General features: G+C 42.3%; 68 protein-coding genes and 2 pseudogenes (1 of these 70 only partly in view). 45 read left to right on the top strand and 25 right to left on the bottom strand.

The features are described from left to right. On the top strand, nt 1-15 hold the 3' portion of the coding sequence (locus Q0757_RS12240) for a phytoene/squalene synthase family protein (RefSeq protein WP_298787746.1). Its footprint begins 828 nt before the window's first position; 15 of the gene's 843 nt are visible here — the last part of the coding sequence; the start codon falls outside the window, past its left edge; its stop codon occupies nt 13-15. A gap of 304 nt (nt 16-319) precedes the next feature. Here Q0757_RS12240 and Q0757_RS12235 read toward each other — a convergent pair whose 3' ends face one another. The 3 genes from Q0757_RS12235 to Q0757_RS12225 all read right to left on the bottom strand — a co-directional run bounded on the left by Q0757_RS12235 (nt 320) and on the right by Q0757_RS12225 (nt 2,815). Beyond that, nucleotides 320-904 (bottom strand): hypothetical protein, encoded by a 585-nt coding sequence (locus tag Q0757_RS12235; RefSeq protein ID WP_298787744.1) that lies wholly within the window; start codon nt 902-904, stop codon nt 320-322. Nucleotides 905-1,081: 177 nt separating this feature from the next. After that, nucleotides 1,082-1,855: an alpha/beta fold hydrolase gene (locus Q0757_RS12230; protein ID WP_298787742.1), complete on the bottom strand. Its 774-nt coding sequence runs from the start codon at nt 1,853-1,855 to the stop codon at nt 1,082-1,084. Nucleotides 1,856-2,032: 177 nt separating this feature from the next. Continuing rightward, nucleotides 2,033-2,815: a TerC family protein gene (locus Q0757_RS12225; protein WP_298787740.1), complete on the bottom strand. Its 783-nt coding sequence runs from the start codon at nt 2,813-2,815 to the stop codon at nt 2,033-2,035. A 385-nt stretch (nt 2,816-3,200) separates the two neighbouring features. On the opposite strand from Q0757_RS12225, the gene Q0757_RS12220 reads away from it, so the two are divergent. Both Q0757_RS12220 and Q0757_RS12215 read left to right on the top strand, forming a co-directional pair. Then, a complete protein-coding gene (locus Q0757_RS12220; RefSeq protein ID WP_298787738.1) occupies nt 3,201-3,575 on the top strand; it encodes a PilZ domain-containing protein in 375 nt (124 codons plus the stop codon). 56 nt (nt 3,576-3,631) lie between these two features. Then, nucleotides 3,632-3,850, top strand: coding sequence for a hypothetical protein (locus Q0757_RS12215; protein WP_298787736.1), 219 nt, complete (start codon nt 3,632-3,634; stop codon nt 3,848-3,850). Between the two features lie 102 nt (nt 3,851-3,952). On the opposite strand, the gene Q0757_RS12210 is transcribed toward Q0757_RS12215, so the two are convergent. Beyond that, on the bottom strand, nt 3,953-4,723 hold the full coding sequence (locus tag Q0757_RS12210; protein WP_298787734.1) for an SDR family NAD(P)-dependent oxidoreductase: 771 nt from the start codon (nt 4,721-4,723) through the stop codon (nt 3,953-3,955). 177 nt (nt 4,724-4,900) lie between these two features. Further along, entirely contained in the window at nt 4,901-5,953 is a 1,053-nt protein-coding gene (locus Q0757_RS12205) for an EAL domain-containing protein (RefSeq protein WP_298787732.1), read from the bottom strand. A 264-nt stretch (nt 5,954-6,217) separates the two neighbouring features. Here Q0757_RS12205 and Q0757_RS12200 point away from each other — a divergent pair, with 264 nt between their 5' ends. After that, entirely contained in the window at nt 6,218-7,204 is a 987-nt protein-coding gene (locus Q0757_RS12200; RefSeq protein ID WP_298787730.1) for an aldo/keto reductase, read from the top strand. Between the two features lie 85 nt (nt 7,205-7,289). On the opposite strand, the gene Q0757_RS12195 is transcribed toward Q0757_RS12200, so the two are convergent. After that, complete coding sequence (locus tag Q0757_RS12195; protein ID WP_298787729.1) at nt 7,290-7,658, bottom strand: cupredoxin domain-containing protein; 369 nt, start codon at nt 7,656-7,658, stop codon at nt 7,290-7,292. A gap of 278 nt (nt 7,659-7,936) precedes the next feature. Between Q0757_RS12195 and Q0757_RS12190 the strand changes: the two genes are divergently transcribed. After that, nucleotides 7,937-8,473 (top strand): YceI family protein, encoded by a 537-nt coding sequence (locus Q0757_RS12190; protein ID WP_298787727.1) that lies wholly within the window; start codon nt 7,937-7,939, stop codon nt 8,471-8,473. A 439-nt stretch (nt 8,474-8,912) separates the two neighbouring features. Here the strand turns inward: Q0757_RS12190 and Q0757_RS12185 are convergent, their stop codons facing one another. From Q0757_RS12185 to Q0757_RS12175, 3 genes are all read right to left on the bottom strand, one after another. After that, the gene (locus Q0757_RS12185; protein ID WP_298787725.1) at nt 8,913-9,074 is read right to left on the bottom strand and encodes a hypothetical protein; all 162 of its coding nucleotides are present in this window, start codon (nt 9,072-9,074) and stop codon (nt 8,913-8,915) included. Between the two features lie 179 nt (nt 9,075-9,253). Next, nucleotides 9,254-10,903, bottom strand: a complete 1,650-nt coding sequence (locus Q0757_RS12180; RefSeq protein WP_298788178.1) for a Na/Pi cotransporter family protein — start codon at nt 10,901-10,903, stop codon at nt 9,254-9,256. Nucleotides 10,904-11,276: 373 nt separating this feature from the next. Then, nucleotides 11,277-11,612, bottom strand: coding sequence for a hypothetical protein (locus tag Q0757_RS12175; RefSeq protein WP_298787723.1), 336 nt, complete (start codon nt 11,610-11,612; stop codon nt 11,277-11,279). A 517-nt stretch (nt 11,613-12,129) separates the two neighbouring features. Here Q0757_RS12175 and Q0757_RS12170 point away from each other — a divergent pair. The 4 genes from Q0757_RS12170 (at nt 12,130) to Q0757_RS12155 (ending at nt 16,586) form a co-directional block, all read left to right on the top strand. Continuing rightward, nucleotides 12,130-12,912 (top strand): hypothetical protein, encoded by a 783-nt coding sequence (locus Q0757_RS12170; protein WP_298787721.1) that lies wholly within the window; start codon nt 12,130-12,132, stop codon nt 12,910-12,912. A 51-nt stretch (nt 12,913-12,963) separates the two neighbouring features. Beyond that, nucleotides 12,964-13,617 carry a hypothetical protein gene (locus tag Q0757_RS12165; protein ID WP_298787719.1) on the top strand — a complete coding sequence of 218 codons (654 nt, stop codon included), beginning with the start codon at nt 12,964-12,966 and terminating at the stop codon, nt 13,615-13,617. A 524-nt stretch (nt 13,618-14,141) separates the two neighbouring features. Further along, the gene (locus tag Q0757_RS12160; RefSeq protein WP_298787717.1) at nt 14,142-14,801 is read left to right on the top strand and encodes a 3D domain-containing protein; all 660 of its coding nucleotides are present in this window, start codon (nt 14,142-14,144) and stop codon (nt 14,799-14,801) included. A 282-nt stretch (nt 14,802-15,083) separates the two neighbouring features. After that, complete coding sequence (locus Q0757_RS12155) at nt 15,084-16,586, top strand: malate:quinone oxidoreductase (protein WP_298787715.1); 1,503 nt, start codon at nt 15,084-15,086, stop codon at nt 16,584-16,586. A 103-nt stretch (nt 16,587-16,689) separates the two neighbouring features. Here Q0757_RS12155 and Q0757_RS12150 read toward each other — a convergent pair whose 3' ends face one another. Then, nucleotides 16,690-17,016 carry a hypothetical protein gene (locus Q0757_RS12150; protein ID WP_298787713.1) on the bottom strand — a complete coding sequence of 109 codons (327 nt, stop codon included), beginning with the start codon at nt 17,014-17,016 and terminating at the stop codon, nt 16,690-16,692. Nucleotides 17,017-17,240: 224 nt separating this feature from the next. Between Q0757_RS12150 and Q0757_RS12145 the strand changes: the two genes are divergently transcribed. The 5 genes from Q0757_RS12145 (at nt 17,241) to abc-f (ending at nt 21,480) form a co-directional block, all read left to right on the top strand. Further along, nucleotides 17,241-18,113, top strand: coding sequence for a DMT family transporter (locus tag Q0757_RS12145; RefSeq protein ID WP_298787711.1), 873 nt, complete (start codon nt 17,241-17,243; stop codon nt 18,111-18,113). A gap of 196 nt (nt 18,114-18,309) precedes the next feature. Then, nucleotides 18,310-18,588, top strand: a complete 279-nt coding sequence (locus tag Q0757_RS12140) for a hypothetical protein (protein ID WP_298787709.1) — start codon at nt 18,310-18,312, stop codon at nt 18,586-18,588. 218 nt (nt 18,589-18,806) lie between these two features. Next, on the top strand, nt 18,807-19,289 hold the full coding sequence (locus Q0757_RS12135; RefSeq protein ID WP_298787707.1) for a DUF2975 domain-containing protein: 483 nt from the start codon (nt 18,807-18,809) through the stop codon (nt 19,287-19,289). A 10-nt stretch (nt 19,290-19,299) separates the two neighbouring features. Next, complete coding sequence (locus tag Q0757_RS12130) at nt 19,300-19,521, top strand: helix-turn-helix transcriptional regulator (RefSeq protein ID WP_298787705.1); 222 nt, start codon at nt 19,300-19,302, stop codon at nt 19,519-19,521. Nucleotides 19,522-19,896: 375 nt separating this feature from the next. Then, a complete protein-coding gene (gene abc-f, locus Q0757_RS12125; protein WP_298787703.1) occupies nt 19,897-21,480 on the top strand; it encodes a ribosomal protection-like ABC-F family protein in 1,584 nt (527 codons plus the stop codon). A 134-nt stretch (nt 21,481-21,614) separates the two neighbouring features. On the opposite strand, the gene Q0757_RS12120 is transcribed toward abc-f, so the two are convergent. Next, complete coding sequence (locus Q0757_RS12120; RefSeq protein ID WP_298787701.1) at nt 21,615-22,448, bottom strand: LysR family transcriptional regulator; 834 nt, start codon at nt 22,446-22,448, stop codon at nt 21,615-21,617. A 36-nt stretch (nt 22,449-22,484) separates the two neighbouring features. On the opposite strand from Q0757_RS12120, the gene Q0757_RS12115 reads away from it, so the two are divergent. Further along, nucleotides 22,485-22,832, top strand: a complete 348-nt coding sequence (locus Q0757_RS12115) for a multidrug efflux SMR transporter (RefSeq protein WP_298787699.1) — start codon at nt 22,485-22,487, stop codon at nt 22,830-22,832. Continuing rightward, nucleotides 22,832-23,146 (top strand): multidrug efflux SMR transporter, encoded by a 315-nt coding sequence (locus Q0757_RS12110; protein ID WP_298787698.1) that lies wholly within the window; start codon nt 22,832-22,834, stop codon nt 23,144-23,146. The genes Q0757_RS12115 and Q0757_RS12110 overlap by 1 nt, the downstream gene beginning before the upstream one ends. Nucleotides 23,147-23,200: 54 nt before the next feature. On the opposite strand, the gene Q0757_RS12105 is transcribed toward Q0757_RS12110, so the two are convergent. Continuing rightward, nucleotides 23,201-24,379 carry an MFS transporter gene (locus Q0757_RS12105; protein ID WP_298787696.1) on the bottom strand — a complete coding sequence of 393 codons (1,179 nt, stop codon included), beginning with the start codon at nt 24,377-24,379 and terminating at the stop codon, nt 23,201-23,203. A gap of 63 nt (nt 24,380-24,442) precedes the next feature. Then, complete coding sequence (locus tag Q0757_RS12100) at nt 24,443-24,988, bottom strand: TetR/AcrR family transcriptional regulator (RefSeq protein ID WP_298787694.1); 546 nt, start codon at nt 24,986-24,988, stop codon at nt 24,443-24,445. A 207-nt stretch (nt 24,989-25,195) separates the two neighbouring features. On the opposite strand from Q0757_RS12100, the gene Q0757_RS12095 reads away from it, so the two are divergent. Then, on the top strand, nt 25,196-25,939 hold the full coding sequence (locus Q0757_RS12095; protein ID WP_298787691.1) for an amidohydrolase family protein: 744 nt from the start codon (nt 25,196-25,198) through the stop codon (nt 25,937-25,939). Nucleotides 25,940-26,130: 191 nt separating this feature from the next. Next, nucleotides 26,131-27,648, top strand: a pseudogene (locus tag Q0757_RS12090) (alpha-N-arabinofuranosidase). 245 nt (nt 27,649-27,893) lie between these two features. Here the strand turns inward: Q0757_RS12090 and Q0757_RS12085 are convergent. The 6 genes from Q0757_RS12085 to Q0757_RS12060 are packed head-to-tail and all read right to left on the bottom strand — an operon-like array spanning nt 27,894 to nt 33,970. Continuing rightward, nucleotides 27,894-29,099: an anhydro-N-acetylmuramic acid kinase gene (locus tag Q0757_RS12085; protein WP_298787690.1), complete on the bottom strand. Its 1,206-nt coding sequence runs from the start codon at nt 29,097-29,099 to the stop codon at nt 27,894-27,896. Between the two features lie 14 nt (nt 29,100-29,113). Beyond that, a complete protein-coding gene (locus Q0757_RS12080; RefSeq protein WP_298787688.1) occupies nt 29,114-30,667 on the bottom strand; it encodes a glycoside hydrolase family 10 protein in 1,554 nt (517 codons plus the stop codon). 25 nt (nt 30,668-30,692) lie between these two features. After that, complete coding sequence (gene murQ / locus Q0757_RS12075) at nt 30,693-31,607, bottom strand: N-acetylmuramic acid 6-phosphate etherase (protein ID WP_298787686.1); 915 nt, start codon at nt 31,605-31,607, stop codon at nt 30,693-30,695. Beyond that, nucleotides 31,604-32,521 (bottom strand): BadF/BadG/BcrA/BcrD ATPase family protein, encoded by a 918-nt coding sequence (locus Q0757_RS12070; protein ID WP_298787684.1) that lies wholly within the window; start codon nt 32,519-32,521, stop codon nt 31,604-31,606. The genes murQ and Q0757_RS12070 overlap by 4 nt, the downstream gene beginning before the upstream one ends. Continuing rightward, nucleotides 32,514-33,593: a DUF871 domain-containing protein gene (locus tag Q0757_RS12065; RefSeq protein WP_298788176.1), complete on the bottom strand. Its 1,080-nt coding sequence runs from the start codon at nt 33,591-33,593 to the stop codon at nt 32,514-32,516. Before Q0757_RS12065 ends, Q0757_RS12070 begins: the two co-directional genes overlap by 8 nt. A 47-nt stretch (nt 33,594-33,640) precedes the next feature. Further along, on the bottom strand, nt 33,641-33,970 hold the full coding sequence (locus Q0757_RS12060) for a PTS lactose/cellobiose transporter subunit IIA (RefSeq protein WP_298787682.1): 330 nt from the start codon (nt 33,968-33,970) through the stop codon (nt 33,641-33,643). Between the two features lie 120 nt (nt 33,971-34,090). On the opposite strand from Q0757_RS12060, the gene Q0757_RS12055 reads away from it, so the two are divergent. From Q0757_RS12055 to Q0757_RS11985, 14 genes and pseudogenes are all read left to right on the top strand, one after another. Continuing rightward, on the top strand, nt 34,091-34,399 hold the full coding sequence (locus Q0757_RS12055; RefSeq protein ID WP_298787680.1) for a PTS sugar transporter subunit IIB: 309 nt from the start codon (nt 34,091-34,093) through the stop codon (nt 34,397-34,399). A 15-nt stretch (nt 34,400-34,414) separates the two neighbouring features. Continuing rightward, nucleotides 34,415-35,725 (top strand): PTS sugar transporter subunit IIC, encoded by a 1,311-nt coding sequence (locus Q0757_RS12050; protein ID WP_298787678.1) that lies wholly within the window; start codon nt 34,415-34,417, stop codon nt 35,723-35,725. 51 nt (nt 35,726-35,776) lie between these two features. After that, entirely contained in the window at nt 35,777-36,061 is a 285-nt protein-coding gene (locus tag Q0757_RS12045; protein ID WP_298787676.1) for a hypothetical protein, read from the top strand. Between the two features lie 14 nt (nt 36,062-36,075). Further along, entirely contained in the window at nt 36,076-36,930 is an 855-nt protein-coding gene (locus tag Q0757_RS12040) for a MurR/RpiR family transcriptional regulator (RefSeq protein ID WP_298787674.1), read from the top strand. Between the two features lie 177 nt (nt 36,931-37,107). Then, nucleotides 37,108-37,281, top strand: a complete 174-nt coding sequence (locus tag Q0757_RS12035) for a hypothetical protein (protein WP_298787672.1) — start codon at nt 37,108-37,110, stop codon at nt 37,279-37,281. Between the two features lie 62 nt (nt 37,282-37,343). Continuing rightward, the gene (locus Q0757_RS12030) at nt 37,344-38,231 is read left to right on the top strand and encodes a M23 family metallopeptidase (protein ID WP_298787671.1); all 888 of its coding nucleotides are present in this window, start codon (nt 37,344-37,346) and stop codon (nt 38,229-38,231) included. Between the two features lie 111 nt (nt 38,232-38,342). After that, nucleotides 38,343-38,567: a DUF6007 family protein gene (locus Q0757_RS12025; RefSeq protein WP_298787669.1), complete on the top strand. Its 225-nt coding sequence runs from the start codon at nt 38,343-38,345 to the stop codon at nt 38,565-38,567. A gap of 134 nt (nt 38,568-38,701) precedes the next feature. Then, a pseudogene (locus Q0757_RS12015) lies at nt 38,702-39,273 on the top strand (histidine phosphatase family protein). A 13-nt stretch (nt 39,274-39,286) separates the two neighbouring features. Continuing rightward, nucleotides 39,287-39,817 carry an AAA family ATPase gene (locus Q0757_RS12010; RefSeq protein ID WP_298787665.1) on the top strand — a complete coding sequence of 177 codons (531 nt, stop codon included), beginning with the start codon at nt 39,287-39,289 and terminating at the stop codon, nt 39,815-39,817. 14 nt (nt 39,818-39,831) lie between these two features. After that, the gene (locus Q0757_RS12005) at nt 39,832-40,281 is read left to right on the top strand and encodes a GNAT family N-acetyltransferase (protein ID WP_298787663.1); all 450 of its coding nucleotides are present in this window, start codon (nt 39,832-39,834) and stop codon (nt 40,279-40,281) included. A 58-nt stretch (nt 40,282-40,339) separates the two neighbouring features. Continuing rightward, nucleotides 40,340-41,428 (top strand): pyridoxal-phosphate dependent enzyme, encoded by a 1,089-nt coding sequence (locus Q0757_RS12000; protein WP_298787661.1) that lies wholly within the window; start codon nt 40,340-40,342, stop codon nt 41,426-41,428. Between the two features lie 53 nt (nt 41,429-41,481). Beyond that, a complete protein-coding gene (gene fosM / locus Q0757_RS11995) occupies nt 41,482-41,907 on the top strand; it encodes a FosM family fosfomycin resistance protein (protein ID WP_298787659.1) in 426 nt (141 codons plus the stop codon). A gap of 55 nt (nt 41,908-41,962) precedes the next feature. Next, nucleotides 41,963-42,379, top strand: a complete 417-nt coding sequence (locus Q0757_RS11990) for a cytidine deaminase (RefSeq protein ID WP_298787657.1) — start codon at nt 41,963-41,965, stop codon at nt 42,377-42,379. A gap of 134 nt (nt 42,380-42,513) precedes the next feature. Next, a complete protein-coding gene (locus Q0757_RS11985; protein WP_298787655.1) occupies nt 42,514-43,008 on the top strand; it encodes a GNAT family N-acetyltransferase in 495 nt (164 codons plus the stop codon). A gap of 54 nt (nt 43,009-43,062) precedes the next feature. Here Q0757_RS11985 and Q0757_RS11980 read toward each other — a convergent pair whose 3' ends face one another. Then, nucleotides 43,063-43,626 (bottom strand): hypothetical protein, encoded by a 564-nt coding sequence (locus Q0757_RS11980; protein ID WP_298787653.1) that lies wholly within the window; start codon nt 43,624-43,626, stop codon nt 43,063-43,065. Nucleotides 43,627-43,967: 341 nt separating this feature from the next. Between Q0757_RS11980 and Q0757_RS11975 the strand changes: the two genes are divergently transcribed. From Q0757_RS11975 to Q0757_RS11960, 4 genes are all read left to right on the top strand, one after another. After that, the gene (locus Q0757_RS11975) at nt 43,968-44,162 is read left to right on the top strand and encodes a hypothetical protein (protein ID WP_298787652.1); all 195 of its coding nucleotides are present in this window, start codon (nt 43,968-43,970) and stop codon (nt 44,160-44,162) included. 144 nt (nt 44,163-44,306) lie between these two features. After that, nucleotides 44,307-44,558 carry a hypothetical protein gene (locus tag Q0757_RS11970; protein ID WP_298787649.1) on the top strand — a complete coding sequence of 84 codons (252 nt, stop codon included), beginning with the start codon at nt 44,307-44,309 and terminating at the stop codon, nt 44,556-44,558. Nucleotides 44,559-44,629: 71 nt separating this feature from the next. After that, complete coding sequence (locus tag Q0757_RS11965; protein WP_298787647.1) at nt 44,630-45,184, top strand: TetR/AcrR family transcriptional regulator; 555 nt, start codon at nt 44,630-44,632, stop codon at nt 45,182-45,184. 93 nt (nt 45,185-45,277) lie between these two features. Further along, nucleotides 45,278-46,402: an MFS transporter gene (locus Q0757_RS11960; RefSeq protein WP_298787645.1), complete on the top strand. Its 1,125-nt coding sequence runs from the start codon at nt 45,278-45,280 to the stop codon at nt 46,400-46,402. A gap of 17 nt (nt 46,403-46,419) precedes the next feature. Here Q0757_RS11960 and Q0757_RS11955 read toward each other — a convergent pair whose 3' ends face one another. Continuing rightward, a complete protein-coding gene (locus Q0757_RS11955) occupies nt 46,420-46,977 on the bottom strand; it encodes a hypothetical protein (RefSeq protein ID WP_298787643.1) in 558 nt (185 codons plus the stop codon). After that, on the bottom strand, nt 46,974-47,567 hold the full coding sequence (locus tag Q0757_RS11950; RefSeq protein ID WP_298787641.1) for a TetR/AcrR family transcriptional regulator: 594 nt from the start codon (nt 47,565-47,567) through the stop codon (nt 46,974-46,976). Before Q0757_RS11950 ends, Q0757_RS11955 begins: the two co-directional genes overlap by 4 nt. 182 nt (nt 47,568-47,749) lie before the next feature. Here Q0757_RS11950 and Q0757_RS11945 point away from each other — a divergent pair, with 182 nt between their 5' ends. The 3 genes from Q0757_RS11945 to Q0757_RS11935 all read left to right on the top strand — a co-directional run bounded on the left by Q0757_RS11945 (nt 47,750) and on the right by Q0757_RS11935 (nt 49,433). Further along, complete coding sequence (locus Q0757_RS11945) at nt 47,750-48,307, top strand: sugar O-acetyltransferase (protein ID WP_298787639.1); 558 nt, start codon at nt 47,750-47,752, stop codon at nt 48,305-48,307. A gap of 51 nt (nt 48,308-48,358) precedes the next feature. Beyond that, nucleotides 48,359-48,781, top strand: a complete 423-nt coding sequence (locus Q0757_RS11940; protein WP_298787636.1) for a VOC family protein — start codon at nt 48,359-48,361, stop codon at nt 48,779-48,781. Between the two features lie 64 nt (nt 48,782-48,845). Then, the gene (locus tag Q0757_RS11935) at nt 48,846-49,433 is read left to right on the top strand and encodes a type 1 glutamine amidotransferase family protein (RefSeq protein ID WP_298787633.1); all 588 of its coding nucleotides are present in this window, start codon (nt 48,846-48,848) and stop codon (nt 49,431-49,433) included. Nucleotides 49,434-49,656: 223 nt separating this feature from the next. On the opposite strand, the gene Q0757_RS11930 is transcribed toward Q0757_RS11935, so the two are convergent. Genes Q0757_RS11930 through Q0757_RS11920 form a run of 3 tightly spaced genes read right to left on the bottom strand, consistent with a single transcriptional unit; the run spans nt 49,657 to nt 51,121 of the window. Next, nucleotides 49,657-50,055, bottom strand: a complete 399-nt coding sequence (locus tag Q0757_RS11930; RefSeq protein ID WP_298787630.1) for a VOC family protein — start codon at nt 50,053-50,055, stop codon at nt 49,657-49,659. Beyond that, entirely contained in the window at nt 50,052-50,447 is a 396-nt protein-coding gene (locus Q0757_RS11925) for a hypothetical protein (protein ID WP_298787628.1), read from the bottom strand. Before Q0757_RS11925 ends, Q0757_RS11930 begins: the two co-directional genes overlap by 4 nt. An 8-nt stretch (nt 50,448-50,455) precedes the next feature. After that, nucleotides 50,456-51,121, bottom strand: a complete 666-nt coding sequence (locus Q0757_RS11920) for an HAD family hydrolase (RefSeq protein ID WP_298787626.1) — start codon at nt 51,119-51,121, stop codon at nt 50,456-50,458. 143 nt (nt 51,122-51,264) lie between these two features. Between Q0757_RS11920 and Q0757_RS11915 the strand changes: the two genes are divergently transcribed. The 6 genes from Q0757_RS11915 (at nt 51,265) to Q0757_RS11890 (ending at nt 54,624) form a co-directional block, all read left to right on the top strand. Then, nucleotides 51,265-51,750 (top strand): hypothetical protein, encoded by a 486-nt coding sequence (locus Q0757_RS11915; RefSeq protein WP_298787624.1) that lies wholly within the window; start codon nt 51,265-51,267, stop codon nt 51,748-51,750. 65 nt (nt 51,751-51,815) lie between these two features. Next, nucleotides 51,816-52,709 (top strand): PhzF family phenazine biosynthesis protein, encoded by an 894-nt coding sequence (locus Q0757_RS11910; protein ID WP_298787621.1) that lies wholly within the window; start codon nt 51,816-51,818, stop codon nt 52,707-52,709. Nucleotides 52,710-52,745: 36 nt separating this feature from the next. Further along, nucleotides 52,746-53,318, top strand: coding sequence for a GNAT family N-acetyltransferase (locus tag Q0757_RS11905; RefSeq protein WP_298787619.1), 573 nt, complete (start codon nt 52,746-52,748; stop codon nt 53,316-53,318). A gap of 61 nt (nt 53,319-53,379) precedes the next feature. Continuing rightward, nucleotides 53,380-53,838 (top strand): pyridoxamine 5'-phosphate oxidase family protein, encoded by a 459-nt coding sequence (locus tag Q0757_RS11900; protein ID WP_298787617.1) that lies wholly within the window; start codon nt 53,380-53,382, stop codon nt 53,836-53,838. A gap of 21 nt (nt 53,839-53,859) precedes the next feature. Beyond that, nucleotides 53,860-54,060: a hypothetical protein gene (locus Q0757_RS11895; RefSeq protein WP_298787614.1), complete on the top strand. Its 201-nt coding sequence runs from the start codon at nt 53,860-53,862 to the stop codon at nt 54,058-54,060. Between the two features lie 348 nt (nt 54,061-54,408). Beyond that, nucleotides 54,409-54,624 carry a DUF6366 family protein gene (locus tag Q0757_RS11890; protein ID WP_298787612.1) on the top strand — a complete coding sequence of 72 codons (216 nt, stop codon included), beginning with the start codon at nt 54,409-54,411 and terminating at the stop codon, nt 54,622-54,624. Nucleotides 54,625-55,059: the final 435 nt, after the last annotated feature.

Raw genomic sequence — 55,059 nt, 5'->3', positions numbered from 1 at the left:
AGACTCTCCTCCTAAAAGATGTTAAGCAGGAGCGGGAGGAGACCAGCCAAAAAACAGAAACTCTGTTCTTTTTCTAATGCGGAAAACGAAACCTTAAAAATGGAATTTTATGTATGTTATAGTGGTTATGAATATATACAGCTGGAACCGCGGGATGTTATTATATCCGGCGGTTTTCGTCTGCTTATACAAAGAACTTGCGTGGATGGCGGAGAGCATGCGGAAAAGACTGACATATGAGAGGGACATAAAACAAACCACCAGGATCCGTCCCTGGTGGTTTAACACGTTTTAGAAGATTTTTATCACAGAGGGAGGCTTAGTTATTGCCCCTGCTGTTTGGGTCCCGCTGATTTTTTCCTTCCTCCTGCGGCTCAATGTCCGCCTGATCGTCTTTTCTTTTTATCTCTTCTTCCGGAGACTCCTGGATATTTTGATTGGCACTGCTTTCAGCAGAAGAGCCGGAATGATCAGAGGAAGAAACCTGCTCTGCGCCCTGTTTTGCCTGGTCCTTGACCCCTTCGAGCTCCTGTTCAGCTTCCTTGGCTGTCTCAGCTACATCCTTGAGCTCATCACCGGCTTCTTTTGCCGTGGATACTACGCCTTCGGAGTCTTTTTTCACCTGTTGGATCTGCTCAATAATGTCTTTGCCGTAATCATTGTAAATTTCCTGCAGCTGGGTCGTTGCCTGCTTGGCGAGCTCTACTGTTCGTTGGAAACGGCTTTTCAGTTCGTCAGTATCGACTTCCTGATTCGCTTTGTTTACTTTATCCTTGATGCCTTCGCTGCTGCCGCTCTCGCTGGTACTACCGGATCTTTTCGCATACCAGTATACGCCTCCCCCGATAGCCGCAGCTGAAAGCGCAACAATTGGCAGTGTTTTGCCGGTTGATGTGTTACTCATTATATCTACTCCTTTTTGTTAAAATATAAAATAAATGGTTCAGGAAATTAAAAAAAGAGTCAGCAAGAAAAAAGATTTCTTTTGCTGGCTCATGGGTTAGCTTATTATCCAACCATTACCGCCGTGTCTGATATGCAAAGTAAGAATGAACTATAAGCATATATCCTTTATGCTTCTTCAGTAAACATCGTTGTTAACAAAATTTCTGATAATAGCGTTCACCTCGTTGGCGGCTCTGGTGGGAAGCTGGTGTACTTTACCCTGAATATGAACATTGTGCATGTTGGGAAGCCGGGCTTTAAAATCATGCTGATGTTTTTTTACGAACACGTCATTGCTGCCAAATATCGTAAGCACGGGGCAACTGATATAAGGGAGAAGGCCGGTGCTGTCATAGTGCCTGCCGTTCAAATACATCTGCTCCAAAACACCGGGGTCACTGTTTTCAATATTTTTTTCGATGCGCGCCTGCTGGTCCTGCTTTTTGGTATGAGAAAAGGCGAGTCCTTTGCCAAGCGTTCCCAGCAGATTTTCGTATGTGCTCCAAATGCCAAGACGGAATTTCCCGGCCAGCATATACGTTCGTACTTTTGGAAAGCTGCTGATTAATACGAGTGCTTTTGTCTTTTCGGGATATCTGTAAGCAAATTCCTGGGCGGGGAGTCCACCAAAGGAATAGCCGCAAAGAATAACCTGGGAAGTCTCAAGATGAGATACCAGGGCGTAAATATCCTCTGTCCACTGGCTGATGGTGCCGTCAACAGTGTCCCCGCATTCGCTTTTTCCATTTCCGCGTGGATCGAAGGTAACGACTTTAAACTGATCTTCAAGCGGATGCTGCTGCTCAAAGGCCGCACAGCCAAGGCCGGGAGGGGAAATAAATAAAAGCACAGGCCCCTGGCCCCGCTGTTCATAATAGAGTGATGTACTTTTTGAAGTGAAAAATGGCATAAGCAAGCTCCTTCGGCTTTCGTCAGCCGTGAAATTAAATTTTTATCTAATTCTTTTTTACCTTCAATCTGTATAAATAAACGTCCAGGCTTGAAAACGGTGCAAAAAAGCGCCCTTAAGCTTTCACCTGCTTAAAGACGCCTGGTTTTATATACAAAACGAAGTCTGCATTAACGATTAACGTTCTTTCGCTGTTTCATCTGCAGCTTTTGGGGTGGATAAAAACCAGCCGCTGACCGCAATCACAACGAGGACAATATAGAAGGAAGCCTTCCAAAGCGGTGAATGGGAAAATGCTTCCGGAATAATATGCAGCGCCGGGTGACTCAAAGCATAAACGGCTAGCTTCACACCGACCCAGCCCACGATCACAAAGGCTGTGATCTCAAGACCTGGACGTTTTTCCAGCAGAATAACAAATTTACTGGCAGCAAAACGCATAATAACAACCCCGATTAACCCCCCGAGTAAAATCACAGCAAAAATTCCACCATCAAGCCCGCCAATAGCCGGGAGCCCGGAGGCCGGAAGGGTAATAGCAAGAGCGACACCTGCGAGAATTGAATCAACGGCAAAAGCAATATCTGCAACCTCTACCTTCAGCACAGTTTTCCAAAAGCCGGGCGATTTATTTTCTTTAGTTACAGCAACCTCGCTTTGCTGCTGGCGATGGCGGACGAAGTGCCTGATAATATGATTAATGGCGATGTAGAGAAGATAAGCTGCCCCAATAGCCTGGACCTGCCAAACACCCGCCAGAAAACTGATGATAAACAGCGATCCAAAGCGGAAGAGAAAAGCGCCAAATAACCCGTAAAAAAGAGCTTTTTTCCGTTGTTTTTCGGGCAGGTCCTTAACCATTACCGCTAAAACCATTGCGTTATCAGCTGCTAACACACCCTCAAGCAGGACAAGTATAACCAGCACCCAGCTGTACTCCATTAATAAACCTACATCCATTCCTTCTTCTCTCCTTTTAAGAAAAGGCATGAAAAAAACCTTTTCCCTGAATGATTCGAAGGAAAAGGCATCAAAAAAACCTTTTCCTCCCCGTAGCTGCTACGAAGAAGAAAAGGTCTCGCTTATAGTCGGATAACTATCATCAGCACCGGGGCCTCAAAGCCCGTCATGACGATGCAGATGCAGAAAAGCTACTCCCCTTTTATTCTATGTTAATCATATTCCAGAGCGCATATAAAGTCAATCTTTATTTGCTGAATATCATGACGAAGCTATAAGCAATAAAATACCCGGGGCCTGGCATGTAAACGCTTTTGAAATCCAAAGGCAGAGGCTATATACTATTAATGAAGCACTCATTCCAGGGAAGACAAAGGAGAAGGATATGCCGGATTCAAGAAAAAACCTACGCTACTATTTCGAAAACCAACCACTGCACGGAACCTTCTTCATTTACCGGATGGACAGCACTATTGTGAACAGCGCGGCAGGAGACATTACTATCCATGATCTTTCCGGCGGGGGCATGCGGTTCTTTTCCCGGTTAAATCTGCCGGTCACAGACAGGGTGCTGTTGACTTTTTCCTTTCGCTCGCTCCATAAAAACTTTATCCTGCACGGACATATAAAACGAAAGGAAAAACAAGGAGATGGCTGCATGTACGGCGTCTTTTTTCCGGATGAAGTCAACGATCAAAAAAATGACCTGGTGCGCACAGTGCACCAATTGAACATTGAAGATAAAGAACGGCAGAGTTGAAAGGGCACTGAAAATTTTTGTTCATCAAAAACGAAAAATAAAAGAGGAGGAGCAGTATGGATAACGATTTACTGAGGGAGCTGCTGCTGATTGCGCGTATTGCTGCCAAGGAAGAAGGAAGTATTACTCCGGATGATTCCAATGAAGAGGCTCATTTTGATTACTTGATCAAAGAAGAGATGCTCGAAGCAGAAAAAGTAACAGATGAAGAAGAAAAAGTCGAATATGTGGACCCGGCGGTAACAGAAAAAGGCAGCCGCTTTATTGATGTATAATTTTAGCTGTCATGAGGCGTGAAAATTTATCGGAATGACAGTAATATAAACAGGCTCTCCAGCACTGAAGCTGGAGAGCCTGCTGTAAAGGAGGACCCATTTTTACTGGGCTGCCATACCACCGTCAATACGGTACTGGGAACCGCTGATAAAGCTTGATTCGTCAGAAGCAAGGAATAAAGCAAGATTTGCAATGTCTTCAGACTCTCCGTAGCGGTTCATGGGGATGGCCTGCTCCTGCTCGGTGCGAGCGGATTCGGCATCATCGGGATTAAACCCTTTTTCAAGCGAACGCATCATGCGTGTATTTACCGGTGATGGGTGAATAGAGTTCACACGCACATTGGAGTCTGCGACTTCAAGAGCTGCTGTTTTGGTCAGTCCGACCACCCCATGTTTAGAGGTAGTGTATGGACTAACCCCCGGAGAGCCCATTAAACCGGCAACAGAGGAAGTGTTAATAATGCTGCCGCTGTTTTGTTTCGTCATGACAGGCATTACATATTTTAAACCGAGAAAGCTTCCCAATACGTTGACGTTCATCACCTTCATAAAATCCTCCGCGCTCTGTTCTGGAATAGGAGCTACCTTGCCCTCGATTCCCGCGTTATTAAAAAACACATCTACCGTGCCAAACTGCCGCACAGTCTGATCGACATAATTTTTAACATCATCTTCATTGGTCACATCGGCCGTCGTTGTTTCTACAGGGCCGTACTCATCGAGTTCAGCTTTAACATTGTCCAATGCCTCCTGATTCATATCAACGAGCATCACATTGGCGCCTTCCTGAAGGAATTTCTTAGCAGCAGCCTTGCCAATACCTCCTGCTCCGCCAGTGATTATCGACGTATACCCTTCCAGTCTTTTCATGAGAAAAGCACTCCTTCCATATGAGGGTTTATTTTATAAAAATGATTCGTCCATTGTTGTTCCTCCCGTCTAAAGAATTAAAACGGTGGGAAACCTTTGTCAGCTGTTTATGCATCTAAAGACCTGCATTCCTATAAACAAAAAAGCACGTGCCCGCACGGCACATGCTTTTAAAGCTTAATGATTCGTGTTAACAGTATGGGGGAGAGAATCGAGGGGCTGCTCCTGCGGCCTGGCGAAATAATACCCCTGAAACAGCTCGTAGCCCATGTCAGCTAAGTAATCGGCATCTTCTTTATGTTCGACTCCTTCAGCAAGCGGCTGAGAGCCGGTGTGGGCAGCGACCTGCAGCAGCGACGCCGCGACTTTTCGTTTTTCGGGATCCCGGCTTACGCCGTCAGAATACTCTCTGGCCAGTTTAACAATATCCGGCTCAAGGTAGGATAGCTTTTTAAGGTCATTGGCCCCGGTGCCTACGTCGTCTAAAGCATATTTAAAACCGTGCTCCCGGTAGTAGTTGAGAATGCCCTTTAAATGATCGATATCCTGGACTTCATCGCTTTCGACAACTTCAAAAACGACGTTTTCCGGCGGAATCCCCATTTCATTAATCAGACGAATAGTGGTCGATAAACAGTGTTCAGGCACGTAAATAGCGGTTGGAATAAAATTGATAAAAATGAGTTTATCTTTAATGACGGCTGCATTTCTGACAGAAGCCATCCGGCAGGCGCGGTCAAACGCAAACAGCCGGTGGCGGATACGTGCTGCCTCAAGCAGGAAAAACGGGGCAATCGTTTTGCCATCTGCTGCTTTTCCGCGGGAAAGCAGCTCGTGTCCAATAATATTATAGCTCCCGTTTTCCGGCCGGACGATAGGCTGGTAGTGTGACTGAATTTTCTCCTGATCAATAATGTCATCGATCCACCCTGCTTCTTTATAGGCGTGGAGGGAGCGGAGGGGCTTTCTGTCAGATTTGTTTTCTAAAGGGTTATTCTTTTTTGCCGGAAAAATAAAAATTTCTTCAGAATTATAATGAACCTCCAGGTAATCCAGTAAACCGAAAGCGATGGTTTCATTCATCCATACCATACGGTTGTTTACTTCCTGCCATTGGTTTTCGCTGTATTCACTAAAATAAGGGCGGAGCAGGGCGGGAGACTGATCGTTTTCAAAAATGAAAGTAAAGCCCTGGTGCCCGGGCATGCAAACGTCGCAACCGTTCTTCATAGGTGACCTCCAAATGATGTCGTTTTAATAATAATATCGGCTAAAGAACGATGTATTCAAGTGCTGAATAAGAAATTTTACCTAAAAGAGCGGTAATGGGATAAAAACAATATCCGTTTGGACAGGGTGTTTAAATTTTAGTGTGAAAGGTAACTAAAATAAAGTGTTCATTACTAAAAGTCTGCATCCGTTATCGGTGAGATGCATCAGATGATCCAATTATTTGTAAAAACGGGAACATGTTTATAAAGGAGGAAAAAGATTATGATTAACTTGAAGCAGGAAGGGAAGCTCGGCTTTGGTACCGCACCACTTGGGAATATGTACCGCGATATCCCGGAAGATGAAGCTTTGAAAACAATTGAGACAGCTTGGGAGCACGGTATCCGTTACTTTGATACCGCACCCTTCTACGGAGCAGGGCTTGCGGAGCAGCGCCTGGGCAAAGCGCTCGCCAGTCATAATCGCGACGAATTTGTATTAAGTACGAAAGTAGGCCGTTATATTTCCGAAGAAACGGAAGAAAAAGAGGGATTGTTTGCCAACGGCCGTAAAAATAAAGTGATTGATGATTATACTGCAGAAGGCACACGCCGGTCGATTGAGCAGAGCCTGGAGCGCCTGCAGATGGATCGGATTGACTTTGTGTATGTGCATGACATTTCTCCGGATTTTCAGGGAGACGAATGGCTCGCCAAGTTTGAAGAGGCAAGAACAGGAGCCTTCCGTGAGCTGACCAAACTCCGGGATGAAGGTGTTATTCAATCCTGGGGCATTGGAGTGAACCGGACGGAGCCGATAGAGCTGGCCCTCGATCTTGAAAATTCCAATCCGGACATCAGCCTGCAGGCAACCCGCTACACGCTGTTGGACCATGAACATGCTCTGCAGCGTCTAATGCCAAAAGCTGAAGAACAAAATGTCAGCATCGTTGTTGGCGCACCGTTTGGCTCAGGGGTACTCGCCGGCGGATCTTCGTATGAATACTCGGATATTCCACCGGAAATTGCTTCCCGTGTCGAGCAGATGAACTCGATCGCTGAACGTCACGGAGTAAGCCTGATTGCAGCATCCCTGCAGTTTTCAGCCGCCCATCCGGCAGTAGCAGCTGTTATACCGGGAGCAAGTCGTCCGCAGCGCATCCAGGACAACCTCGAAGCATTAAACGCCGATATTCCTGCAGCCTTTTGGCAGGAGCTGCGTAAAGAAAAGCTGGTTTCCCCCGAAGCGCCGCTTCCAATTAAAGAGTAAACAGGGTTAAAATTTTAGCCGCCGTGCCTGTATTAGGCACGGCGGCTTTTTTATCGGCGCAAAAATAGGCCGGGAAACTCCAGCCTTACTGAACAATTAGGGTAGCGGTCATATCTGCATGTCCTTCACCGCAGGGAACACTGCAGTAGATATTATACTCCCCAGGCTCTTCCGGGGTGAACGTTGCTTCTCCTTTTCCCTGAATGTCTACGTCGAAGCCATCGATAGCAAGACCATGTCCGCCCTCCTGGCTCGTTAAGCTGACATTTACAGGCTCTCCGGCATTAACTGTATACTCTTCCTGGTCGAATTCAAAGTCAGTTGCGGTGACATCCATTGTTTGAGCCTCCGCGTTTTCACTGGTGCTTTCGGATCCATTGCCTCCATCATTACCGCCGCATCCAGACAGAAAAACAAATAAAGCAAGAAAAAGTGCTGACACAGAGAATTTCAAAGTGAAGTCTCCTTTCGATATTGTTATAAGGTGTTTCAGACGAAAAAATTGCGGAGGACACCGCTGCTGGGAAGAAATATATCACTGACTTCACAGCTATTGTAAAACATAATTATAATAAAAAACAAAAAAGGGCTTAATAAATAAAGAAAAATTATTTGGAGATGACGGAATATTTGTTATTTTCAAGACAGAAGAGTAGATTTAAAGACTTGATACCTTTATACTAGTTGTAGTTTCATTGATTTAACTGAATGAATTTTTAGGAGGAGTTACTTATGGCAAAAACAGTTTGGTCCGTTGACCCTGTACACAGTGAAATTGGATTTTCGGTAAAGCACATGATGATCTCAAGAGCGAAAGGCACGTTTGACCAGTTTGATGCGACGTTAAAGGTGGACGTCGAGGACTTGACAGATGCAGAAATCGAAGTGGAGATTGATGTAGCGAGTATTAATACCAGTGACGAAAACCGCGATGGTCATTTACGGTCTGGGGACTTCTTTGATGCCGAAAACTATCCGAAGATGACGTTCGTAGGCAAAGAAATTAAAAAAACGGGCGAGAGTGAATATGATGTAACCGGAGATCTTACGATTAAAGGCACAACGAAGGAAGTTACCGTTGATGTTACATTTGAAGGCCAAAGCAAAGACCCGATGAGCGGAAATATAGTAGCCGGCTTCAGTGGACAGACCACGATCAACCGGAAGGAATTTGGTTTAACATGGAATGCCACGCTGGAAACAGGCGGAGTACTGGTGGGCGAAGATGTGAAAATTAATATCGAGCTGGAGCTGCATAAGCAGGACTAAAGCATAAAGTACATGTATTATGAAAATAAAGGCCTTTTAGAGCTCCTGGGGAGATTTCTAAAAGGCTTTTTTCCTGTGAGAAATCATCTTCTGCCGATGTAATGATAGTAAGGGCAGGAGTTATCCGTAGGCGCCGGCAGCTAACAGCACAAGGGCAAAAAAGACGGCCAGCCCGACTGCGAGTCCAAAATACAACTTGATAAAATGCCACATAGCTTTGATCGCTCCTTTCGACAGGAAAGGTGGATATTGCTGTTTTAAAACGGTGGTGATAAATAACCAACAACGGGCACCCAGGCAGGGCATATAAAAATAATAATACCAAAAAGAGCAGGCTCTGCCCAGAAAAAGCAGACCTGCTCTTTTTAATGAAAAGCTGTATCAATTAAATGCTTCTATATTGTAGGATGCTGAATCAGAGTAGTATATAAAATTTAGTTCAACTCTTTTTGTTTTCAAGAGGTTTGTTTAAATCTTCAAGGTCTTTCACATCTTTATTGTTGCCTTCCCGTATTTCTTTCCGATACTTATCGAGACGCGCTTGTTTTTCATCCAGCTCGGCCAATACTTTTGGACAGTCTGTACTATTTTTCTTTTTCATTTCAAGCCCCTCTTTCTAATAATTATCACTAAGATCAGTATGTTGGATTTGCACTGCTTTTACAATAGGTATATAGATGATAAATGGATCATATGTTTAAAAATGGTAAATAAGCATGATGAAGATTGGCAATCTGGACAAAAAAGCAGCGCCCAAACTGTAAGGGCGCTGCCTGTTCATCAATTGCTTTGTTTTATTTTATGATCATCATCGAGAACGGTTTCCGCAATATTTACCGCATGATCTCCGATACGCTCTAAGTTACTCAGCATGTCAACAAACACAATACCCGCAGAACCGGAGCACTGGCCTTCATTCAGACGCAGAATATGCTTTTTGCGCAGCTGCCGTTCAAGTCGGTCAATCTCTTCTTCCTGCGTCAGTACTTGTCCGGCAATTTCATGGTTATCCTGTTCAAGTGCTTCAATTGATCGGGAAAATGTGCTCATCGTTAATTCGTACATCTGATTTAAATCCTTATAGGCTTCCGGAGACAGTGTCACTTTGTTGGACACCTGATAATCAACAAGCTCCATCAGGTTTTCAACATGGTCGCTTACGCGTTCAATATCTCTCGTAGTATCCATCAGAACCGAATGCTGGCGTGAGCTTTCGGATGAAAGTGATCTTGAAGAAATGCCGGTTAAATAATTGGTGATATTTTTGTCCAGGTTATTGACGGCTTCTTCATAACGGGTAATATTTTCCGCATTTTTTTTATTTTTGGTTTCTAAATACGTTTCGCTCTGTTTCAGTCCCTTTTCTGCGTAAGCTGCCATCCGCAGAGTTTCCAGTTTTGCCTGATCGAGCGCGATGGAAGGAGACTGCTGTATAAACAATGGATCGAGGTGCTTTGCCTGATAGTCAATCTCCTCTTCGCTACTCGGAATCATCCTGGTTACGATATAGGCAAGCACGCCGATAAATGGCAGCTGAATCAGCATGTTGGTAACGTTAAAAATACCGTGTGCGAACGCAATTGTCATCGGCGGATTAAGCTGCAGGGTATCCTGCAGATAGCTGATAAATGCAGTGTAGGGAACAAGCAGTATCAACACAATGACCGCACCGAGAACGTTAAAGATTACGTGAATCATTGCTGCCCGTTTGGCCGCGACAGAGGCACCGATGGCAGCAATCACAGCCGTGATTGTCGTACCGATATTGTCTCCAAATAGAATTGGCAGCGCGGCATCAAGGGGAATAGCTCCCTGGCTGAACAATTCCTGAAGCAGCCCGATTGTCGCCGATGAGCTCTGCAGGCCTACTGTAAATAATACTCCGACGAGGACGCCAAGAAGTGGATTAGTGCTCATACTGATCGTTAAATCGTTAAAGGCAGGAAGGTTCTCTAAAGGCGCAACGCCTTCGCCCATCAATGTTAAACCGTAAAATAAGGCACCGAAGCCGAAAAAGGTCTGCCCAATATTGTTGGTTTTTTTGTTTTTAAAGAAAAAGATCAGTACCGTTCCAATAAATAAAATTGGCAGTGCATAAGCTTCCAGATCGATACCGATAATAAAAGCTGTAACAGTGGTTCCTATATTTGCTCCCATGATAACGCCGATGGCCTGCCTCAGAGTCATAAATCCTGCACTCACAAGCCCAACGGTTAAGACAGTAGTGCTGGAGCTCGACTGAATAAGTATCGTGACAACCATCCCAGTAAGGACGCCAAGAAACGGATTGGTTGTAAATTTATCTAAAAGGTTACGCAGACCGTCCCCAGCAATTTTCTGGAGTCCGTCTCCCATGAATTTAATGCCGAATAAAAAAATGCCCAAACCACCGAAAAACGTAAACAAAAGCGATTGAATATCCAAAACAATGATTCCTCCCCTTGAAGTCTATCTAAAACAGGCTACTGCAATACCCTCTACATTTTTAAAGCATGAAGACCCGTGGTGTAAATAAAGGAATTGTTAAGATTTTGTAAAGGTAGAGGGGAGGAAAACAGTCAAGAAAAATAATTCGAGTTTTTCAGCGGAAGAGAGTAGGGTGAAAATTTCGTTTATATAATTAATAAAGCAGATTTCGACATATTAAAGTTTCCTCCACTTGTGTTTAATTATCTTTCTTTCCGATGCGGTTTAGCTAATAACCCGAGAAATTAGTGGAGGGTATGCTGCAGGCGGAAATAGTCTGCGTGGCAAAAAAAGTAATGCCATCCCGTTTACAGTAAAGGCATTACTTTTTTTGCAGTTAATTGGTTTTACGGATCTCTGCCTGCCGGATTTCGGATTTCGTTTGTTCAATCAGTTTGTCACTCATATTAGCCATAGCCTGGGTGTGAGAGTTATAGCTGAAGAAAATGGCTGGGAGAGGAAAAGCAGCTTCTTTTGTTTCAGCCCAGACCTCTTCTATTTCTTCAGGCAGTTCATAAAAGCCTACGGCCCATACGTCCGGAAGGACGTGGTAGTGGCTGTTTGCAAGGTTTACGCTTTTTCCGTCACCAAACAGCTGCCCGCGGGTGTAGTGCCGCTCCACTAACGTGCCGTCCTTTTGAAGCATCACTGCCCGGTATTTTGTTTCTTCCATAGTAGTTGGCCTTCTTTCTGTACAATTAATTTATTGAATGAAATCTAAGCTTCATGTTCCCGGCGAGAAGCAAAAATAAAAGTATTAACGAAGAAATCTGGCTTTTAACGCCGGTTATACTTCAGGCCTTTGTCTTTGATGTGGTCGCACGAGTGAAAATTAAATTGATGAAAAGTTTTTCTGCAATGCTTTAGTTTAGTAATCAAAATAGGCCGAACGTAATAAAACATACCGTTCGTTGTATTTGGGTTCATGTATAAGCGCTGTTTATTAAAGCACCAATAAGTGTAATAACCCCTTCGAGAATTTTTAACTCTTAAAGGGTTTTAGATTTATTTTTAGTAGTATTTTTCGAAAAATAGGAATGAAAGAAAGTTTTGTAATTATTAATTTTGATTTCGGGGTATATACAGTAAAGACTCTTAAAATACGATGAAATTTATGGAAATTAACAATCCCAAAGAATAAAAATTTTATGAAAAATCTCCGGAAACGGGTGGGAAATGAGGGATAACCGATGGCTGTCAGGGAATCGACCTCCGATGAATCCCGGCAATCGGCAGTAGTCATCGTCGATAATGGGGAAATAAAAGAAAAGGTAAATCTTCGGGTGTTAAGCAATAAAGCTATTAAAGCATTGGCAAAAGACAGTGGCTTAAAAATTAAATCAACGAGAAAACAGGATATGATTGATGAAATTATGAATCAGGCAGCCGGGGCCAAACTAACGATTGATAATGAGGAAGCAGAAAATGCAGAAAACGCTTCCGGCAGTCAAAAAAATGAAGAGAATTACGCCGGGGTCATTATTACTAATAAAGACGGAAATGAAGAAGAAATTAATCTTTATTCCATGGAAAAACAGGCTGTTAAAAAGCTGGCGGCAGACAGTGGGCTGCAAATAACGAAGGAAGATAAAGACGATATGATTCAGGAGATCATGAAGCAGGTAAACGAAGCGTATCAAGCAACAGAAGAAAATCCTGCTGAGAATAATGACGAAAACGAGTCTGAAAATGAAACGGAGCAGAGCAGCGAAGAAAAATCAGCTCCAACGTCCTCCTCTTTCCTATCGAAGGCCGCACATGAAAGCCTCGTCCGTGATATTACACATGCCCTGGCTGCAGAATGGAAGGAGGACATGCATGAAAAGTTAAAAGAAGAGCTCAGGCAGCAGATAAAAAACGACTTTATGGAAAACTCATGGGACGATCTGGTGAAAGAAATTAAATCAGAGACCGAAAAGAACAGCCGAGGCAGAAAAAAAGCCTCTTCGATTAAGGCCCGTGCCGACGAATAAAGGGCCGGCAGGGTCATGCAGGTTCGGGCAGTAAAGAAAGGGGAAAACATAATGAGTGATAAAAAAGATAAAGTTACCTATGGGCTGATGGCAGCCGGAAGCTTGATCGGAGGAGCACTTCCGATGATTACAAAGGGAATGAAAAAGAAAGACAGTGGGGAAGAATCTTCTGAAGATTCCAGGGAAGAAACTAATACTTCAGAAAAAGAAAATGAAGGAGGGGCCACAGCTTCCATTTTGAAGAAGCCTCTAAAAAAAGCTGGCGAAGCCAAAGAGAGCGTAAAGCAGACTGCAGAAAAGTCGAAATCAAAGCTCCCGGGGATGGGAGAGTCATCTTCAGAGAATAAAGGTAAAGGGCAGGCGCCCAAAAAAGCAAGAATGGTTTCTAACAAAGAAAGCAGGCCGCAATTAAAAAACGCGGGAGGTACGGCAGGCAACGCTTCCAAAGGAAAGCCGGCGCCTTCCAAAAAGAAAAAATCCAAGCAGAATGGCCCACGGCTTACCGAAGTAATGGACAGCGTCAATGCATTTTTCGAAAACTATGTAGCTGAACCAAAGCGTATTACTTCTACAGAGGAAAAGGACGGTCTGTGGCACGTAAAGATTGATGTGCTGAACAACGATGGGAGGAAAACAAAGGTAGAAACGTACGAAGCCACTGTAGACGAAGAACTGGAGATTACCTCGTACAAACAGGTGAAATAAATTGTATTACAAGGATTCAATACGGCCTCTGCAGACTTCTTAAAAGAAGAGATGCAGAGGTTTTTCGTTATTGATACGCTGTAGTAAAGTGGAAAAATCAATGGAATTACCCCGTGAAGGCAAAATTCAAAAGCATATTTTTCATTTATTTGTAGTAATGTTACGTAAAAATGGTCTCGTTGTAATAATAGCGTAATATTCTAAATGCATTCTCTTTAATAATAAGTGAAAATACGGCAGTTTTGCATGAAAGTTGTGAAGGAAGGCCCGTTAATTTTACATAATATGAAAAACTATTAAGGTTAGATTACAACTAAATTAATGTCATTGCCAATTGTTCTTTTTCAAGGCATAATCGATAGCGTTGTGTTTGAGAGAAAGCGCAGAAAAACAATCGACGGCAAGACGCTCTGGCAATTCATGCAGTGGTGTCATAAAGACAAGTAAACATATAGGCAAACTTTTCAATGGACTTCGTCATTAGGACGACTAACAATATTATGATCACAAAGGATGAATTATTTATGATGAAAAAAACATTATTCGGTACAGCAATTACAGCAGGGGTAGTATTCGGAGCACCACAGGCAGCAGATGCTTCCATCGGTGATCATGGTTCTATGACCTACGGCGACGTTAACTCTTCTGTTGCAGAGCTTCAGGACACGCTGAAAGAAAAAGGATACTTCCACGGCTATACTGGTTCTACATTCGGCCCTAGAACGCTCAGCGCTGTAAAAGACTTTCAGGAAGCTAACGACATTTCTTCCCCAGCAGGCGACTACTTCGGCGTAGCCGGCCCACAAACGCAGGCAGCACTCGGCGGATCTTCTGATTCTTCTGATGAAGAAGTAGCAGGCGCGTCGACTTCTGAGTCCTCTGAAAGCACAGGCGGCGACAGCATGACAATGGAAGCTACCGCATACACCGCTGAATGTGCTGGCTGCAGCGGCATCACTGCAACAGGCGTTAACCTGAACAACGACCGTGACGCCAACGTCATTGCTGTAGACCCGGACGTCATCCCGCTCGGTTCCACAGTAAAAATCGAAGGCATGGGCACGTATGAAGCAGCAGACACTGGCGGAGCGATCAATGACGACCGCATTGACATCCACGTACCAACGAAATCCGACGCATTTGCGTTTGGTCGTCAGGACGTTGAAGTAACAGTAGTCGACTAATTACTATAAAAGAAGCGAGCCGAAGCCGGGAATTATTTCCCGGCTTCGGTTTTTTAGATCGAAAAAGGCTGTAACGACTTTTGAATCGTATTAATTGTTTTTCTACGCTCATAAACGGTTATTATATTAATAATAATGATTTTAATCTTCGTCTAATAATGATAATCTATATTTGGTGTAAAATTATTGGAAAAGATGCCTCCCTGACGTGAACAAAATATGGCCGGGAAATTTCCGCCAAAAGGAGACGTCTTTTTCTATTATGTAGGGAGTATGAAAGAAATGAAAAAACAACAGGGTGAAAAAGATATTATTTTAATCGGGGCCGGGATTATGAGTGCAACGTTAGGTGCACTGCTAAAAGAGCTGTCCCCGGACTGGAATATCAAAGTGTTTGAAAAGCTTGAAAAACCGGGAGAAGAAAGCTCGAACGAATGGAATAATGCCGGGACAGGACACGCGGCTTTATGTGAATTAAATTATACAAATGAGCAGCCGGACGGCTCGGTTGACATCAGTAAGGCCATCAGCATTAATGAAAAATTTCAGGTCTCCAAGCAGTTTTGGTCCTATCTGGTCAAAAGTGACTTGATCCACAATCCACGCGGCTTTATTATGCCTCTGCCGCATATCAGCTATGTGCGTGGCGATCACAACGTTTCATTCTTACGGACGCGTTACGAAAAAATGTCTGCGCATCCGTTATTTTCAGGAATGGAATTTTCGGAGGATCCGGAGGTGCTTGAAAAGTGGATGCCGTTAATGATGAAGGACCGTCAGATTGAAGAGCCGATAGCAGCTTCTAAAATTGCAGACGGCACGGATGTGAATTTTGGCTCGTTAACGAGTCAGCTGTTTAGTCATCTGGAAAAGAATAATGTAGAAATGAAATATAACCATGACGTGGATGATATTACACGTAACGAAGATGGCACCTGGGAAGTGAAGGTGCGCAATCATCAAAAAGAAACGCTTGAACTGCACGAGGCGGATTTTGTGTTTATTGGCGGAGGCGGCGGAAGCCTGCACCTGCTGCAAAAATCCGGTATTCCAGAAGGTAAGGGCATCGGTGGTTTTCCAGTAAGCGGCCAGTTTATGGTCTGTCAGAATCCAGATGTTGTAAAAGGGCATTTCGGCAAAGTGTACGGCAAAGCTCCTGTCGGAGCACCGCCAATGTCTGTTCCGCATCTTGATACGAGGTATATTAATAATCAGGAGACACTTTTGTTCGGCCCGTTCGCCGGCTTTTCTCCAAAGTTTTTAAAAACTGGTTCCCTGATGGACTTATTGAACTCCGTCAAGCCGGATAACCTGATTACAATGATGGCAGCGGGAGCCAAAAATATTCCGTTAACCAAGTATTTGATTAAAGAAGTTATGCTTTCCAAGGAACAAAGGATGGAAGAATTGAGAGAATTTATTCCAAGCGCCAAAACAGAAGACTGGGAGCCGCTTGTAGCCGGCCAGCGGGTCCAGGTTATTAAGGACACTGAAGAAGGAAAAGGCATCCTTCAGTTCGGGACAGAAGTGATCAGCGCGGAAGACGGCTCTATAGCTGCGCTGCTTGGGGCATCTCCAGGTGCATCTACTGCGGTATCAGTCATGCTCGAAATTATCGAGAAATGCTTTCCGCAGCACCTCGACGAATGGGAGCCGAAATTAAAAGAAATGATTCCTTCGTACGGTGTGAATCTGTCCGAGCATCCAGAACTAATCGAAGAAATTCACAAGTCCACCGAGGAAACGCTTGGGTTGAAAAACCATAAACAACCGCAAATGACGTAAATGCGATGTTAACTATTTTAAAGCCTCTTTTCAGTTTAAACAGCTGAAAAGAGGCTTTTTAATGTGATTTAAAAATAATTATCGATTCAGGAAAGATTGAATGCTACTGGAAAAAGTAATCCCGATAATAGTAAATCGTTATTATTAAAGCAAGAACAGTATACGCCAGTGCCACGAAGAAGGGTGTCGAGGAACGGAGACCACTGCGGGCTTCTGTTTCCATTCTAATACCAGTATCCCCCTGAGTCTGCATGCGAACGGCATCTGTGGAAAAGCCCCCGGAAGACGTGAACCAGCCAATTAAAATCACAGCAGCCAATCCGATTAGAAACGAAAATTCAATATATGCCACAGTAAAAAGGAAGGCTGCGAGCCAATTGATAAAGGTGATGGCTATCAGCGTTATCAGACCGGATAATGATTTCTTCATTGTAAGGACCCCTTAGGTATTTATGCTCAGCATGGTACTTTTTATAAGAATAAACAAAAATTTGAATTTTGTAAATATTATGTGAAGCATTTGTAAGTATTTAAGCACCGGAAAAAAGTAGCTTAAAATAGGAAATTATATACCGGAATTTTAAACGCTGATTTGGTACGATTCTTTATATCAAAACAAAAAGAGATGATAATAAAGGATGGAGAGAAGAAAGGATGAATAAATCAACCGCGTTTTTACTGATAATTTCTATTATCGCCATTTCTTTTGCGGCGATATTTGTAAAATGGTCTGAAGCCCCGGCCACCATTCTCAGCATGTACCGTATGTATATTGCCAGTTTATTTTTACTCCCGTTTGTCTGGTTAAAAAGGCATGACTTTAAAAATATCAAAAAACAAGAATGGGTGCTTTTCATCTTTTCAGGTGTTTTCCTAGGCATGCATTTTGCGCTCTGGTTTGGTTCATTAAAGCTGACCACAGTGGCAAGCTCCACCATTATTCTGGCTCTGCAGCCGGTAGTGGCGCTGGCTGGCGGCTTTTTAATTTATAAAGAACGGGTCAGCGTGCCGCAGCTGATTACGATCAGCCTGTCGATTTTCGGGGTAGTCATTATTGGTCTGGGAGACCTGGGACGCAGCAGCAGCTCTGCATTAATCGGCAACCTGCTTTCCTTTTTAAGTGTGATAGCGGTGGTTGTCTATTTATTAATCGGCCAGCGTGTCGTGAAGCGGGTATCGCACTGGCTGTACAGCTTTATCGTGTTCTTTGTAGCAGGAATATCGCTGCATGTTTTTAATGCAGTCTCAGGTGTGCCGGTGCGTGGATACGGGGCTGAAGAGTGGCAGATATTTATGCTGCTGGCATTTCTTCCAACGATTGCCCACGTTATTTACAATCACCTGTTGAACTTTATTAACACGTCCACCATTTCCATGACGATTTTAGGAGAACCGGTTGGGGCTACGATCCTGGCATTTTTTATTCTGGGAGAAGAAGTTGTCGCCCTGCAGATTATCGGCGGTATCATCGTGCTGCTCGGTGTTGGATTATTTTTAATTCAGCAGCAAAGAGCATATCAGCTATAGAATTGATGTGGAATATTAAGGCGCGGAAAATGTAAGAAAGCTGGCTGGTTTATTTAAATCAGCTTATTTGCCGTTCGAATTTTCACATTCAATGATTAATGAAGAACCTAAACGGAAATAAATGAAGAGAGGCAGTTAAGTTTCTGCTGCTTCAAATCATTTTGCACGCGAGTGTTTAAACAGGAGGAGTATTTTAATGGCTAACCAGCCGAAAAGCTTAGAAGAACAGTTTGATGGGCAGGCCGAAGCAGAATTAATGCCAATCGCAAAGTATTACTTTGAATTAAAACGGCAGGACAAGAACGTGCACTGGGAGATTTCCATCGTGGATAAGGACGATGAAGAAGATCTTTTTATTGGTTGGGCCGAAGAGTTGACCAACCGGAGCAATTACATTGAAGTGGATCCCATCCGGGCAAAGGACGGGGAAGACGCTACCAACCAAGTCATCCAAAGGATTAAAGAGCATATTTAATAGATGAATAAAAATTGCCTGAAAACAAATGATTAGCTCAGTAAGACAAGACTGGATCACTTCCAGTCTTGTCTTATTTTTAATGAAAAACAAGCTCAGAGCTTTTTTATTAATCGTTTTAAACAGTACGTACATTTAATTCCGATTAAGAATAAAAATTTATCGAATTTCAATAAATTTAATGATAAAATAAAAGCATCAATAAGGAGGTGCTTGTCATGAAAAGAGGCTCTACGCTCTTTTTAAAGATAGCGGTGATTTGTATCGGGCTGCCGGTACTTGCTTTATGTTTGTTCGGGCTGCCTGTGATGGCGGTAGAGGCTGGAGGCAGTGAAACGGGATTTGCTTATGTTATGTACGGAATTTTGGCTGTAATGTATGCAGCGGCAATACCCTTTTTTGCCGCTCTGTATCAGGCATTCAAACTGTTGAATTACATTGACAAAAACAAAGCGTTTTCAGAATTGGCTCTCAAGGCTTTAAAAGTGATCAAGTACTGTGCGGTCGCCATCAGCGGTTTGTATGTAGCAGGAATGCCCCTGTTTTACATCTTCGCGGAATTAGGTGATGCCCCGGGCGTCATCCTTATTGGAGCAGGCTTTGTATTTGCTCCTGCAGTAGTGGCAGTCTTTGCTGCTGTTCTTCAAAAATTATTTCAGCATGCGATAGATATAAAATCTGAAAATGATTTAACGGTCTGAGGTGAAAGCAATGGCAGTGATCGTCAACATTGACGTAATGCTTGCAAAAAGAAAAATGAGTGTAACCGAGCTTTCGGAAAAGGTGGGTATTACCATGGCGAATCTTTCGATACTGAAAAATGGCAAGGCAAAAGCTATACGTTTTTCCACTCTCGAAGCAATATGCAGGGCTCTGGAGTGCCAGCCTGGAGATATTTTGGAGTACCGGGAAGAAGAGGATGCAGGAAATTAAAAAAGAATTGTTCATTAAGGAAATTTAAGGAAACCAAAATATATTTTCAGGCTTTTTAATGCATGTATGTATGGTATGATGATGAAGAATTTAACATAAAGAGGGTGAATGGTAGGGACATGAAGTACTAATTCTATTTTGAAGCGGACACGAACGAAGAATGTAAGACAAAGCTCCCGTGTTTCAGGGTTTTTTGTCATGCGTTTCGGTAGTGTTCCGAATAGGATTAGTATGTGAAGCTCCCTGGTTTCTTTTCACCTGCGGGATACATCTGCCTCCTATTCGGGACGTCTATCGTTCATAGGAGGCTGTTTGTATAGAAAGAGCAATCGCTGCAGCCAGCCTCCGCCAATATAATTACGCGGAGATGATAGCATGGCGTTAGTACAATTAAATGATATTTGTTTCGAAGTTAAAGACCGGACCCTGTTTACCATTAAACATTTGGACATTCAACACAAAGACCGTATCGGACTTGTCGGGGCAAACGGTTCGGGAAAAACTTCTCTATTAAGAATCATTGCCAAAGAAGAGCAGCAGTTTCATGGCAGCGCGGTCCTTCACGGGAAACCGGCGCTTCTCCCACAGTTAAAACCGCAATCACAGCATAAAAGCGGGGGAGAAGTATCAAAAATGTTGATTGATAAAATCTTCGCTGAAGCGCAGGATCTGCTTTTAATGGATGAGCCCACCACCTATCTGGATACTGAAATAACAGAAAAAATCGAACAGGAGCTGCAAAAGCGTTCGGAAGCGATGATTATCACCTCTCACGACCGGGCATTTTTGGATACGCTCTGCACAAAAATATGGGAAATAGATGAAGGAAAAGTGTGGGTATATAACGGGAATTATTCTGATTATGAGCAGCAGAAAAAAGAGGCAGAAGAACGCCATGCAAAAGAATACGAAAAATACGTGCAGGAAAAAGCCCAGCTGGAAGAAGCTGTACAGCTTAAAGAACAAAAAGCACAGAAGGCAACCAAAAAGCCGAAAAATTTGTCCAGCTCTGAAGCCAGAATTACCGGGGCCAAGCCGCATTTTGCCAAGAAGCAGAAAAAGCTGAATCAGGGGGCCCTTGCGATGCAGTCGCGATTGAAGCATTTGAATAAAGTAGAAAAGCCAAAGGCAGTTGCACCGGTAAAAATGCAGGTGGCTAAGGAAGAAAAGCTTCGGAACCGTGTGATCATTCGCGGTCAGCAAGTAGAGGGGAAGATGGGAGAACGAATACTTTGGAGCAAGGTGAATTTTTCTATAACCAGTGGTGATAAAATAGGTATCACCGGGGCCAATGGCAGCGGTAAAACAACTTTTCTTCTTAAAATTCTGAATCAGAAGGATGGCATTACGGTTTCTCCGGCAGTAACATTCGGTTATTTTAGTCAAATGCTCGAAGTGTTAAACACGAAGGATTCAGTCATGGAAAACATGAAGGCTTCCTCAGTACAGAATGAAACAATTATGCGGACTGTGCTCGCCCGTCTTGGTTTTATTGGTGAAGAGGTGTTTAAGCCAGTGCACGTATTAAGCGGTGGGGAGAGAGTAAAAGCAGCTCTTGCTAAATTGTTTGTAAGCAGTGCGAATGTGTTAGTGCTCGATGAACCGACAAACTTCCTGGATATTACAGCCGTGAAAGCCCTCGAGGCCTTATTAATTGATTATTCGGGAACGGTTCTTTTCATTACTCACGACCGTCGGCTGCTGGCAAACGCCGCTACAAAATTATTTATATTGAAAGAGCAGCAGTTAATTCCGTTTGAAGGCCCTTTATCAGCCCATGAAGAAACTCCCGGGCCTCAAAAACATGAGCATTTGGAAGACGAGCTGCTGCAGGTGGAAACGAGCATTGCAGAAGTTTTAAGCCGGCTCAGCATTAAGCCGGCTCCGGAGCTGGATGAAGAATTTCAGAGTTTATTAGCCAGGAAAAAAGCGCTAATAAATCAGATAGAGGAAAACTAATTGCTTTAATAACAATGCCGGGTTTTTAAAACACTTTCTCTTTTATTGGGAGAAAGTGTTTTTACATATAACTTTTGGTTATATCTTCATCCATGATAAGTATTATGCGCATCCAGGATAGGGCGTTATAGTGTTTACAGATCAAAGCCTTTCCGAAGCAATTCCAGATAGATTTGATCTGTGGCAAACAAATACATGTCGCGGTGAAGAGGGGCATCCTGCAACGGGATAAAGACCACTCCTTTATAATCAACCTTCTGGACGATCATAGAAGGAAGATAGGAAATGCCATACCCCTGGGCTACAAACCCCACAATAGCATTATAAGGAACCTCCATAATGGAAGGAGCCGAAACATTGTAGTCATCTATAAGCCTGATGATTCGCTGATATAAAGGGGTGGGTGGACTGAGTATTTGTGGGTATTGGAAGCATTGGGTCATGGAAAGACGTTCATACTGTGCTAATGGATGACCGGCAGGAACTGCCGCAAAAAACTCGTCGTGAAATAAAAAAGCGGAAGCCAGGCCGTGGTACAAGGATTGATCCTGGACAATAGCTGCATCGATGTCTCCTGAACGGATCAGCGGCAATAAATCGATGGTATCGTCTTTAATATGAGTGAGCTGAAGCTGGAAAGGGCTGAAGCTCTCCATACGCTGCGGAAAATAATACGAAGCCAGTAAAGGGTCAGCTCCTATGTGAATAATTCTGCTTTCCATATGCTTTTTCAGACGGGAGTGCAGCTGGTTTACAAGAGGTTCGATATCATCATACAGCTTTTCTCCTTTTTGAGTAAGCATCATCCCCTGCGCAGAACGAACGAAAAGTGAAAAACCAAGTACGCCTTCTAATTGTTTGATTTGTTTGCTTAAAGCCGGCTGGGAAATAAATAATTTTTTGGAAGCTCTGGATATGTTTTTTTCCTGGGCGACAGCCAGGAAATAATCCAGCATGCGCATATTCATCTGTTCACATCCATTCTGAAAATAAAAGGAGTTTCTATGCTAAAATACTACACTTTACTGAGCTTTGCTATTGTTTTAGAAGTGATAGGCGCTGCTTATATGAAGGTGGCGAATGGTTTTAACAACCTGGAGGGTACTCTTATGGTAGCCTTTTGTTACATTGTAGCACTCAGCTGCTACATTATTCTTACTAATAACTACGAGTTAGGAATTGTGAATGCCTTATGGGCAGGAGGTGGAACGGTTCTGGTCGTTTTGATCGGCTCCGTTTTCTTTCAGGAAAGTATGTCTATTATAAAAGTCGCCGGGGTGTTATGTGTTGTCGTAGGAATGATAGGACTGAACATTCCCGAACGGCAGCATGATGATAAAGGAGCTTGGTGATGGGAGCCTTATTGTTAACTACAAGCTTAGTGTTTGCTGTTATTGCAAACCTGGCGGTGAAATTATCGAAGGGGTTTCAGAAAAAGCTGCCAAGCGCTGCTGCCTATTTGTTTTTTCTGGGATGCATTTATTTTCTTACCTTAAGTATTCAATATATGGAGATAAGTATCGCGTATGCGATCTGGTCGGGGGTAATGGTCGCCGCGACGGCAACACTTGGTGTTCTTTATTTTCAGGAGCCGCTCACGAGAAAAAAACTTGTATCCTTAACATTGATCGTTGCTGGCGTTTTGATGCTGCATCTCCAAAGTTAAATAAATCAAGAGCAGAGGTGTATTTCACCTTTGCTCTTAGTTGTATTCTGAAGTTTAAAGATAATATTGATCAGCCTGCTGATAAGCCCGTCGTGGGTTCTTTTTAATTTTTCTCGGCCCAAGAGCCATCGCAAACACTCCGACGGCTCCGTAGAAAGCGAAGGCCCAGGAATAATTAAATGCTCCGATTAACGCACCAGCAAAGAAAGAGCCAAGCACCTGCCCGAGTGCAAGGAGTAAAAAAGGAGTGCCGATCCCAAGAGAAGCATTGTTGATAAATACCCGGATCCCCCAGACCATTAAGACGCCGGTAATAAAAATGTAGGAGGAACCAAAGCATGCAGCTGACAGGTAAACCAGCGCCCATTGTTCAGGAAACAGGGCAAGCAGTAAGGAGGAGGTACCGATAACCAGACTCGCCCATTTGTAAGCAAAGGGGAGACCCAGTTTTTCGATTAAAGCACCGGAAAACCCGCCCAGCACCCCTGAAGCCCCGATAATAATCCAAAAAAGGGAGGTTTCGCTGCCACTGTACTGATTGGTGGAGGATAAAAAGTCGACAGAAAATGTCCAGAAAGCAGCGGTGGAAATTCCTAAAATGGTGGAACAGACGACTAAAGGAATTGCTCCTTCTACGCCCCGAAAAGAGAACTTCCCCCGCTCGAACATTACTTTCGGCTTTGGACCAAGGGAAGGAATCATTTTCGCATTCCATATAAATGCTATCAGAGCAATACCCGCATAGATCATATACGTCAGCCGCCATTCGGATGCGAGGAAGAGAGCTCCGGCCCCTGAAAGCGCAAGGCCCATACTCGTGCCGGAATTAATCCACGTGTTAGCTTTGCCCTGCTGCTTTTCCTTAAGCCAGAGAGAAATTGCAGCTCCGTATGGAGGCGAAACAAATCCTGTGCTGGCTCCGGCAAGCAAAACGCCACCTCCAAGAAACCAAACGTTTGGGCTTACACTCATCATCACCAGGCCGAGAAAAGCAGAAGCGCCGGCAGCGAGTACCATCCCCCGCGGGCCTTTTTCCGTGGTAAATACCGTGGCAGCGACAATGGCAAAGCAATAGGAAAAATAAAATAGTGACGAAATAAAACCGGAAGTAGAAGGGCTCATGCCCAGGTCTTCACTAATACCTGGCAGAAGCAGTCCATAACTGAACCGGGCCAGGCCGTAAGCGACAGCAATCATAATAATTCCCGGGGCGACTAGTGCAGAAAAGCGCAATTTCCATAAATCTCCTTTTAGATAGAACGACCTTTATAATAAAATGATAAAAAAATAAGGCTGCTAGGTAACTATTTTTTTTGCCATAGCTAGTGAATATTCGGTCGCCTGTTCAGCGCCTATGAGCGTTGTCATCGATGTTGTGCCTTCGAGCAGCAGGGTAAAGTAATGGGCAAAATCATTGTGATTTTCTTCACCAAGACGAACCGCTGCCTGCTGTAAATATTGCAGTAATTTTTCTTTATGTGAACGTGCAATACTTTCAATGCTGTTATCGGTGCCGGCGTAGTCTTCAATAGCCCGCAGAAACATGTCCCCCTTATAGGATTCTTCCTTCAGCCAGGTTCCGTGTGCTTTGACGACAGTGATAAAGGGGTGATCATTCTCGTCACGAACGAAATTGTCCAGATAAGACCAGTATCTTTCTTCCCGCTGCTTCAACACTTCTTCAACTAAATGCTCCTTGGACGAAAAATGATTATACAGTGTCATCGTTGCAACGTCCGCCTCCTGAATAATTTGCTTCAGGCCGACGCCGCGAAAGCCGTGTTCATAAAAAAGTCTTTCCGATACTGTTAAAAGTGCCTTTTTTTTCGCAGAAATAGCCATTGAATGCTCCTTTATTAGATAGAACGTTTATTATAATTTAGGATACCATCCGAAGCGTTAATCTGTCATTCTTTTTAATTGTTTACAGGGGAAATCGAAAGACAATTCCCATGAAATGATAAAATATAAATAAAGAATTAGGAAAAGCAGATAGTAAATCAAAAAAGCTTTGCCAGGGTATGTTTCTAACGATAGAGAGGTGAGTTTATGAGAATATTTGATGCGCACTTCCACATTATTGATTTTAACTTTCCCATTACCAAAAATCAGGACTACACGCCTCCGGAATACATTGCAGCCGATTACCAGAAAGATACAGCCGAGTACGACCTTCAGGGCGGTGCAGTAGTTTCAGGTTCATTTCAGGGGTTTGACCAGGGCTACTTAATTAAAGCCCTTCAACAACTGGGACCCTCATTCTGTGGGGTAACGCAGCTGCCGTCCAGTGTCAGTGATGAAGAAATTTTACGGCTGCACGACCACGGTGTGAGGGCGCTGCGGTTTAATATCCGGCGGGGCGGGTCCGAAGACCTTTCCAGACTCGATTACCTGGCCCGGAGAGTGCATGAAATAGCCGGGTGGCACAGCGAGCTTTATATGGATGCCAAAGGGCTGCCGGAAATAGCCTCTGTTATTGAAAATTTACCTGCTGTATCAATGGATCATTTAGGGCTGTCGGAGGAAGGTCTTCCTCATCTTTTGAAATTAGTAGATAAAGGCCTCAGAGTGAAAGCTACCGGCTTTGGGCGCGTGGAACTAAATGTCGCAAATGCTTTAACGTCTATTTATGACGCGAATCCGGATGCTTTGATGTTCGGCACCGACCTGCCGTCGACAAGAGCCCCGAGACCTTTCAAATATGAGGATGTCCAGCTGGTTCAAACTTTATTTGACGTTCAAGCAGCCGACAAAATTTTGTACTCGAATGCGTTGGAATGGTATAGGAAGTAATTGGGTCATGTGTGTAGAATCTACTGAATATGGGCTGCATACAGAAATTTGAAAGCGTTATTATTTATTTTCCCAAAGTTTTATCTTAATGAACCAATTTTAACACTTGTAAAACTGGAAGTACTGAAGAGTCATAACCAACCAATTGTTAAGTACTAGAAAATAAATCGGTATTAGGGAGCGCAAAAACTATGACGAAAAAACAACCTAAAGCTTCAGTTATTGTTGACAAGGATTTTGTGATTTCCAAGGTGGATGAGCGCATTTACGGCTCTTTCATTGAGCAGCTGGGACGTGCTGTATATGGCGGTATTTATGAACCAGGACATGAACAGGCAGATGAACAGGGCTTTCGTCAGGACGTGCTGCAATTAGTCAGGGATCTGCAGGTTCCCATTATCCGCTACCCGGGAGGAAACATGGTTTCTGCATATAATTGGGAAGACGGCGTCGGGCCAAAAAGTGAACGGCCAAGACGGCTCGAGCTTGCCTGGAGCACCATCGAAACGAATGAAGTAGGAACAAATGAATTTGCTGACTGGGCGGCAAAAGCCGGCGCCAATGTAATGATCGCTGTAAATCTTGGCACAAGAGGCATCGACGCTGCAAGATATCTGTTGGAGTACTGCAATCATCCCGGCGGCACGTACTATAGTGATCTGCGGAAAAGCCATGGCTATGAACAGCCGCACAATATTAAAACGTGGTGTCTAGGCAATGAAATGGATGGATCGTGGCAGCTTGGCGGTAAAACTGCTGAAGAATATGGCCGTCTCGCTTATGAAACAGCGAAGGCGATGAAAACCGTGGATCCATCGATCGAACTGGTGAGCTGTGGAAGCTCAAGCGCTGAAATGCCGACCTTTCCGGAATGGGAAGCAACAACGCTTTCACACACCTATGAATTTGCCGATTACATTTCGCTTCATCAATACTACGGAAATCCGGAAAATGATACAGCTAATTTTTTAGCGAAATCGTTGGATATGGATCAGTTCATTCGTACAGTAATCTCCACGTGCGATTACATCAAGGCCAAAAAACGAAGTGAAAAAACGATCAACCTTAGCTTTGATGAATGGAACGTATGGTTTCATTCGACCGAAGCGGATGAAAAACTGGAGCCCTGGCAGATCGCACCACCGCAGCTGGAGGACGTTTATAATTTCGAAGATGCCCTGCTGGTGGCTAATATGATTCATACGCTGATTAACCATGCTGACCGCGTAAAGATGGCCTGCATGGCCCAGCTCGTAAACGTGATCGCCCCCATTATGACTGAAAATCAGGGCAGAGCGTGGAAGCAGACGATTTACTATCCATATTATTATTTGTCAGTTTACGGACGCGGGAAGGCGCTGAAGCCGATCATTCATTCGGATAAATACGATTCCAAAGAGTTTACAGATGTCCCTTATTTAGATAACGCCGTTGTATTAAATGAAGAACGAAACGAACTGGTGCTTTTTTTGACTAACAGGCATCTGGAAAAATCATTGTCCATCACGTATGACCTGCGTTCATTTGAACAGGCTGAGGTAGTGGAGCATATCGTGCTCGAACATGATGATCCAAAGGCGGTGAATACAAAAGACAGGTAAGAAGTAGCACCGCACAGCAGAGGGAATGCTGTGATGGAGGACAAGCAGCTGAAGGCAGAGCTGCCACGCATGTCCTGGAATATGGTGAGACTGCGTATAAAAAAATAACTTGAAGTGATTAACAAGGGTTCTTAGATAAATGTCTAAGAACCCTTCAGTCTGCTAAAAATATTTTTAATTTTTGAGGTTACCGCCAGTCTTTTACTATAGTTAGTGATGAAGGAAAAGAGTGCTTGCAGCTTATGCTTTCAGTTAAAACACATTAAATAAAGGTATTTTAAATTTATCTTCAGAGTACATGATCTATAGCATAACCCTTTGGTAGTAATGCAACATTTATCGAATCAATAAATTTACTTTAAATCATAGAAACGATGAACTTTTTTGAATGCATTTTTAGTGTTACAGGCTACCTCTCCCATGATTACTGAAGATTTGGCTCCGGTAAAAACAGGAAGCTGATTATAATCACCCGTTAAACGTTTATACCCTAAAATCGCAAAAGCCATAGCTTCTTTCATTTGATTGTCAATTCCAAAATCATCGTGGGAGAGAAATTGAGATCCGGTGAGTTTTTGGCGTAAATCATTCATAAGCACGGGATTACGACTTCCACCACCGCCAATAATCACTTTGGAAACAGGAGAGGCGGGGTTTAACTGACGATAATGAAAAGCGATGGTTTCAGCTGTCCATTCCGTTACTGTTCGAATAATATCCGGCATCTTTAAACCTAACTTTTCACCTGTTGCCAGTATATGATTAACATAGGTATGTCCAAATAATTCGCGGCCAGTGGTTTTCGGGTACTGTCGGTACAGATAAGGCTCCTGCATGAGCCATTTAAGCAACTGCTGACTAGTTGACCCTGTTGAAGCTATCTCACCTTCAGAATCGTAGGCCAATTTACCGTTAGTGAACCTGCTTACCAGCTGATCAATCAGTATATTTCCAGGACCAGTATCAAAGGACACAGGTTCAGATTGGCTCTGCTTTGTGGGTAAATACGTTACGTTTCCTATACCACCGATGTTTTGGACAGCTACGTCTTTTTTATCTTCTCGAAAAAGCAGATGATCAACATAAGATACGAGGGGGGCACCCTGACCACCAGCTGCAATATCAGCAACACGAAAATTTCCAACAACCGGAGTGTCTGTTTGGTAAGATAATGCTGAAATATCACCAATTTGCAAAGTGTTTGGGATATCGAGCTCGTCAGTTTGATTCATAGTTGGCTGGTGAAAAATAGTTTGGCCGTGAGAGCTGATAAAAGAGAGATCATCACTGCTTCGATGATATTTTTTTAATGTTTTGTTCACTATATCTGCATACATATTTCCCAGATAGGCATTCATCGAAGAAATTTTTTCAATTCGGGCAGAAGAAGGTTCACATAATTGATGCAACACCGCTTTAATTTTTGCAGAGAAAGGTTCGCTATACTGGCCTGCAATTTTATAGTTTGTTTGTGAATCAGTCTCACTTATTTCAATAAGAGCAGCATCAACCCCATCTAAAGAAGTTCCGGACATTAAACCTATACCTAAAATAGTCATCGTTTCTCCTCACTTTAGGAATTATGATTTTTAGTTTTAGCCTTTTTAGCATCTTTGCTTTCAATATTTGTAGAAGATAATGATTTGACTCCATACGTGTAGTCTTGATCTTTTTCAGCCTCTTCATCTACAAAAAGGGTTTCCTTGCCTTCACTATAAACAACGCCGGCGATATTTTCGGGATTGGAGTAATCGCCTTCTTTATTTCCTTCAAACCGATAGACTACGAATTTTTCTGCTTCTTTGTTGTCATAAATATAAATATTATTATTATTATGTTCAACTTTTATTCTATTCGGTTTTTTGGGCTTTTGTTCTCCGTTCCATGGGGCCTCGGGCACTAAAGCTTTTGTATAGTAAACTTCGTCCTGAACGAGGTCCATGTAGCTAAGTTTATTTTGTAAGATTTTAGACCATGAAAAATGCATTTGTCCTTCAACACCGGAGTGGTTGCGATTATCTTTAATTTGTTCGGTCAATTCGGCAGGGTTATTCCATGTATCGTCAATAGTATCTGTCCCTACTTTATAATCAGCCAAACCAATGTATAAATTAGTAGGGTGAACTTGTGAGTATTGGTCTACTTCGTTTTCCCACCATTTCTGCAATATTGTATAATTTGCTGGCTGGAAATCTCTTGACCAATAAATTTGCGGAGTAATGTAGTCTAAAGAGCCATTTTTAATCCACTGACGAGTATCTGCATATAAATCGTCATAGTTGGTTTGAGCGGCTGTAGTATCACTGCCACTTGGATCTACGGAGTCATTTCTCCATACTCCGAATGGGGATATACCGTACTCCACAGAAGGGTCTATACTTTTAATCGCAGTATTGATATCGTCCACGAGAGTATTTACATTATTTCTTCTCCAGTCTTCTTTATTCTCATAATTTTCTCCGAACTGATCGAAAGAGTCACTATCCGGAAAATCTTCACCTGCAATTCTGTAAGGGTAGAAATAGTCGTCCATGTGCACTGCATCTATATTGTAGTTGTTCACTAATTCTTCGATCGTTTTTATCACATACTCCTGCGTTTCTGGAATACCAGGATCCAAGTAATATTGATCTCCGTAATTTACTACCCACTCAGGATGTTTAACAGCCACATTTGTTTCAGACAAATCCGAAAGCTCTTCTCCTGGCATCGTCAATCGATATGGATTAACCCAGGCATGTAATTCAATACCACGCTGATGTGCAGCATCGAGCATTATTTGTAAAGGGTCATACCCTGGATCAGTCCCTTGATTTTCTCCTGTGATATAAGAGGACCAGGGCTCTATGTCAGAAGGGTAGAGGGCATCGCCTGCGGGTTTAACCTGAAACACAGCAGAATTAAAATTTTGATTTTCAATCTGGGACATAGTGTTAGCAGCCCAGTCTTTAAATTCTTCTTTATTTTTTCCTGACGGCATATCAATATTTTCAACACTGGCTATCCAGGCTGCTCTCATCTCTCTTTTAGGCTGGTAAGAATCACTCTCTGCTTTAGCGGTAGCGGTGCCTGTATAAGGAATTATCATTATCAAAGCCATTGCTAAAAATGCTAATCTTTTTTTCAAAATAATCACCCCCTGAATTCTTGGTTCAGCTTTTATTTAAAGTATCAGCAGAAGGATATCCATTTAATATATCCTGAATGCGACCGCGATGACGAAGAAGGGCATTAGCTACTTCGTTACCTTGAAGTGAAGTTAAAAGCGAGACTATAGCGGGTTTAACTTCTTTATAATTTTCCAGTGCATCAATGGCTTCAGATTCCGAGCATCCTGTGGCCTCGATAATAATACTAAGAGCCCTTTCACGAAGTTTAATATTTGACGGCTGAAGGTCCACCATCAGATTTCCATAAACTTTTCCCTGGCGAATCATAGTGCCTGTTGATAGCATGTTTAGTATTAATTTTTGAGCAGTTCCGGCTTTCATGCGTGTTGACCCCGTGATGGCTTCTGGTCCTGTGTTTACTTCCAAAGCGGTGTCGGCGGTTTCAGCCAGTGGAGATCCGTAGGAACAGACTAATGCAATGGTATAAGCACTGTTTTCATTAGCAGCTTCTAAGGCTCCTATAGTATATGGGGTCCGGCCGCTTGCGGCGATACCAACAACTGTGTCGTTTTTATTTACATTAAGATTTTGAATATCTTTTCTGCCTGCTTCTATATCATCTTCTGCACCTTCTGCCGCCTGGAAAATTGCTTTTTCGCCCCCGGCAATTACACCTAATACATTAGAAGGTTCTGCGTTAAATGTCGGTGGGCATTCGACAGCGTCAAGTACGCCTAATCGCCCGCTTGTGCCGGCACCTACATATAATAAACGGCCTCCTTTATTCATGGAAGAAGTTATACGATCAACCGATTCAGCGATAATTGGGATGATGTCTGCAATAGCTAAAGGAACCGTTTGATCCTCCTTGTTAATCAACTCCAGCATCTTATCGGTTGGTAAATTGTCAATGTTTGTAGTTTTCGGATTTCGCTTTTCTGTATCTATATTTTTCATTTCCTCACTCCCTTGTAATAATTGAAGCAGGCGGCTTCAACAAAAATGTTTTTATTCGATTTTGATACCGTATTTGTTAATTGAAAATTGCTTATATGCTTTTGGAATTCGCTAAAGTATCTGTCATTGTTTTCAAACATTCCTCCCTTAACGATCAAGGGAATACTGGAAGACAAGCCGAGAGATGTAATAGCTTTATAAACACTGCCGGCCATTTTTCGTGAGGCATCACTTATAATGCTCTGTGCCTCTGAATTACCGTTTTTAGCTGTTGATTCCACCCAGAGAGAGAGTTGGGCAATGGCTTCTTTATCCTGACAGTAAAACCATTCTTTAAGTTTATTGCTTGAGGCGGGATAATCATCTTTTATCCATTGGTCTTTAAGTATGGATCTGTAGCAGTATTCCATACTTTCTAAAACCTGCTGTATAGCCTTTTTGCCAATTCCATATGCACTTTCTTCATCACCTAATAGATGCCCCCAACCTCCAAGAGTCTTCAATTTGTTTTGATGCTCCAAGCAAATAATAGCCCCGGTGCCGGAAATTACAAGCATACCTTCTCCTTTAGGGAATTCTGCCCGATAACCCAATTCAATATCACTGGTAACTGCAATGTTTTCGTTTATATAGTTGTACCAATGCAGAGGGGTATGCCATCGGTGTTTATATGTGTTAAACCCAGCAATTCCTATAATGGCCCGGAGTGGTTTTATTTGTATTTGTTCAGCACATTGTATTAAGGCATCTTCAATATTTTGTTCAGCGTAATCATTATTACTGACAATGTTGCCCGGCCCGGTCTGAATTTGAAATAAAATCTTTTTCGACTGCATTTCTACAAGAGTCCCTACAGTTTTTGTGCCACCAGCATCTATTACTACGATGTATTGCCCGTAAAAAGATTTATTCAAAGGCGAACATCTCCCACGGCTTCAAATAGTTCATTAAAATATTTTCTTCATCATCAATTCGGGCAATGATGTTCTTATTACCATCGTTCTGCATTTCTTTTAGAGCGATTTGGAGTTCTCCTTTGTATTGACCGTAATTATCATTACCTATGACAATGTCTCCGCGTTGAATATTGTTGCAGTCATGAAACGGAAAAGAATATTCTTTGTACTTTACACGGCTTTGTGTAGACCGGATAACATAGTCAGAAACATCCCCGCGATAAAAGTGGGGTTCTTGAAAAAGTATTGTTTTTTCCAACTCAGTAACGTCGTCGGACAAATGAATCTTAAAAGTGATCATGCTTTTAGATAAATTTGAAAGAATGCTCATCTCTTCATTTGAGGCAAAACAGTTGCTAATAATAACGTCATCGATTAATTGAGTCGCAAAGAGGTGTTTTGCCTGCGTTTTTAATGAAAGATTTCGGTGTTCCTCCAGGGTAGGCATGCCTTCCATAATAGGCCAGGGACCGAAAGAACTTTCAGGAGAGGTAATGAATGCACTGGTATGGAGGCCGTACTTAAGGAATTTCAGGCTGCATTCTTCAAAGAAGTCATAGGATAAACCAGTGTAGCGCTGTGGGTAAAAGTTGTGGCTGCCAATTAGATTTTCACGGTTGGGCTGATAAGAAAGAATATTATCGATGTAGTGGGTGGCGTTGCTCATATTAATTTCGATTTTTAAGTCGAATTTATTATGAGTCATCTTTGCTTCTTCAAGTCCAGTAAAACCGAGATCTAATCGGAGGCCATCAGCGCCTAAATCGTTAAAAAAAGACAAATCATTGTAATCGATATCCAATGCGGTAAAAGTTTTTGGGCTGACATCCACTATAATTTCAAAGCCTAAATGTTTTGCTTCCGTTATCGTCTTTTTGAAATCGCTTAAAATAGCAGATTTTGAACCTTCAACGGAGAGAAGGCACATAAATATTTTCGAAAAACCGTACTCATGAGCCTGGCGGATGTAATTAATATTGTCTTCATAAGAAGCGTGATTTGGGTAAATAGAAATGCCTAGCCTTTTAATTATAATCATCCTTTCTTTTTTGAAATAAAATTTCAAAATAAAATAACTTAAGAACTGGTTTTTTCGCCATGAATTTGCTTTTGTAAAGAAATTAAATGCTTAATCAAGGTGATTTCTGATTCAGCGCCCATAAGGTGATCCTGGGCATGAACCATCAGTAAGGACATAGTGACTTTATCGCCATTAATTTCATTCTGAATTAATTTTGTTTGTGTATTGTGCGCTCGTTTCAATTGATCATCCGCCAATTGTAGATTTTCATCAGCTTCTTTGTAATCTTTATTCTCGACCATTTCCAGGCTTTCATAAGCCAGGCTCTTAGCATCACCTGCATTAGAAATGATTTCAAAAATGTCCTGTTCGTATGTTTTATCCATAGAAAAACCCCTTTCAAACCAAAATTTTGAAAAATTTCAGTAAATTGTTGAAATTTAATTTTATATTAGCATATAATGTACTCAGGTTAAAATAAAATTTTAAAATTCAGGGGGTTTATGATGAACGTATTATTTATTTGTTCGGGTGGAATGTCGAGTGCTATCGCTGTGGATGCATTAAAGAAAGAGGCAGAAAAAAATGGGCAGGAGCTCCACGTAAAAGCAATTGGGAGCAGCGAGGTAGAGGATGAAATAAAAAATGGATGGAATGTTTGTATGGTAGCTCCACAAATACGCCATCAATTCAAAAAAATCGAAGGAATTGCGCAAACTGAAAATATTCCGTGTGGACAAATTCCCCCAAATGCCTACAATCCTATGGGAGGTAAACGAATGCTTGAAACCATGAATAATACAGTGGACCAATAAAGGGAGGCGGGTATAATGAATAATTTTGCAAACTGGATGGATCAAAAGTTATCTGGACCTATGGCAAGATTAGCCGAACAGCGACACTTGCAGGCAATCAGAGATGGTGTTATTTCAGCGCTTCCTTTTATTATAATCGGTTCCTTTTTTCTAATTGTAGCTTCACCTCCGTTACCTCAAAATTGGGGAATTACAGAATGGGCAAGTAACAATGCAGCAGATATATTAATCCCTTATCGGCTCACGATGTTTATAATGTCCCTCTACGTAGCTTTTGGTATAGGATATAACCTGTCCAGAAGCTACGGGATAGATGCGTTGTCTGGTGCACAAATTGCTGTAGCAGCGTTATTACTTACTATCACGCCGCAAGTTATAAATGAAACCGAATATGTACTGCCAATGGAGCCGCTAGGCCCAGCTGGTTTATTCGTCTCTATGCTTTGTTCTATTTTCGCGGTGGAAGTTATGCGTTTATGCAAAGAAAAAAATGTAACAATTAAAATGCCACCACAGGTACCAACCTCTGTTTCACGTTCATTTGAAGCTTTAATCCCTGTAGCAATTGTTATTGTGGGCATTTCGATAGTAACTATATTAATTGGATTGGATATTCATCATCTAGTAGAACAAGCCGTAGCTCCAATTGTTGCTGTAGGTGACAGCTTTGTCGGGGTAATTATTCCAGTATTTTTGATAACATTTTTTTGGTCTTTTGGGATTCACGGGGTCTCTATCGTTGGTACTGTTGCCCGTCCGTTTTGGGAAGTGTATTTGGTGGAAAACTCAGCTGCAGTGGCAGATGGCCGAAACAGCCTGCCTCACGTAGCTCCTGAAACGTTTTTCCAATGGTTTATCTGGATTGGGGGCGCGGGTTCTACGCTGGGACTCATAATTGTCATGCTCCTTTTTGCAAAATCAAAATATTCGAAAACACTTGGACGTACTACAGCAGTGCCAGGATTGTTTAACATTAATGAGCCAATTATTTTTGGCGCCCCTATCGTGTTGAATCCTATTCTCATCATTCCATTTGTTTCTATTCCGCTTATTTTGGCTACTCTTTCTTATATTGCTACAGTACTCGGATTGGTTTCGGAAACATATGTAATGCCTCCATGGACGCTGCCAGCACCTATTGGAGCGTACTTGGCAACTGGAGGAGACTGGCGGGCAATTGTACTAGTATTTGTGAACATCTTTTTGTCCTGCGTAATTTATTATCCATTTTTCAAGATTTACGACAATCAGTTGTTAAAGCAGGAACAAAATGAAGAAAATGAAGAAATGGATAACGAAAAAAAGCAAAAAGAAAGAACATCATAATAAAGTAAAAAAGGCTAAAATAATTTTTAGCCTTTTTATAGGAGGTTTAATATGCTGCCTATGTCTTTTCCGGATAGAAATTTTAAAGTTGTTGGACTGTTAATTTTAATATTAAGTGCGGGTTTATTTTTCATTTATCCTTTTTTTCAGTCTGTATTTATATCTGACAGCTTGAGCATGTTTTTGGCTATGAGTATAAGTTTGTTTACTTTTTTCAGTATTTTAACGGTAAAAATTATAAAGTTGCAAAACTACTCTTTTTCTAAATTAAGTTGGATTAGTTTTTCTTTAATAGGTAGTATTGTATGTAATTACGTTGTTATTATTATTTTTTAGTAGGGAGTAGGTTTATGGCACAAATATCAGGTGGATTATCAATGCTTAAGGTTATTGAGAGTAGACTGCCGCTTTCTGAGAAAAAAATTGCTCAATATATTCAAAACCATCCTGACGCAGCTGTAACAATGACAGCACAGGAATTAGGTGAAAGCAGTAATTCCAGCTCAGCAGCTGTGGTACGTTTATGTAAATCAATGAAATTATCCAGTTTTCAAGATTTGAAAATGAGAATAGCTGGTGATCTTCAGCAAAATGATTCATTTGAGTATAGAGATATACAAGTAAATGAGCCTGTTGTTAATATCATTGATCAAATGACATATAATACAGTTAGTATGATCAGCGAAACTAAAGATTACATTCAAAAAGAAAAAATAGAAACAGCATTGGAGTGGCTAGAGAGCAGCTCTAAAATAATTATTTACGGGATCGGCGCTTCAGGCATAATCGCGTATGATTGTCAGCAAAAATTTCTTCGTGTTGGGTTAAACAGTTATTATTTTGAAGACCCTCATTTAACACTAACTACATTAGCTCACTGCGGTCCAGACGATTTAGCCATTTTTATATCTTTTTCGGGGGAAACGAAGGAAACGATAAATATTTTAAAACAGGCGAAAAAGTTAAAAGTACGCACGTTGGGCATTACTAAATACGGAAAGAGTCCAATGTCAGATCTGGTGGACTGTGCGATATATTCTTCGCCTAAAAAGGAAGCTATCAGTCGCAGCGCCGCAACTTCAACAAGAATAGCCCAGCTTCATATTATTGATATTTTATTTATGAGCTATGTCTCTAAAAACTTTCAAGAAACCATAGACAGTATAGATAAATCTAAAAAATTAGTAGAAAATGATAATGATTAGAAATTATTAAGCGAGTAAAGACGTGTTTACGTTGTACTCGCTTTTGCTAAATGCTTAAACATGTTTTTAGCTTAATGTTATAGGGTGAATATTATCCATAATATTCCTTCTGTTACTGACTCCTGATATTATAAAAGAATAAAGAGTAGAAGTTGCTGGTGATTGGAGGGACCAACTGTGAAGGGAAAACAAATGATAACTCCGGTTTCACTGCTATTGGCAGCACTTATAGCTGGAGGTTTGGGGCTTGGCTACGATTTAGGGATGCCAGTAGTATCTGTTGGATTAATAGTAATCTTTATTCTTACGGCTGCCTGGGGCACTTCCTGGATAGGCACCGCGAAAAAATAGCCGGATGGTTAATAATACGAAACGCAAATTGACCTGTCAGATTGACCTGTCAGGAGGAAGCTATGATGACATCTACATTCCCGGATCATCCAATACCGCCCGAGGAATTTGGAAAATCATTTCTGCGTGGCGAGTTTGTTCACATTTATGAACAAACCACGAATGATTTTAAGCAGCTCGCTGCGAGCGATGAATTTCAGGAAATGGCTGCTGGCTTCAATGAAGGTGTAACAGCATATAATCTTCTGTTTTCATATCAAATAGACGAACATTTAGTTCAGTACGTTTGGAACGACGACAGGAATGAACGGGCGCTTGAGGTATATATGGACCGTCAACACTTCATTCATGGCTTAGTTATGCAACCCGCAGCTATTGATCCGGTTGGCGAAAAAGAGGAGTCCAGGCAACAGTATCGCTGGCCGGTACAGCCGGGACTCGGATGGACAATCGTCTGGGGTGGAAATCATCCTCTGGCCAACGCGCATCACCCCTTATCCAGCCAACGCTATGCGTATGATCTGGTGATTCAAACAGAGGGAAAAACCTATGAAAAATCGCCGACATATAACGAACATTATGCAGCCTACGGGCAACTAATTTATGCACCGGCAGAGGGTACTATAGCTGAAGTAGTGGATGGGATTCCGGACAACGAGCCGGGAGTCATGAATGAAGAGAAACTGGCGGGTAATGTGGTGGTTATTTATCATGCTCCTGAGGAGTACAGCGTTCTGGCTCATCTGCAGCCTGGTTCGATTCTGGTGCGGAAGGGCGAGCGTGTCTCGATGGGAAAGGTTATAGGAAAATGCGGTAACTCAGGCAATTCCTCAGAGCCACATCTGCACATGCAGCTTTCGAACCGGGCGGATTTTATTCATGGAAAATCCATCAGTATGAAATTTGCCAACGGCTGCCATCCTATCCGCGGCGATAAGATCAATGAATGATAATAAAATTTGTTCGTCATCATTTCAATTGTATATACGCAGAAATACCAGAAGTCAGCAGACGTGCTTCATAGTTAAAAACAATTAGGCTAAAGCAGGAGGTGGGCAAATATGAGAGATAAGGAACAGGAAACTCTTGAACACACTTTTGCTCAAATTAATACATATGATCTTATCTTTTTGCTCCCAATGGCCTGGCTGTTTTCATACCTCCCCGTGCATGGTTTATGGAGTATTGTAGTAAATCTATTCATTATTATCTTTGTTGGTATTGGATTATTTTATGTTACTCATACGCTTGTGGAAGAAGCAAAAAAGCGTAAAAAAAGAAGATAATTTGTCCAAAATAAAGATGTGTATTGCGATAGCTTTAAGCGCAGTATAGGAATAGAGGAAATGAACGAGTATATTTCGTATTTTGACGTTAAAATAAACAACGTAAATATGCAACTGAATATATACTATTGGGAGTGCCTAAATTGAAAAATCTTTATATTGTCAGACATTGTGAAGCACTGGGACAGGAATCTGATGCGCCTTTAACTGATGAAGGCTTAAAACAAGCAAATGACCTGGCAGCCTTTTTCAAAGATTTAAGGGTAGAAAAATTATTTCAAGTCCGTATAAACGTGCTGTACAAACGGTAGAGCCTTTGGCAAAGGAAATGGGAATTGGAATAAAAGTAGAGGACGCATTGAAAGAGCGTATATTAAGTGTAGAAGCTTTTTCTGACTGGAAGGATATGCTTAAGATGACATTCGGGGATTTTGATTTAAAGTTCAAGGGTGGTGAATCAAGCAACGAAGCGAAAAAGCGCATATTAGGAATAATAAAAAAGGTTATAAACAATGAATTTAAAAATACAATAATAGTGACGCACGGAAACTTAATGTCATTACTATTGCAACACTACAATAATAGCTTTGGCTTTGAACAATCAATTAGTTTAAGCAATCCGGATGTATATCATATTAAAATCACGGACCATAAAGTTACGCAGGAGCGAATATGGAATTCAGACTGCATAAACGAAATCAGGTGATCCTTTGAAGAATATGGCGCACAAAAAGATACATATTATTGGATCTGTCGGCAGTGGTAAAACTACTTTAGCCCGGAAGCTATCATCAGAGCTGAATATACCGCATTACGAATTGGATAATGTTATGTGGAAAAGGCGTAGCTCTGGGGATATAAAAAGAACTGAATGGGAAAGAGAAGAGTTTTTAAACAGCATAGTACAAACGGATTATTGGATCATTGAAGGGGTTCACAGTGAGGATTGGGTAAGCAGCAGTTTTCATCATGCAGATCTGATTATTTTTCTGGATACAAAATATCCAATAAGAACTTATCGGCTGATAAAAAGATTTTTAAAACAAAAGCTTGGGTTGGAGAAATCAAACTACAAGCCGTCATGGAGAATATTTTTTAACATGTTTAAATGGAACCGTGACTTTGAAAACGTGGAGAAGATTAAATTTTTTAACGATTACAGTGCACTGGAGGAAAAGATAAAAATTGTAAGAAAACCAATTCATACTAATGTGGCTAAACAAATTAAGAAAATCAAATTTTCTATTTAAAAGGAGCGTTGGAATTGCAGGAACATGATATTGCTTTGTTTGAGGAAGCACACATCGAAGAAGCTATTGAGATATTAATTCAAAGCTTTTCACGTGCGCCCTGGTACGAGGAGTGGTCCTATGAGTACGCGAAAGCACGTATTGATGACATGTATCATTCGAACAGCTTTCGGGGGCTTGCATGCTTTAAAGAAGGTAAAATGACTGGTTTCGCAATAGGCAATTTAGAATATTGGGAGCAGAGTGTAATTTATTATCTGAATGAATTATGCGTGAGTCCGGGCCATAAACACTCTCATATAGGCTCTGAACTGATGCAAAACCTAGAAGAAAGTTTAAAAGCAGAAAACATTCATCATATGTATTTATCTACAGTGGAAGAAAACGAAGGGCCGGAAGCTTTTTTTCAAAAACAAGGCTACCACAAAAATGAAAAACGAATTATTATGGAAAAATATTTGTAGTCTTTACCTGAGCAGAATTTTGAGTATTTATTCCCTTTTTTCCGGGAGGGGTAAGTAGATGCAAAACATTATATGGAATCCAAATATGTCTCATTACGAGTGTATTCAGTGTTCACAGTTGTATTCACTGGAAGAGGATATGTTTGAAGGCTGTCCGGCGTGTGCACTTGATCATCAGCCGGCCAGTGTAAAGCCTGTATACCATGAACCCTGGAGCAAAGATAACCTTTTGCCATTTCGTCAGCATATCACGATGGGAGAGGGAGGCACGTCCCTGCTGCCCCTGAATATAGAGCATGGGTCTGTCTACATAAAGCTAGAGTCCCAGAACCCCACTGGTTCTCATAAAGACCGGATGAGCGCTTATGTAGTTTCGATGGCTAGGAGCCGGAAGTATAAAGGGATGGTGATTGCTTCAAGTGGAAATGCCGGGCTGTCTGTGGCCTCTTACGCTGCTTTTGCAGGCCTGCCCTGTGTACTTATTGCGACGCCACAATTAAATGAAGAACTGGCTAAGGTGATTCAAGCAACGGGGGCTGTCATTGTCTGGACTGATACCTCTATGGAACGATGGGAGCGGATGAAGGATTACGTTAATGATGGTTATTTTCCCGCTTCCAATTATATAAATCCCCCGGTTGGTACAATGCCTGTCGGTGTTCAGGCATATAAAATGATTGCAAGGGAAATATATGAAGATTTCAGCGGACAGATACCTTCGCAGGTAATTGTGCCAAGTTCAAGAGGAGACCTGCTTTGGGGAATTTATGAAGGCTTCCAGGAGCTTAACCAAACCGGAAAAACCAGCAGCATCCCTCAAATGATTGCTGTAGAGCCGTTTCCGAGACTTAAAAGAGTATTGGAGGGGGAGTCATATACAGGATGGTTCGAGGGGGCGACCAATTTAGTTTCGATTAATGGCCAGACGGTTACCAAACAGCTTGAACAGGCGGTCAGGAAAAGCCGGGGAAAGGCTGTAGTCGCGGATGAAAAACAAAGTAGACACGCTCAAGAGCAATTACACCGTTTGGGCATACACCTCGAGCTATCCTCGACAGCTGCTTTGGCAGCTTATTATCAAAAACTGAATAAATATCCTTCCTCGACTATAGTTATTGGAACTTCCTTTTCCTTTACACCAATTTAAGAAGGCAGCACTTAGTTTTATAAGAGAATAATTAAACCGGGGTGGTTTTAACAATGCTGATTAAAGGATTGAATCACTTTTTATTTTCTGTGTCTGATTTAGATGCTTCTATTGATTTTTATCAAGAAGTGTTTGAAGCTAAATTACTCGTTAAAGGCAGAAGCACTGCTTATTTTGATTTAAATGGAATGTGGCTTGCTCTTAATCTGGAAGAGCAGATTCCTCGTAATGAAATAGAAGAATCATATACTCATGTTGCTTTTTCTATTGAAGAAGCAGATTTTCAAAAAGCATATGATAGATTAACCGCATTAAATGTAAATATCTTGCCAGGCCGTTCCAGAGATGAAAAGGATAAAAAGTCGATTTATTTTACAGACCCAGACGGCCATAAATTTGAATTTCATACAGGTACTTTGGAAGATAGGCTCAATTACTACAAACAAGATAAGAAGCATATGAAGTTTTTTGATTCATGAAAAGTAAAAATATGAATGGCGCTTTTAATTTAAGAAAACAACCGGAGGGTAGATATTGTTAAAAGTACATGCATTAAACAGTAAAGATTATGAATTAATTAAGGAAGCAGAAAAAATCATTGAACAAAACTATCAATATGAGCGACATCATATTGGTTCGGCTGTAAGAACCAAATCGGGAGAAGTTTATGCTGCGGTTCACATGGAGGCAAATGTAGGTAGAATTACCGTATGTGGAGAAGCGATGGCTATGGGAAAATCTATTTCCGAAGGTGATCATGAATTTGAAACTATAGTAGCTGTAGCACATCCACACCCTCATGAAAATATAAACAAATGTTGGGTAGTGGCTCCTTGCGGTATGTGCCGTGAATTAATAAGTGACTACGGACAACATATCGATATTATTCTCTCTTATAATAATGAATTAGTAAAATGCAATATTTTACAGCTTCTACCGGAAAAATATTGAGAAATTTTAAACAGTATTTTTCTCTCGTTGAACTTAATCGCCATAAAAATAAGTAATAAAAGAAAAAGTTTTAGCCTGTATTATTAAATGAAAATTAAATATAAAAGAAGGTGTAATAATTGCGATTGGTTGCCATGAATGAAAGAAATATTGATCATGTGGTTCAATTGTATAAGGACATATTTCTGCCAACCAAGGAAACAAACCTGGATATTAAGAACAGAATCGAAAAGCATATGCAATATGGTCAATTTTTCGGAATGATCTCGTATGATTTCAATACTCCGATCGGTTTTATTTATGGATACAGGACTAAGCCTGGACAATTTTTTCATGAGAAATTAAAAAGCGTATTAGAATCTCATCAAATCGATTACTGGCTTTCAGATGCTTATGAATTGGTAGAAATTGCCGTAAAAAAAGAATATAGATCTTTAGGTGTCGGCACTATTCTCCACGATGCTTTATTAGAGCAGGTTAGCCTCCCAAAGGTTATTCTTGCTGTGGAAGCTTCCAATCAAGAAGCCATTACCTTCTATGAAAATAAATACTGGGAATTCATAAAACAGGAAATAACAGTTATACCGGCTGCTCCCGTTCAACACGTTATTGGGAAATCATTAATATAATTAACAGGCAAGCCGCAGGTATTCAAGCCATTGAAAAACGAATAATCGAACTGATTAGCGTTTGGGCAACCGGAAATAATTAATAATGCCTATATTTTTCTGCTCTAAAAGCCCGCTTCTTTGCAGCTCCTTGATTGAAAAGCTGGTTTCCACCTGAAATAATCCGGCAGATGCAGCGGCTTGTTTGATGGAATACTCAAACCATCCGTCCAGTACATAGTTGTGAAACCCGTTTTGATAGGTGTATTCCCTTTGAATCGCAAGATAGACCTTTTTGGAAGGGTAGCTGACCAGCTCCAGTAAAGAGGCCACCGAGTCATCAAGCCATTGGTATAATGGTGTCTGATATCCTTCTAAATCCATAATTTTCAGCCATTTTTTCCGCCAGAGTTTACGGGTCGCACGCTTGACTTTCCTGTTGGAGTATCCCGTCTCCTCAGCAATAGTGGCAAGGTGGCAGGTAAACCATTGGTTGTTTACCAGTTTCCGGCTTGCGAAGGCTTCCTGATAGTGGCAGTACATCGAATGGTGGATGACCGCTTCCCGGCGGCTGAGAGCATTTTCGATTTTGTGGTATGTTTGTGATAATGAACTGTTGTTATGTTTGATCGAGGTCACGGTATCACTCCTTCTGCTGGCGGATGCTTTTGGAAGCGGGTTTGTGATAAAAATGAAAAATTACATATTAGGACCAATTATAGAATATAATACAATGTTTTTTAAAGGACTAAGGCTTTTCGCCTACACAATGTTTGGCGCTCTCATTATGTTAATACAGATTTATCCTTCCAGGTCAAACCGTTTGCATTCTTAATGGTTATTTCTTAATCAAAGGCTGGACAAATGCTATAATGAGTAAGAATAGACGATAGCATCGTTGTCCCACTGTTAGAATGTTTCATAATGAATAAAACGAACCTGGCGAGGGTTCGTTCTTTTCTATAGTTGGAGGTGTTTACTTGAAACAAACGATGAATACCGGATCAGTTATTGGAGGAATTTTTCTCACAGCCGTTATTTTTTTTAATATCTATTTATTGATTGTTCAAAACTCTCTCATTTCCAATCTATTATCAGCGGCTGCTATTGTTTTGCTTCTTATTATTGTCATCCCGTTTTGGGTGCTTATGGTAAAGCACTTCTTTAAATCGTGAATACGAAAGGGACTGTCTCTATGTGGATAAAGAGACAGTCTTTTTTTACTACGTTTCACTTTTGTATAAAAATTTCTTCAACTTACATTCGAAAGGGTAAAGTATAATTGAATTATAAAATATTATTCGAAAAGGGGAAGCGAGATGGAATATCGGGAGTTTTTAGAAGAAATTGTCGGTATTATCTGGGGCGGGGATGCTGAAAATATTTCCGAAGGTAAAGAAGAGTACATGAGCGCTTATAATGTTAAGTTACTGGATTTAATGAAGGAAGGAAAAACAGAACAGGAAGCGAAAAGCGTGGTTATTGCTGAAATTCGTGACGATTATAAAGAATATAATATAGACGAATTTTTAAATGACACGGCAGAAAAAATCAGAAAGAAAAAACAATAAAGCAGCATTCCGGGGTAGAATGTGTTATGGTTTATTATAATGAACGTTCAATAAACAAAAGGAGGGCTCCTATGAAAGCTGCATCAAAAAAAGAGGTTATATTGAAAACCGCGGAGAATCTCTTTTATCAGCACGGGTTTCATGCTGTCGGGGTCAAAAGTATTTTGAATGAAGTCGGAGTGGCTCCGATGACGATGTACTATCATTTTAAATCCAAAGAAGTGTTGATTATAGAAATATTAAAGCGCCGGGAAATACGGTATTTTGACTTTATGGAAGAGGTGATTGATAAAAAGAGTGATTTCAATCATTATGCAAGGTCACTGATTAAGGCCCACGTGGACTGGATGAAAACGGACGGCTTTAACGGATGTCTGTTTTTAAGAGCGAAGCAGGAATATGAGGGAGTCAACGAAGAGATTACTGCCATGAGTAGAGACCATAAAACAACCCTGTTAAATAAAATTGAGCGTGACATCAAGTTTTTTAATGCTCCCAAAACGCTCGGAACGCAGCTGGTTCTGATCATGGAAGGAATTACGTCCATGGCTCAGATTCTGGAGATGGACGAAGTAGAAGCATCGGCATTTGATTTGGAAAAAAGTATGCAGGCGGACAGCGAATAGATAGGAAAAAGAGCATCGTTATTAATGCTGATGGCTCTTATTTTTTAACTATCTATTGAATGAACGATCAATAAATAAAAGGAGTGAACGAACATGAATGCGAATAAACTAATCCTTGCCGGTCTGCCTATGATTGCGGTGACCTACGGGCTGTCCCGGTTCAGCTATGGGCTGATGCTTCCGTATATTAATGAAGCGCTCCATATGACCCAGTCCACGAGTGGAATCATTTCCTCGTTATCCTACGTGGCGTATTGTATAGCGATAGTAGCAGCGATGATGTTTTCCCGGAGGGCGGCATCCAGATTCATTCTGGTGGCAGCGGGGCTCCTGTCGATTGTTGGTCTTGGCGTCATCTCCGTTTCCTTAACTCCAGTGGGGCTTGGGGCAGGGATATTTTTAGCAGGAATGAGTACAGGCCTATCCTCTCCGCCATACGCCAGCATTGTAAATACAAATGTCCAATCAGGGGCGCAGAACCAGACGAATGCCTGGATCAACTCCGGTACAAGCATAGGGACGGCATTCACCGGAGCCGTTGCGATTATGATGGTGGACAGCTGGAGAGAGACGTATATAATCTTTATGGTTATCGCTGTTATCGTGCTGGCTGCCAACTATAAAGTGCTGCCACGTACACATACATTTGAAGAAAAGAGCTCGGTGGGATTTGTAAAGGAGGAGTGGAAGCAGTCCGTGCAATTGATTTTGGCCTCGCTGTTATTAGGCATCTCTTCGGCGGCATACTGGACCTTTTCGAGAGATTTTATTGTAAACCTGGACAGCGTACCTGCCTATCTGGGGGACTGGCTCTGGGTGATCATTGGTCTGGCAGGCTTATTGGGCGGGACTGCCGGAATCGTTATTAACCGGTTTGGCATTATGAATGCATTCAGGCTTTCCACAGTAACGCTGTCTACTGCATCCCTGCTTCTCGGAAGCTGGCCTGGCAGTCCTGTAGTAGGGGTTTTGTCCCCGTTTCTTTTCGGGAGCTCGTATGTCTTCATCACAGGCGTCCTGATTGTTTGGGGCGTTTCGGTGTTCCGGACGAATCCTTCCATTGGACTGGGTCTCCCGTTTTTGATGCTTGCCTTTGGCCAGGCTGCAGGCTCCATTTTTTCCGGGGTCATTGCTGGTTCGTTTGGCTATCATGCGCTGTTTCTTATCGCTTCTGCGATCGGGTATGTCACGATAATATTTAAGTATAAATCTTCATGAAAAATTTTCCGGGAGAGTCATTCATGGATTTCTTCTTTATATTTTGCCTCACGCGGCCATATAAAGTACGTGATGGAGATAACTAAATCAATCACTACGACGAGAGACCATAGTTTAATAGTGCCGCTCAAAGCTTCTGTTCTGGCTGCGTTATTTACGAGTAAAATAACTATCCACAATAGTCCCGTCCCCAGGATATACGCCAGGACGTGCCTGAGCCAGTCCTTAAAATATTTTCGGGAGTAGGCATAGCCGTAAAGTCGGGACGGCCTGTCGCCCTGCCTCATAATATAGTACCTGAACCGTTCGTCGGCCCAGCGGATCATCTGCTTTCCAAAGACAATGGAGACTGCAATATAAATGGCAGCAATGTCATGAGCCGTGGTAGCAATTGCACCGCGCATAAGATCTATGGAGGCCGCAGTCAGCAGAACCAGATCCAGTACTGGTGTTAAGGCGAGAAAAAATAATCCCAGTTTTGGCATTTGAAACACGTAGCGAACAATTAACCCTGCGGCAATAACAATCCAGAAGGCTATTTCGACCGTAATAATCAGCAGCAGTATGAAATTCATCTATATTCCTCCTTCAGCCAGGAATGAACTTCGTCACGAATCAGTTTAGTGGCATGTTCATTATCTATGCGGTCAGGGGTTAACCATTTATGCAGGGCCAGACCGTCAACGAGGGCGTGGGCACGCATTACAGTCAGCTCCACAGGCAGCTCCTCCTGAAGCATCTGTTTTTCATTTAGGTACTGTAAGGATTTTTGAATGAGCAGACGGATCTCGTCTCCCATGGTATTCGTTCCTGCTTCATGGATTTCATACTGAAAAGCCATCCACACTTCCATATCTGCGTAGCGGTCATCGTCTAAAGGGAGAACTGTGAGTATTGCCTGGATGACCCGCTCCTTTTCGGTTAAATTTTCCTTCCCGAAAATCACCTGGATTCTTTGTGCCACTTTATGATTTACTTTTTCCATGACTGCATCGAGAAGTGCACTGTGAGTGGGAAAGTAGTAGCGGATCTGCCCGGACGTCATTTCCGCGAGCTTTGCGATGCTTCTAACCGTCGCGCCTTTGGCACCGCTGTTTACGATGGACTGCCACGTGTATTCAACAATCTGCTCTTTTTTCTTCTCATGGTCAATGAGTTTTGGCATAATACACCTCAGGATTTAGAAATTAAAGCAAGTATAACACTTTTTAATACAACTGTGTTAAAAAAGAAAAGCAATTTCTGGAGCATTCCGCAAAACAAATATTCCGGCGTGGATTAACAGTGGTATAGTGGGCTTATAGCAGCATTGCATGCTTAAAAAGTGAAAACAAAAGAGGTGTTCGAATGAAAAGCGAGAAGGAAAAAATGATGAACGGGGAGCTGTTTCTGCCGCATGACCCTGAGCTTGCGGCAGAGCGGCTGCAGACGAAGCTCCTGCTCGAAGAATATAACTCGATCAGCGTCCGGGAAAAGGAAAGAAGCAATCAACTGTTACAGGACCTCGTAGGAACGATGGGAGAAAAAGCCCGCATCGGGTCGCCGTTCTGGTGTGACTATGGCTATAATATTCACCTTGGAGACCATTTTTTCGCCAACGTCAACTGCGTCATGCTCGATGAAGCACCAATTAAGTTTGGTGATGGGGTAATGCTGGGTCCGGGAGTGCACATATATACCGTTAATCATCCGATGGAGGAAGCAGCCCGCGCGACGCTCCAGGAGTACGGATCGCCTGTGACGATCGGGCACAATGTATGGGTCGGGGGAGGAGCCATTATTAATCCTGGCATCCACATCGAAGACGGCGCGGTGATTGCTTCGGGAGCAGTCGTTACGAAGGACGTTTCCGCACGCACGCTGGTAGGAGGAAATCCGGCAAAACTTATTAAACAGTTGGATTAGTAAAGCTTTTCTACCGCAATAAGGGTAGACCTTTATAAGGAGATGATTTTAATGAGACCCAATGTGTCTGTCATTACGATTGGAGTAGAGGACTTGCAACAATCGCTGCATTTTTATCGTGACGGGCTGGGCTTCCCTACGGAGGGGATTGTCGGAGAGGAATTCGAGCATGGAGCAGTAGCTTTTTTTGATCTGCAGGCAGGTCTGAAGCTTGCCGTTTGGAAGCGTGAAAGTATTGCTCATGAAGCCGGCATAACGGCTGGCCGGCCCAATCCTGCGGAATTCACGCTAGGCCACAACGTAAACAGTAAAGCGGAGGTGGACGCGATTATGGATAAAGCGGAACGTGCAGGGGCTTTTATCACAGATCCGGCACATGATGCGTTCTGGGGAGGGTACTCCGGACATTTCCAGGACCCGGACGGCCATCTGTGGGAAATTGTATGGAATCCGGCATGGATGGAAACGGGTTAAGCGTTCTCATTTTGACTTTAGCGTTATATGTAACGTTCTAAAAATCAGTTTGGAGGGGATTGCTGTGAAGCAAGCAATATTTCTGCTTTTAGATGAGTACGCTGATTGGGAAGCCGCTTATTTGTCAGCAACGCTGAACGAAGGCAGGGAGTGGACTGTTAGTACAATTTCTCTGCATGATCACGTTACATCCATCGGAGGCTTTAAAACAGAGATGAATTATAGAATCAGCGGTCATCCGTCTTTCGATTTGCTGGTACTAATTGGCGGCAACACATGGGATATTGAAAGCGATGATATTTTTAATTTAGTGGACGAAGCGTTCAGTAAAAATACTCCGGTCGGTGCCATATGCGGAGCGGTGGATTATTTAGCAAAGAATGGATTTTTAAATCATTTCAGGCATACGGGCAATTCGGCTTACCTCTGGCAGAACTACGAAAACTATAATCCGGAAGTAGAATTTATGGAAGAGCAGGCTGTGAAGGATAAAAACCTGGTGACCGCAAATGGAACGGCACCTATAGAATTTACCGAGCTGGTTCTGCAAATGGTTAATTTTGACACAGCAGAAGAGATTGAAAAGACAATGTATATGTATCGGTACGGCTTTTACGAATACGTTGAAAAATACGGGAATCCATATTTATAGACAATGCATTAAGAAAGTAACAATGATCGCTTCTGAAAAATTATGCAGCACCTGCTCCCGGCCCCTATGTTTCCATAAACATAGGGACTTTTTTGTATAATTTGAACTGTAATAGATGGTGTTATCAAGAGCTTGGATAAGAAAAAAGACACTTAGGATGCCGATCACAATATCGTTTTCCCAGATGTGTTTATCATTTTTGAAATGTGTCTGCCTGAGCTATCTATTCCGAAGGAGCCACGAGCTCTACTTTAATACGGTCAGGGTCTTCAAAATAGACCGCGTAGTGCTCGTTTCCGCCGGCAAAGGGGTGCAGGTCTTCATAAAGAATGGGGACATCCGCTGCCCGCAGCTTCCCGGTCATTTGATCCACATGAGATTTCGACCGGGCATGGAAAGCAATATGGTTCAACCCTGTCCGGCACCGGTGATAAGGAATATCTAAAAAACGATCCTCCGTCTGTACAAATACGATATAGGAGGCCTCTAATTTAAAACTGATCCCTTCCGGCCACTGCTGATGGATATGATAGCCAAGGTCCTCCAGCAGCCACTGCCAGAAGACCCTCGACCGTTCGAGATTGGATACATAAAGCTCGATATGGTGAATGAGTCCGTTCATGGGAGGTTCTCCTTTTCATGCGTGAAATAATCGAAGGTGATACGTTGTAAAGCACCAGTCAAACCAGGATTATGTACTAAAATTTCCTTGCAGAGACCCTCCCATTCCAATAGCTTTAGTTCCCCTGCATGTAATGGAAACGAAAGATAGTAGGAGGGCACCGGATCTTTAAGCAGAAGCAGAGGGCGCACGGCTTCATAGTCAGAATTGTAAACACCGCAGCCCACAATAAAAGAATACGGTGGCGGCGTCAGGAATACAACTAATGATACGTTGGGAGAGATTTTATACGGAATCCATTGCTGAGAACCGTTGGCCCAGCGACGAACTGATGAATAATGATGCTCATCAATAATGCATTTTAGATTCATAGGCGGTGCTCCTTTAGCCAACTATATTTTTATGCTTCATATTCGTTCAGTTTTCCAATTATCCGGGGAATGCTCTCTAAACGATCTGTACTGACGTGAGAACTGGAAGAGGTGTCTTTCGTTTTTTGAATCGTAAGCATACCCAGTTCTTTAGCAGGAGAAATATCCGCTTCGGGATGATCTCCGATAAATACTGTATTCGCAGCCTGTACTCGAAAATAATCCAGTGCATATTGGAATATTTGTGGATCGGGCTTGCGAATATTGAGCTGATCCGAGGTGACGATGAGATTCAGATACTGTTGAATGGCTAAAGAATTTATCTTGTTACGCTGGTAAAAATCACGGCCGTTAGTGACAATTCCTATTTTATAATTCTTTTTATGTAAAGCTGCAAGCATGTGGTGTAATCCTGGAAAGCCTTTGCTGAATTCGGGGAAGTACTCATTTAAATTTTGTAATAAATCCTCGAGAAGTTTTTCCGGAATAGCACATTGGCGGCCAATCTTCTGATAAACGACAGTTTTAGGCAATAGCTGATTATTGAGGGATATAAAGATATTTTTAAACGCCTTTAGGTCTGCATAACGGTGCAACGCAAAATGTTCATGCTGATATTCGGCAAAAAGAGTTAGTGTTTGTTGTTTGTCGAGCAGTGTTTGGTCCAAATCAAATAAAACAACTTCGATGGCCAAGGGAAAACCTCCTGTGAAATTCGATTTTCCTGACAGAAAGACAAGGAATCCTCTCTTTCCCTATTTATTGTAAAAAAGTATCATAGAGGGAAGATAAAGTAAAATAAATACCTGGAGACATTCTTTCCTGGAAGGGGGCATACATGAAGCCATGGAAAAGTATTCTGCTGCTTGGGGTAATGTTTATTGCGGGGTGTGCAGCAGATGGGGAGAAAACAAGTGGAGACGTGTCTCTTTCTGCTCCGGACGGAGTAGTTATTGCTGGTGATCATGAATATGATCTCTCCTTCGTTACAAGTACATGGAACGTTGAATTGCCGGAAGGAGAGCGGCAGACAATTCAAACCGATGGAACGGGGCTTCAATCGGTTGCTGATGATCCTCCAGCAATGGAAGTGGAAAGGGAGAAGCCGGCAGAAATCCGTTTTGAGAATGGCCGGCCCCCGGACCAAATTGTAGGCTATTGGCGGCGCGGGGAAGAGCAGAAAAAAGCTGCAACACTTGAAGATGACATTTCTTTGAAATTGCCGGAAAAACCCGGAACGTATATGTATGAAATGGATACTCAGTGGTCCGGTTCAGATTATGAGGGAGAGGTTACGTACGCAATTAAAGTAAAGATTTCTTAAAGCATACTTACAGCTTTTGAAACGTTATTGAGGCACCTGATACCAGGCGGGAGGAATAGAGAATAATGCAGAAAATCCGTGTTCATCATTATGATGCGTTTAGTGAAATACCTCATAAAGGGAATCCAGCAGGTGTCGTTTTTGACGGAGACCATCTGACAGAAGCAGAAATGCAGCATGCAGCGTACCAGGTTGGATTTAATGAAACGGCCTTTGTATTATCATCTGAATCAGCAGATCTACGTCTGCGCTTTTTTACACCGGGTCACGAAATGGATTTATGCGGTCACGCTGCGCTGGCTTCCGTTTATTCATTAAAAAGTGAAGGGCTGCTTGATGATAAAGAACGTATCACGGTAGAAACGAGGGCTGGCATCTTAACGGTCAGGATACAAACGTCTGCCCATCAACAGCACACAATTACGATGACTCAGGCCCCGCCTAAATTTGAAATGTTTCATGGCTCCCGGGCTTCTCTGGCTGCTTCGATGGGGATAGGAGAAAATGATATTCACACTGATCTGCCCATTGTGTATGGAAACACCGGAACGTGGACGCTGCTGGTGCCGATTGCTCACATAGACAGCTTTGAAAGGATGAGGCCTGATAATTCATCGTTTCCAGATGTGCTTACGAAAATGCCTAAAGCTTCCATTCATCCGTTTTGTCTGGAGACGTATGATGAAGCAGCTGATATCCATGCAAGGCATTTTTCCTCCCCGTATTCGGGGACCGTGGAAGATCCTGTCACAGGGACTGCATCCGGGGTTATGGGCGCTTATTGGGCGGCCTATATTAATGAAAGCTTTCGCTCGCCTTTGCAGCTTATTATAGAGCAGGGACAGGAGATGAATAAAGATGGACGGGTTCACGTGCAGGTCACAAAGCACCAGGATAATGTTGATGTGAGTATTACCGGCCGTGCAGTTTATGTGACTAGCTTTGATGTAGCTTTATAATAGAAGAATTTTTCGGAAGATCAAAAGGAGCAGAGAATGAGTGAACTGGATGGTAATAAAGTATTTTTAAGGCAAGCCAACGAGACCGACATAAAGCAGCTGTACGAATGGAAGTACCTCGATGAACAGCAGAAATCAAAAAAATGGAATGCGCCGTATATCGAGGAAAATTTCATTTCCTTTTCCTCCTATCAAGAGCAGTGGCTGGCAGAAATTTTTCCCGGTATCCCTGCTGCATTGGCTATTATCGCTGACCGCCAGGCGATCGGTTATACAGGAGCTTACTGGGTGGATGCCAATACATACTGGATGGAAACAGGTATTGTTATTTACGATTCTGCCTATTGGAACGGGGGTTATGGAACAGAGGCATATCGCTTATGGATTGATTATTTATTTCACTACACAGATCTTCACCGCTTAGGCATGACAACCTGGTCAGCGAACGAACGCATGATGCAGGTCGCTAAAAAATTAGGAATGAAGGAAGAGGCACGTATTCGGGAGGCGAGATACTGGCAGGGAAGCTACTATGACTCGATTAAAATGGGCATATTAAGAAAAGAATGGGAAAGCCTGCAAAGCATTGATGGCCAAAGGAACAAATAAGAAGGCCGAAACATATGTTTTTTCTTGTGAAGAATAACCTGAAAAAGAAAGGAACGATCTGATGAAAATCTTACGTGATGCCTCCACCCCCGATGATCCGGAAAAATTTTTGGATACCCTTTTGCAGCGACCGTTATTTGCTCATTTATCTACGGTTCATGAAGAGGGCCCCCGGGAGTCTCCCGTATGGTTTTTATGGGAGAACAAGGAGATTTGGATTCTTGGGAATACGCGAACCGATTCGTTTCCTGCACGGATTGAAAGCGAACCCCGATGTGCGCTTGGTATCGTGGATTTCAACCCTGCAACCGGTCTCGTTCAGCACGCAGGTATCCGGGGCTGGGGCAGCCTTCTTGCTCATGATCGTAAACGGGTTTCCCGGTTGTTCTGCAAATACATGGGGGCTCCGGAGCATTGGGATTCACGATTTACAAACGTTTTGGGCGACCCGGCTTGGGTTCTGGTTCGCATAAGTCCTGAGACGGTCGTTGTACGTGATCAATCGTATGATCGTATTTAAAATGGGAAGGGAGTTGCTATAGTGCAGCAGTCGCCTGTCTATTTGTTTCGGTGGATGTGGATTTCGTTGCTGCCGGTGACTATCATTGCACTTTTGGGAGTTATTCAATTACCCGGACTTAAATGGGTGTGGGGATTTATTGGTTCGGTTACAGTGGTCTGCTTTTTTCTCTTCCTGGACTTCACATGGAGCAAAAAGCATCGCCATAAAGAACGCTCCTGACATCATGAAGGGATGGAGAAAATAGGGAGCGAAAGAGGAGGGAATCCAATAGATACCTTTGGTGTGATCGCGGTTGTTTTATTTTCAATTTTTCTTGGTCTGCTTCCGGTAGCGTTCTTCGTTTATCCATATTGGCTTCAGTAGCAATCCGCCCGGGCTGTTGAAGCGAAAACGTATGGCATGACCCTCCTGATTTTTGCATTGATGATCCTGTCCGGGTATGTAGCGTTTTATGTATGAATGCGTAAAGCTTAAATATGGTTCAAGGAAAAGACGTACTCGATATTCATCAGTGGAACAGGAAAAGCCATGTCATTTATTAGATGTAACAATAGCGGAGGAATTCAAATGAATGAAAATAAAGAAGAGGAAGAAAGAAGAAGAGAAAGGCTGAGACAAGAAGAATTAAAACGAAACCCCACTGGTAATATGAATGATTCCTTTCACCGCGCAGGAAGCGGAGGCCTTGTGGATCTCGTTACCGGTTTGGGCTGGAAAGGAACAGGCATACTTATTCTTGTAATTATAGCGGGGTTCATAGTTGCTTCGTTTTTCTTCGGCTAAAAAATAGCTTAAGGAACTGGTATCCATATTTTATTAACATTTCAAGCTTGATATAATGGGATTTATCGCCTGTTCACCTTCTGGCGAAATGTGTCAGAAGGGAGGTGACAAAGTGTTTGAACTTTTATTGATGGACTTTCTTTTTCCACTCGCTTCGACCGTGATTGGAATAGTATTTGCTGACTTGTTGCTAAGGCGAATGCGTAAGAAAAGCAAGAACAGGCGATGATAGCAACAAAAAAGAGCACTCAGATGGTTACGACATCTGGGTGCTCCCTTTTTATGGTGACAAAATGTTGAACTTTTATACACCAATCCTATCACAGTAATTGAGAAAATGTAAACCTGGTATAGAATAGGGACCGTCAATAATTTTGTGTAAACGGCTGTCCTCTTCCAGCCTTGAAGTTAACCCTGCCGTTGAAACATATCTTC

It is taken from the genome of uncultured Marinococcus sp., assembly GCF_947493875.1.
GTDB lineage: Bacteria > Bacillota > Bacilli > Bacillales > Marinococcaceae > Marinococcus.
The sequence above is the reverse complement of the archived record's forward strand: the minus strand, read 5'-3'. Positions and strand labels throughout refer to the sequence as shown.

Excerpts from the sequence above, each read along its gene's own strand:
- Q0757_RS12050 (WP_298787678.1), top strand. The coding sequence starts at position 34,415 with ATGAATAATTTTGCAAACTGGATGGATCAAAAGTTATCTGGACCTATG.
- Q0757_RS12130 (WP_298787705.1), top strand. The coding sequence starts at position 19,300 with ATGGCAGTGATCGTCAACATTGACGTAATGCTTGCAAAAAGAAAAATG.
- Q0757_RS12160 (WP_298787717.1), top strand. The coding sequence starts at position 14,142 with ATGATGAAAAAAACATTATTCGGTACAGCAATTACAGCAGGGGTAGTA.
- Q0757_RS12185 (WP_298787725.1), bottom strand. The coding sequence starts at position 9,074 with ATGAAAAAGAAAAATAGTACAGACTGTCCAAAAGTATTGGCCGAGCTG.
- fosM (WP_298787659.1), top strand. The coding sequence starts at position 41,482 with ATGCTGATTAAAGGATTGAATCACTTTTTATTTTCTGTGTCTGATTTA.
- Q0757_RS12085 (WP_298787690.1), bottom strand. The coding sequence starts at position 29,099 with ATGACTATTTTAGGTATAGGTTTAATGTCCGGAACTTCTTTAGATGGG.
- Q0757_RS12095 (WP_298787691.1), top strand. The coding sequence starts at position 25,196 with ATGAGAATATTTGATGCGCACTTCCACATTATTGATTTTAACTTTCCC.
- Q0757_RS12140 (WP_298787709.1), top strand. The coding sequence starts at position 18,310 with ATGGCTAACCAGCCGAAAAGCTTAGAAGAACAGTTTGATGGGCAGGCC.
- Q0757_RS12170 (WP_298787721.1), top strand. The coding sequence starts at position 12,130 with ATGGCTGTCAGGGAATCGACCTCCGATGAATCCCGGCAATCGGCAGTA.
- Q0757_RS12165 (WP_298787719.1), top strand. The coding sequence starts at position 12,964 with ATGAGTGATAAAAAAGATAAAGTTACCTATGGGCTGATGGCAGCCGGA.
- Q0757_RS12115 (WP_298787699.1), top strand. The coding sequence starts at position 22,485 with ATGCTAAAATACTACACTTTACTGAGCTTTGCTATTGTTTTAGAAGTG.
- Q0757_RS12175 (WP_298787723.1), bottom strand. The coding sequence starts at position 11,612 with ATGGAAGAAACAAAATACCGGGCAGTGATGCTTCAAAAGGACGGCACG.
- Q0757_RS12145 (WP_298787711.1), top strand. The coding sequence starts at position 17,241 with ATGAATAAATCAACCGCGTTTTTACTGATAATTTCTATTATCGCCATT.
- murQ (WP_298787686.1), bottom strand. The coding sequence starts at position 31,607 with ATGAAAAATATAGATACAGAAAAGCGAAATCCGAAAACTACAAACATT.
- Q0757_RS12190 (WP_298787727.1), top strand. The coding sequence starts at position 7,937 with ATGGCAAAAACAGTTTGGTCCGTTGACCCTGTACACAGTGAAATTGGA.
- Q0757_RS12045 (WP_298787676.1), top strand. The coding sequence starts at position 35,777 with ATGCTGCCTATGTCTTTTCCGGATAGAAATTTTAAAGTTGTTGGACTG.
- Q0757_RS12030 (WP_298787671.1), top strand. The coding sequence starts at position 37,344 with ATGATGACATCTACATTCCCGGATCATCCAATACCGCCCGAGGAATTT.
- Q0757_RS12225 (WP_298787740.1), bottom strand. The coding sequence starts at position 2,815 with ATGGATGTAGGTTTATTAATGGAGTACAGCTGGGTGCTGGTTATACTT.
- Q0757_RS12055 (WP_298787680.1), top strand. The coding sequence starts at position 34,091 with ATGAACGTATTATTTATTTGTTCGGGTGGAATGTCGAGTGCTATCGCT.
- Q0757_RS11890 (WP_298787612.1), top strand. The coding sequence starts at position 54,409 with ATGAATGAAAATAAAGAAGAGGAAGAAAGAAGAAGAGAAAGGCTGAGA.
- Q0757_RS12220 (WP_298787738.1), top strand. The coding sequence starts at position 3,201 with ATGCCGGATTCAAGAAAAAACCTACGCTACTATTTCGAAAACCAACCA.
- Q0757_RS11905 (WP_298787619.1), top strand. The coding sequence starts at position 52,746 with ATGAGTGAACTGGATGGTAATAAAGTATTTTTAAGGCAAGCCAACGAG.
- Q0757_RS12010 (WP_298787665.1), top strand. The coding sequence starts at position 39,287 with ATGGCGCACAAAAAGATACATATTATTGGATCTGTCGGCAGTGGTAAA.
- Q0757_RS11945 (WP_298787639.1), top strand. The coding sequence starts at position 47,750 with ATGAAAAGCGAGAAGGAAAAAATGATGAACGGGGAGCTGTTTCTGCCG.
- Q0757_RS12205 (WP_298787732.1), bottom strand. The coding sequence starts at position 5,953 with ATGAAGAACGGTTGCGACGTTTGCATGCCCGGGCACCAGGGCTTTACT.
- Q0757_RS11970 (WP_298787649.1), top strand. The coding sequence starts at position 44,307 with ATGGAATATCGGGAGTTTTTAGAAGAAATTGTCGGTATTATCTGGGGC.
- Q0757_RS12210 (WP_298787734.1), bottom strand. The coding sequence starts at position 4,723 with ATGAAAAGACTGGAAGGGTATACGTCGATAATCACTGGCGGAGCAGGA.
- Q0757_RS12230 (WP_298787742.1), bottom strand. The coding sequence starts at position 1,855 with ATGCCATTTTTCACTTCAAAAAGTACATCACTCTATTATGAACAGCGG.
- Q0757_RS12150 (WP_298787713.1), bottom strand. The coding sequence starts at position 17,016 with ATGAAGAAATCATTATCCGGTCTGATAACGCTGATAGCCATCACCTTT.
- Q0757_RS11940 (WP_298787636.1), top strand. The coding sequence starts at position 48,359 with ATGAGACCCAATGTGTCTGTCATTACGATTGGAGTAGAGGACTTGCAA.
- Q0757_RS11900 (WP_298787617.1), top strand. The coding sequence starts at position 53,380 with ATGAAAATCTTACGTGATGCCTCCACCCCCGATGATCCGGAAAAATTT.
- Q0757_RS12215 (WP_298787736.1), top strand. The coding sequence starts at position 3,632 with ATGGATAACGATTTACTGAGGGAGCTGCTGCTGATTGCGCGTATTGCT.
- Q0757_RS11965 (WP_298787647.1), top strand. The coding sequence starts at position 44,630 with ATGAAAGCTGCATCAAAAAAAGAGGTTATATTGAAAACCGCGGAGAAT.
- Q0757_RS11915 (WP_298787624.1), top strand. The coding sequence starts at position 51,265 with ATGAAGCCATGGAAAAGTATTCTGCTGCTTGGGGTAATGTTTATTGCG.
- Q0757_RS11930 (WP_298787630.1), bottom strand. The coding sequence starts at position 50,055 with ATGAACGGACTCATTCACCATATCGAGCTTTATGTATCCAATCTCGAA.
- Q0757_RS12060 (WP_298787682.1), bottom strand. The coding sequence starts at position 33,970 with ATGGATAAAACATACGAACAGGACATTTTTGAAATCATTTCTAATGCA.
- Q0757_RS12135 (WP_298787707.1), top strand. The coding sequence starts at position 18,807 with ATGAAAAGAGGCTCTACGCTCTTTTTAAAGATAGCGGTGATTTGTATC.
- Q0757_RS12000 (WP_298787661.1), top strand. The coding sequence starts at position 40,340 with ATGCAAAACATTATATGGAATCCAAATATGTCTCATTACGAGTGTATT.
- Q0757_RS12120 (WP_298787701.1), bottom strand. The coding sequence starts at position 22,448 with ATGAATATGCGCATGCTGGATTATTTCCTGGCTGTCGCCCAGGAAAAA.
- abc-f (WP_298787703.1), top strand. The coding sequence starts at position 19,897 with ATGGCGTTAGTACAATTAAATGATATTTGTTTCGAAGTTAAAGACCGG.
- Q0757_RS12025 (WP_298787669.1), top strand. The coding sequence starts at position 38,343 with ATGAGAGATAAGGAACAGGAAACTCTTGAACACACTTTTGCTCAAATT.
- Q0757_RS12235 (WP_298787744.1), bottom strand. The coding sequence starts at position 904 with ATGAGTAACACATCAACCGGCAAAACACTGCCAATTGTTGCGCTTTCA.
- Q0757_RS12040 (WP_298787674.1), top strand. The coding sequence starts at position 36,076 with ATGGCACAAATATCAGGTGGATTATCAATGCTTAAGGTTATTGAGAGT.
- Q0757_RS12155 (WP_298787715.1), top strand. The coding sequence starts at position 15,084 with ATGAAAAAACAACAGGGTGAAAAAGATATTATTTTAATCGGGGCCGGG.
- Q0757_RS11950 (WP_298787641.1), bottom strand. The coding sequence starts at position 47,567 with ATGCCAAAACTCATTGACCATGAGAAGAAAAAAGAGCAGATTGTTGAA.
- Q0757_RS12200 (WP_298787730.1), top strand. The coding sequence starts at position 6,218 with ATGATTAACTTGAAGCAGGAAGGGAAGCTCGGCTTTGGTACCGCACCA.
- Q0757_RS12100 (WP_298787694.1), bottom strand. The coding sequence starts at position 24,988 with ATGGCTATTTCTGCGAAAAAAAAGGCACTTTTAACAGTATCGGAAAGA.
- Q0757_RS11985 (WP_298787655.1), top strand. The coding sequence starts at position 42,514 with ATGAATGAAAGAAATATTGATCATGTGGTTCAATTGTATAAGGACATA.
- Q0757_RS11910 (WP_298787621.1), top strand. The coding sequence starts at position 51,816 with ATGCAGAAAATCCGTGTTCATCATTATGATGCGTTTAGTGAAATACCT.
- Q0757_RS11960 (WP_298787645.1), top strand. The coding sequence starts at position 45,278 with ATGAATGCGAATAAACTAATCCTTGCCGGTCTGCCTATGATTGCGGTG.
- Q0757_RS12110 (WP_298787698.1), top strand. The coding sequence starts at position 22,832 with ATGGGAGCCTTATTGTTAACTACAAGCTTAGTGTTTGCTGTTATTGCA.
- Q0757_RS11955 (WP_298787643.1), bottom strand. The coding sequence starts at position 46,977 with ATGAATTTCATACTGCTGCTGATTATTACGGTCGAAATAGCCTTCTGG.